The following is a 55,647-nucleotide window of genomic DNA, read 5'->3' as shown; positions in this document are numbered from 1 at the left end:
GACGAGATTATGGAGAACTTTCGCTACATCGTCAACAGGTTTCTTTAACTAACCTAACCTGCCCGACGTACCGCAAACCCCCGCCATTGCTGGCTCTCCCGCCTCCCCGTGCCCCGGTATCCGAAGCACGAAAGAGCGAGATTCTAGCGAGCCCCAGCAGGGCTTGCAAGCGTTATTTTGACAAGCGTATTACCGATGCTTGAAAACCGGTTTGCGCTTCTCGACAAATGCCGCCATTCCCTCCTTTTGATCCTCTGTCGCGAAGAGCGAATGGAACAGGCGGCGCTCGAAATGTACGCCTTCGGCCAGCGTCGTCTCATACGCACGGTTGACCGACTCCTTCACCATCATCACAGCCGGCAGTGGGAATTCCGCTATCACTGCGGCAGCGGCCAACGCCTCTTCAACAAGTGAAGCGGCCGGAATCACGCGCGACACCAAGCCTGCGCGCTCAGCCTCAGCCGCGTCCATGAAACGAGCGGTCAAACAAAGATCCATCGCTTTCGCCTTCGACACTGCGCGCGGCAATCTTTGCGTACCTCCGGCGCCCGGCATGATCCCAAGCTTGATCTCCGGCTGGCCGAATTTGGCACTGTCGGCAGCGAAAATGATGTCGCACATCATCGCCAACTCACAGCCACCGCCAAGCGCAAAGCCCGCTACCGCGGCAATGATCGGCTTGCGGATCGAGCGCACCGTTTCCCAGTTGCGGGTGATGTAGTCGCCCTTATAGACATCCATGTAGCTGTATGTCGCCATCATTCCGATGTCGGCACCTGCGGCGAACGCCTTTTCGCTACCGGTCACGACAATCGCGCCGATCGCCTCGTCGGCGTCGAATGCCTGCAGCGCGGCGCCCAACTCGTCCATCAACGCGTCATTCAATGCGTTCAATGCCTTCGGACGATTCAGCGTAACCAACCCCACCCGGCCCCGCGTCTCAACCAGAATGTTCTCGTAAGCCATGCCACCTCCAAGTGTGAATGGCGCGCGAAAACGCTTCGCGCAGCCGTCTCAATAATGCTAACATTCACCAACCAACCGGTCGGTCAATTATTCGACAGGCTTTTCCCCAACGTACAGCCAAGCCCCTCTGCCATGACACATCCGTTATTCACCAAGCATGAAGACACGCTGCAAAAGACTCTCGCCACGATCGAAACACGCGGCTACTGGAGCCCGTTCGTCGAAATGCCCAGTCCGAAAGTGTACGGGGAAACAGCTAACGCGGACGGTGAGGCCGCATTCAAAGCGCATCTGAACAAGACGTTCGAACTGGACCAGCCGTCGACGGGAGAAACCGTCGGTGCAGAAATCTCGCCGTTTGGCTTGCCGCTCGGCATTCGCTATCCAAAGTCCGATCCCGATGCGCTGATCACCGCTGCCGCTGCCGCGCAGCGCGACTGGCGCGCGGCCGGTCCGCAAACCTGGGTCGGCGTCAGTCTGGAAATACTCGCGCGGTTGAACCGCGCCAGCTTCGAGATCGGCTACAGCGTGATGCATACCACCGGCCAGGCATTCATGATGGCGTTCCAGGCAGGCGGTCCGCACGCACAGGACCGCGCACTGGAAGCCGTCGTGTACGCGTGGGACCAACTGCGCCGCATTCCCGGCGACGCCCATTGGGAAAAGCCGCAAGGCAAAAATCCGCCGCTCGCGATGCACAAGCGCTACACGATCGTGCCGCGCGGCACCGGTCTCGTACTCGGTTGCTGCACCTTCCCGACGTGGAACGGCTATCCGGGCCTCTTCGCCGATCTGGCCACTGGCAACACGGTCATCGTCAAGCCGCATCCGGGCGCGATCCTGCCGCTTGCGGTGACCGTGCGCATCGCACGTGAAGTGCTGCGCGAAGCGGGCTTCGATCCGAATGTCGTCACGCTGCTCGCCACCGAACCGAACGACGGACCGCTTGTCCAGGCGCTGGCGTTGCGTCCTGAAATCAAGCTGATCGACTTCACCGGCAGCACGCAAAACGGCACCTGGCTCGAGCGCAACGCGCATCAAGCGCAGGTCTACACCGAAAAAGCCGGCGTCAACCAGATCGTGATCGACTCGGCCGACGACATCAAAGCCGTCGCCCGCAATATCGCTTTTTCGCTCGCGCTGTACTCGGGCCAGATGTGCACTGCGCCACAAAATATCTATGTGCCGCGCGGCGGCATTCGCACGGCTGAAGGCGCTCTCAGCTTCGACGAAGTGGCTCAGGCGATTGCAGGCGCCGTGCAAAAGCTGGTTGCCGACCCGGCCCGCGCCGTCGAGTTGCTCGGCGCGATCCAGAACGAAGGCGTAACGCAGCGCATCGAGGAGGCCAGCAAGCTTGGTACTGTGCTCGCGCAAAGCCAATCGCTGGAACACCCCGCGTTCGCCGGCGCCCGTGTCCGCACTCCGCTCGTGCTCCAACTGGATGCAGCCAAAGACCACGCTCAACTCACCAAAGAATGGTTCGGCCCGATCTCTTTCGTGATCGCGACGGATTCGACCGCGCAGTCGCTCGAACTCGCCGGCTCGATCGCCGCCGAGCACGGCGCGCTGACCTTGTCGATCTACAGCACGGACGACGCCGTACTCGACGAAGCGCACGAAGCGTCGATTCGCGGCGGCGTTGCACTGTCGATCAATCTGACGGGCGGCGTATTCGTGAATCAGTCGGCGGCCTTCTCCGATTTCCACGGCACGGGCGCGAACCCCGCGGCGAATGCCGCGCTGGCTGACGCGGCGTTTGTCGCGAACCGTTTTCGCGTGGTTCAAAGCCGCGTTCATGTTGAACCGAAAGCGGCACCGGCGGTAGCTGGCTGAATGGCATAAGACAAAAGCACGGTTTTCGTCCTATGCCGTTTGGCCGAATGGACCGGGCCGTGCACCCCAACTAACATGAGACATCGGATCGGCCTCTCGCGCGCCGATTCGCTACCGCAGGAACTCACATGAACGACGCCTTCATTTGCGACGCGATTCGCACTCCGATCGGCCGCTACGGCGGCGCCCTGAAAGACGTTCGTGCCGACGACCTCGGCGCGGTACCGATCAGGGCGCTGATCCAGCGCAATCCGGGTGTCGATTGGCGCGCCCTCGACGACGTGATCTACGGCTGCGCCAATCAGGCGGGCGAAGACAACCGCAACGTCGCACGGATGTCGGCGTTGCTGGCGGGTTTGCCCACGGAGGCGCCGGGCGCGACCATCAACCGCCTGTGCGGTTCGGGCATGGACGCGGTCGGTACTGCGGCGCGCGCGATCAAGGCAGGCGAAGCGCGCCTGATGATTGCAGGCGGCGTCGAAAGCATGACGCGAGCACCGTTCGTGATGGGCAAGGCCAACAGCGCATTCTCGCGGCAGGCGGAAATCTACGACACAACCATTGGCTGGCGCTTCGTCAATGCGCTGATGAAGCGCCAGCACGGCGTCGACTCGATGCCGGAGACAGCGGAGAACGTCGCTATCGAATTCGGTATCAGCCGCGCCGATCAGGACGCATTCGCGCTGTCGAGCCAGCAAAAAGCGGCACGCGCGCAACGCGACGGTACCTTGGCTCACGAAATTGTCGCAGTTGAAATCGCGCAGAAGAAAGGCGATCCGGTACGCGTGACGCTCGACGAACATCCGCGCGAAACGTCGCTCGAGAGCCTCGCAAAGCTCAAGGGCGTGGTGCGCCCTGACGGTAGCGTGACGGCCGGGAACGCTTCGGGTGTCAACGACGGCGCGTGCGCATTGCTGCTGGCAAATCAGGAAGCCGCCGATCAATACGGCCTGCGTCGCCGTGCGCGCGTGGTGGGCATGGCGACCGCAGGCGTCGAGCCGCGCATCATGGGCATTGGTCCTGCGCCCGCTTCGCAAAAACTGCTCAAGCAACTGGGCATGACGCTAAAACAATTCGATGTGATCGAACTGAACGAGGCTTTTGCATCGCAGGGGCTGGCCGTTCTGCGCACGCTCGGCCTGCGCGACGACGACCCGCGCGTCAATCCCAATGGTGGCGCGATTGCACTGGGGCATCCGCTCGGCGCATCGGGTGCGCGTTTGATCACCACCGCGTTGCATCAACTGGAACGGGTCAATGGCCGCTTTGCTCTTTGCACGATGTGTATCGGCGTCGGTCAGGGCATCGCACTGGCGATCGAGCGGCTCTGACACGCGCCGCCGCATCCGCCGATCAAAGAGACTTTGAGGAGACACCCAATGTCATATGAAGCGATTCGCATGGACGTCGATGCATCGAGCCACGTCGCGACGATCACGCTGAACCGGCCCGACAAGCTCAACAGCTTTACGCGCGCGATGCATCAGGAACTGGGTGCTGCGCTTGACGAGGTCGAAGCGTCCGGCGCACGCGCGCTTGTTCTGACCGGTGCGGGGCGCGGCTTCTGCGCCGGCCAGGATCTGGCGGACCTCGATTTCACGCCCGGCGCAATGACCGATCTCGGCGATCTGATCGACCAGCATTTCAATCCGCTGATCCGCCGTCTGCAAGCACTGCCGTTGCCGGTGATCGCCGCGGTCAACGGTACCGCTGCCGGCGCTGGCGCGAATCTCGCGCTCGCTTGCGACCTCGTGCTCGCCGCGCGCTCCGCCAGTTTCATTCAGGCATTCGTGAAGATCGGCCTCGTGCCGGATTCGGGCGGCACGTGGTTTCTGCCGCAACGTGTGGGCATGGCTCGCGCGTTGGGTCTCGCCATCACCGGCGACAAGCTCAGCGCGGAAAAGGCCGAAAGCTGGGGGCTGATCTGGCAAACGGTGGACGACACGGAACTCGCGGCCGCTGCCAATCAACTAGCGACTCAACTCGCGCAGCAACCCACCCGCGCGATCGCCGCGATCAAGCAGGCCATGCGTGCCGGCGCGACGCAAACACTCGATCAGCAACTCGATCTCGAACGGGATCTGCAACGCGAACTCGGCGCGTCACATGATTACGCGGAAGGTGTGCAGGCGTTCGTCGAAAAGCGTGCGCCGCGCTTCGAGGGCCGCTGACATGTCGACCCAACCCAAACTTGCCGCCCATATGACGCCGGACGAACTCGCCCGGGCGACCGCGGCCGCCATGTACGAAAACGACGCATGCAGCAAGGCACTCGGCCTCGAAGTGGCGGAAGTGCGGCCCGGCTATGCGCGTCTACGCATGGCCGTGCGCGACGACTTTCTGAACGGCCATCAGATCTGTCACGGCGGCCTGATTTTCACGCTGGCGGATTCGACGTTCGCGTTCGCTTGCAACACGTACAACGTCAACACCGTCGCGGCGGGCTGCTCGATCGAATTCCTGCGCCCGGTGCATCGCGGCGACGTGTTGACGGCCGAAGCCGTCGAGCAAACGTTGAGCGGCCGCACCGGCATCTACGATATTTGCGTGAAGAATCGCGCGGACGAAACCGTGGCGATGTTTCGCGGCAAATCGGCGCAAATCAAAGGCAATCTGATTCCGACGGGCGACTGAAAGGCGCATAGATAGCAGCCCATCACCCGTTTTATGCGTGCAGAACGCGCACCGCACACCGACTCAAGCATTGAAGCAGCAAGGAGACATTCGATGACCACCGCCCTTCCGCTCGATCCGATCGAGACCGCCAGCCGCGATGAACTCGCAGCGCTTCAACTCGAACGGCTCAAATGGTCGCTCAATCACGCGTATGAGAATTCGCCGGTCTACCGGCGCAAATTCGACGAAGCGGGTGTTCACCCGAGCGAAGTGAAGAGCCTCGCGGACCTGGCGCGCTTCCCCTTCACGACCAAGAAGGACCTGCGCGACAGCTACCCGTTCGGGATGTTCGCCGTGCCGCAGGAGCAGATTTCGCGGATTCACGCATCGTCGGGTACGACGGGCAAGCCGACCGTGGTCGGCTACACCGCGCGCGATATCGACACGTGGGCGAACCTCGTCGCGCGCTCGATTCGCGCCGCCGGCGCGAAGCGCGGTGACAAGGTGCATGTGAGCTACGGCTACGGTTTGTTCACCGGTGGTCTCGGCGCGCACTACGGCGCCGAGCGCGCCGGGCTCACCGTGATCCCGTTCGGCGGCGGTCAAACCGAGAAACAGGTGCAACTGATTCAGGACTTCCGTCCCGACATCATCATGGTTACGCCGAGCTACATGCTCTCGATCGCCGACGAACTCGAGCGCCAGGGTATCGACCCGGTCGGCTGCTCGCTGCGTCTCGGCATCTTCGGAGCGGAGCCTTGGACTAACGACATGCGTCAGGCGATCGAAAAGCGTATGGGTATCGACGCGGTCGATATTTACGGTCTTTCCGAAGTGATGGGTCCGGGCGTGGCGTCGGAATGTGTCGAGACGAAAGACGGCCCGACCATCTGGGAAGACCATTTCTATCCCGAGATCATCGATCCCGAAACGGGCGAGGTTTTGCCGGATGGCGAACTTGGCGAACTGGTATTCACGTCGCTGACCAAAGAAGCGCTACCGATCGTCCGCTACCGGACGCGAGATCTGACGCGCCTGTTGCCCGGCACCGCGCGCACCATGCGTCGGATGGAAAAGATCACAGGCCGTTCGGACGACATGATGATCGTGCGCGGCGTGAATGTATTCCCGACGCAAATCGAAGAGCTGCTACTCAAGCAACATGCGCTCGCGCCTCACTACCAGATCGTGCTCACCAAGGAAGGGCCGCTGGATGTGCTGACGTTGAATGTCGAGCCGTGCCCGGAAAGCGCGCCGGATACCACGGCGCTCAGCACGGCAAAGCAGGCGCTCGCCTACGACATCAAGGCGCTGATCGGCGTGAGCGCCGTGGTCAATGTGCTGGGCGTGAACGGAATCGAGCGTTCGGTGGGTAAAGCGCGGCGCGTGGTGGACAAGCGGAAGTCGGGGCTTTGAGCGAGCCTTGACGCAGGAATCCGCATCCGTGATGGCGGCGGATGCCTGCGCAAGAACTGGTGCAACTTCCGCTACACCAATCCCGCCTGATCCTCAGGAATTAGGCAGCAGCAACCACATCCGGCCGCCCTGCTTCATCTTGCCGGCGAGATCGCCTGCGTCGTCGCCGAGTCCCCAGAAGTAATCGGCACGCACGCCGCCCTTGATCGCAGACCCGGTGTCCTGCGCGAAAACGAGGCGGTTCATCGGCGAGTTCGTCAACGGACGGGTGGTCTGCAAAAACACCGGCGTGCCGAGAGGAATCGAACTCGGATCGACCGCGATGGACCGCTCCGGCGTCAACGGCACGCCTAATGCGCCGATCGGACCGTCCGCGCCGCCACCCGGCGCGCTCTCGCCCGACGGCATCTCGCGGAAAAACACAAAGCGTGGATTGGTGTCGAGCAAGCCGTCCACACGATTCGGATTCGCACGCGCCCACGCCTTGATGCCCTGCATGGTCGCCTGCGACGGCGTCAGTTCGCCTCGATCGAGCAGCCATCGTCCAATCGACTTATACGGTTGATTGTTCGTGCCGCCAAAGCCGACCCGCATCACGCTGCCGTCTTCCATCACGATGCGCCCCGAGCCCTGCACCTGCAGAAAGAACGCTTCGATCGGATCGTCGACCCACACGAGTTCGTTGCCGTTCAGCACGCCCGCGCGTTCCAGTTGCGCGCGCGCCGGCAGCGGCGCGCCGGCACGATATCCGGACGGCCAGCGATACAGCGCCGTCTGATACACGCCGTGCCGCGTGCGCGAGCCGCGCAGCAGCGGCTCGTAATAACCGGTCACGAGACCGTCGAGCGTGCCGTCGCTATTGGCTAGCTGGAACGGCGTGAAATACGCTTCGAAAAAAGCCCGCGCGCCGGTGACGTCGAGATCGTCGATTTGCGCGGCCGCCGCACACGCACGTGCCCAGTTCGCCTGGCGCGCGAGCCGCAAGCAGTTCTGCCGCAGCGCCGCCGTGGCGCCGATCAGCGAGTCGTCCTGCCAACCCGGCACCTGCTGCCAGGCGACGGCAGTGAGCCGCGTCGCGGCGATCTGCCCGGGGATGATCGCCGCGCCCGTAGGCGGCGAAACCGACGGCCGGACCGCACTCCCGCCGCCGCACGAAGCCAGCAGCACCGCCACTGAGAGCGCGCCGAGCCATGCTCCGGCGCGGCGGACAAAACGCATACAATGTTCGTTCTTGATGGAAACCGCCATGTCTGATCTGTTCGACGAATACCCAATGCTCATCTTCGCGCTGGAGTCGCTCCTCGCGCTCTTCCTGCTCGTCTTTATCGTGGTGTGGACGTCGTCGGGCAAGAAGAAGGCCGCGCGCGCCAACAGTAGTGAACAACAAAAGCAGCAGAAGTAGCGCAAACCGCAGTAACGCCGCGCCGTGAAGCTATCTAAAGACCGTGAGCCCCGGCTTCGGTTCAATGCAAAGTACGCGGCATGCGCAAGATGAACTCGGGCACGGGTGCATCGAAACGTTCACCGTCTTCCGCCACGCAGAAGTACTCGCCGCGCATTGTGCCCACCGGCGTGGCGATCACCGCCCAACTCGTATATTCGAAGTGCTCGCCCGGTTTGAGCAACGGCTGGTGACCGACCACGCCGAGCCCTTTCACTTCCTGCACATTCTTGTCGCTATCGGTGATCACCCAGTGACGCGCAATCAGTTGCGCCGGCACCTGACCGCTGTTACGGATGGTCAGCGTGTACGCAAATGCGTACTGGCGGCGCTCCGGGTCCGACTCTTCGGGCAGATATTGCACCTGCGCCGAGACGCTGAATTCGTACTGGCTCATCCTGATTCCGGTCTGGTAAAACGGGGGGGCGTGAAAAGCGCGGGAAAGCCCGAACGCCAATGGTTTGCGGGCCTATCGAAGAAGCAGCGCTTATAGTTTGGCATTCTGCTTCATGCGCGGCACGCCCGCAACCGGACAAATCCCTTTGGACAAGGGCCGCTCAGGCGTTTTGTCACTTTCGCGAGGCACCTGGCCAAACGGCTACGAGCCGGCTCCGCCGCGCACAAACCGGTAAAATGACGCTTTCCCCGCTTGCATCCGCCCCCGCCATGACGCAATTCCGCATTTCTCCCAGTATTCTGTCCGCCGACTTCGCACGCCTCGGCGAAGAAGTGCGCAACGTCGTCGCCGCCGGCGCCGACTGGATCCACTTCGACGTAATGGACAATCACTACGTGCCGAATCTGACGATCGGCCCGCTCGTCTGCGAGGCGATTCGTCCGCACGTGGATGTGCCGATCGACGTGCATCTGATGGTGCGCCCGGTCGATCGCATCGTGCCGGACTTTGCGAAGGCCGGCGCGAACATCATCAGCTTTCACCCGGAAGGCTCGGACCATATTGACCGCACGCTGTCGCTGATCCGCGATCACGGCTGCAAGGCCGGCCTCGTGTTCAATCCGGCCACGTCGCTAAGCCATCTGGACTACGTGATGGACAAGGTCGACCTGGTGCTGATCATGTCGGTGAATCCGGGTTTCGGCGGCCAATCGTTCATTCCCGAGGCACTCGTCAAGCTGCGCGAAGCGCGCAAGCGCATCAACGAGTACAAAGAACGGACTGGCCGCGAGATTCACCTTGAAGTGGACGGCGGCGTAAAAGTCGACAACATCGCAGAAATCGCGGCGGCGGGCGCGGACACGTTCGTGGCCGGTTCCGCGATCTTCGGCGCGCCGGATCACAAGGCGGTGATCGACAAGATGCGAGCCGCGCTTGCCGGCATCGAGCACTGACCACAGAGCACTGAAAGAGGCCTGAGCCGATGACCACCCCCCACCCTGCCCCGACATTCCCAGGTCCGCGCCTGCAAGCTGCGATCATCGACCTCGACGGCACGATGATCGATACCGCCGACGATTTCACCGCCGGCCTGAACGGCATGCTCGCGCAACTCGACGCAGCGGAAACCTCGCGTGAGGAGGTAGTCGGCTACATCGGCAAGGGTTCGGAGAATCTGATTCGCCGCGTGCTCGCGCCGCGCTTCGAAGCGGACCATGCACAGGACCACTTCGACGAAGCGCTCGCGATCTATCAAGTGGAGTACGCGAAGATCAACGGTGTGCACACGCGCCTCTATCCCGAAGTCGAAACCGGTCTCGCCGCTATGCGCGACGCGGGCCTCAAGCTCGCCTGCGTAACCAATAAGCCGCATCGTTTCGCGGTGGAATTGCTGGAGCAATACGGGCTCGCGCAGTATTTCAGCGTGGTGCTGGGCGGCGACAGCCTGCCGCAAAAAAAGCCGGATCCGCTGCCGATGCTCACCGCAGCGGCGCAGCTCGGTGTCGAACCGCGCGCCACGGTGGCCATCGGCGATTCGGAGAACGATGCGTTGGCCGGCCGCGCGGCGGGCATGGCAACGCTCACCGTGCCGTACGGCTACAACCATGGTCGCGCTATACAAGAAATAAAATCCGATGGTATAGTTGCCTCGCTGCTGGACGCCGCCAAGGCGATCGCAGCGCACCATTCCACGACTTGAAAAGTCCTTCATCCTCATGTTTCTGAATAAAAAACGGAGTCTGATTAGCATCGACCGGGGAGCCTGGCCCTGGCGTCGCTGGTCGCGCTAACCTCGCCTGAGGTACGCTGAAGCTGGTCTTCGGCAACCGTTTTTTACTTCGCTGCGCTCAAGCGTTTTTTCCATCATCTTGTTTCGCTGCATCGGTTGATCTGGCCTACGTGTACCCAAAAAGTACGCCTGTGCGCCGAAACCGCTTGCATGCGTCGATGGAAAACTCGCGCCGGTCAGACTCTTATCGTGTCGAATTATCGAACGAACCCCTGACCGGCGGCGCAACGCCCCGCTTTGTCCGTCGCACGCTGGCGCCGGAACCATGAAACAGGATCGGAACATGACCGAACTCGAATTTCAGTCCCTCGCGAACGAGGGCTTCAACCGCATCCCGCTGATCGCCGAAGCGCTCGCCGACCTCGAGACGCCGCTCTCGCTGTACCTGAAGCTCGCTCAGCCCGAACGCAACGGCGCCAACTCGTTCCTGCTGGAATCGGTGGTCGGCGGCGAACGCTTCGGCCGCTATTCGTTCATCGGACTGCCGGCGCGCACGCTGCTGCGCACCCGCAACGGCGTGTCGGAAGTGGTGCGCGACGGTAAGGTCGTCGAAAGTCATGAAGGCGATCCGCTCGAATTCATCCAGCAGTTCCAGGGGCGCTTCAAAGTGGCGCAGCGCCCGGGGCTGCCGCGTTTCGCGGGCGGTCTGGCCGGCTACTTCGGCTACGACGCGGTGCGCTACATCGAGAAAAAGCTCGCGCACACGGCACCGAAAGACGATCTGAATCTGCCGGACATCCAGTTGCTGCTCACCGAAGAAGTCGCAGTGATCGACAACCTGGCGGGCAAGCTCTACCTCGTGGTCTATTCGGATCCGACGCAGCCCGAGGCTTACACGAAAGCCAAACAGCGTCTGCGTGAACTGCGTCAGCGCTTGCGCACGACCGTTCAACCGCCGGTCACGTCGGCGAGCGTGCGCACCGAGACCTACCGCGAATTCGCAAAAGACGATTACCTCGCCGCGGTACGCAAGGCGAAGGAATACATCGCCGCGGGCGAACTGATGCAAGTGCAGGTCGGCCAGCGTCTGACCAAACCGTATCGCGACAATCCGCTGTCGCTGTATCGCGCGCTGCGCTCGCTGAATCCGTCGCCTTATATGTATTACTACAACTTCGGCGATTTCCACGTGGTCGGTGCATCGCCGGAAATTCTGGTGCGTCAGGAAAAGCGCGGCGAGGATCGCATCGTCACGATTCGCCCGCTGGCCGGCACCCGTCCGCGCGGCAACACGCCGGAGCGCGACGCCGAACTCGCCACCGAACTGCTGAACGACCCGAAGGAAGTCGCCGAGCACGTCATGCTGATCGACCTCGCGCGCAACGACGTGGGCCGCATCGCACAAATCGGCTCGGTGGTCGTCACCGACAAGATGGTGATCGAGAAGTACTCGCACGTGCAGCACATCGTGAGTTCGGTCGAGGGCAAGCTGAAGCCGGGCACCACCAATTTCGACGTGCTGCGCGCCACCTTCCCGGCCGGCACGTTGTCCGGCGCGCCGAAGGTCCGCGCAATGGAACTGATCGACGAACTCGAACCCGTAAAGCGCGGCCTCTACGGCGGGGCGGTCGGCTATCTGTCGTTCACCGGCGAAATGGATCTGGCCATCACGATCCGCACCGGCGTGATCGCGAACGGCAATCTGTATGTTCAGGCGGCGGCGGGCGTGGTCGCGGATTCGGTGCCGGAATCCGAATGGCAGGAGACCGAGAACAAGGCGCGCGCGGTGCTGCGCGCTGCGGAACAGGTTCAAGACGGCCTCGATAGCGACTTCTGACCGGAGACACACCATGCTGCTCATGATCGACAACTACGACTCGTTCACCTACAACCTGGTGCAGTACTTCGGCGAACTCGGCGAAGACGTGCGCACCTACCGGAACGACGAAATCACGCTGGACGACATCGCGAAGCTCAACCCGGAGCGCATCTGCCTGTCGCCCGGTCCGAGCAATCCGCAACACGCGGGCATCACGCTCGACGTATTGCGCGAATTCAGCGGCAAGACGCCGATCCTGGGTGTTTGCCTCGGCCATCAGGCGATCGGCGAAGCATTCGGCGGTCGCGTGGTGCGCGCGCAGACCATCATGCACGGCAAGGTCAGCACGATCGAAACCGACTGCAAAGGCGTATTCGCCGACTTGCCGAAGCACTTCGTCGTCACGCGTTACCACTCGCTCGCGATCGAACGCGAATCGCTGCCGGACTGCCTCGAAGTGTCCGCGTGGACCGAAGACGGCGAGATCATGGGCGTGCGTCACAAAGAACTCGCGGTGGAAGGCGTACAGTTCCACCCGGAGTCGATCCTGTCCGAACATGGCCACGCGCTGCTCGAGAATTTCGTGAAGCAATCGAAGGCCGCGTCCGCCAATCCGTCGCATCGCAACGCCTGATGAAGAGGGACGAAATCATGTCGATCACGCCCCAGGAAGCGCTGCAACGGACCATCGAGCATCGCGAGATTTTCCACGACGAAATGCTGCACCTGATGCGCCTCATCATGCGCGGCGAACTGTCGCCCGTGATGGCGGCCGCGATCATTACCGGCTTGCGCGTCAAAAAAGAGACCATCGGCGAAATCACCGCCGCCGCCACGGTGATGCGTGAATTTGCCCGGCACGTCGAAGTACCGGACAACTCGAACTTCGTCGATATCGTCGGCACTGGCGGCGACGGTTCGCATACCTTCAACATTTCCACGGCGACGATGTTCGTCTCGGCAGCGGCCGGCGCGCGGGTCGCGAAACACGGCAATCGCAGCGTGTCGAGCAAGTCTGGCAGCGCGGACGTGCTCGAAGCACTCGGCGTGAATATCGATCTGCAGCCGGAACAGGTAGCGGAGTCGATTACGGAAACCGGCATGGGCTTCATGTTCGCGCCGAACCATCACCCGGCAATGAAGAATATCGCACCGGTGCGCCGCGAACTCGGCGTGCGCACGATCTTCAACATTCTCGGGCCGCTGACCAATCCGGCCGGCGCGCCGAATCAGTTGATGGGCGTGTTCCACGGCGACCTCGTCGGCATTCAGGTACGCGTGATGCAGCGCCTCGGTGCGAAACACGTGCTGGTGGTGTACGGTATGGACGGCATGGACGAGGTTTCGCTCGGCGCGGCGACCCAGGTCGGCGAATTGCGCGACGGCCAGATCCACGAGTACGAAATTCATCCGGAAGACTTCGGCATGCAGATGGTGTCGAACCGTTCGCTGAAAGTGGCTAACGCGTCGGAATCGAAAGCGATGCTGCTCGACGCGCTCGACAACAAGCCGGGCGTCGCGCGCGAAATCGTCACGCTGAACGCGGGCACGGCGCTGTATTCGGCGAACGTGGCGTCGTCGATCCAGCACGGCATCGAACTCGCGCGCGAAGCCATTGCCAGCGGCAAGGCACGCGCCAAGGTCGATGAACTGGTGCGTTTCACCCAGCAATTCAAGCACTAAATTCAAGTATTCATCACGTAGCGAGAACTCTATGAGCGACATTCTGGACCGCATCATCGCGGTCAAACGCGAGGAAGTTCGCGTGGCCGAACAGAGCGCGCCGCTCGAAGAACTGCGGCTCGAAGCTTCGTCACGCGACATTCGCGATTTCGTCGGCGCATTGCGCGCGAAGCACACGGCGGGTCTCGCCGCGGTGATCGCCGAGGTGAAGAAGGCGAGCCCGTCGAAGGGCGTGCTGCGCGAGAACTTCGTGCCGGCCGACATCGCGCGTTCGTATGAAAAGCACGGCGCGGCCTGTCTGTCGGTGCTGACCGACGTGCAGTTCTTCAAAGGCAGCGTCGCGTATCTGGAAGAAGCGCGCGCCGCGTGCAACTTGCCGGTGCTGCGCAAGGACTTCATCGTCGATCCGTATCAGATCGTCGAAGCCCGCGCGATGGGCGCCGACGCGATCCTGCTGATCGCCGCCGCGCTCGACACCTCGCAGATGCAGGATCTCGAAGCGCTCGCGCATTCGCTGGGTCTCGCGGTGCTGGTCGAAGTGCACGACAGCGACGAACTCGCGGAAGCGCTTACGCTGAAAACGCCGCTGATCGGCATCAACAACCGCAATCTGCGCACGTTCGAAACGTCGATCGAGACGACGATCGGCATGCTCGAAGCGGTGCCGGAAGACCGGATCGTCGTGACCGAGTCGGGCATTCTGTCGCGCGCCGACGTCGAACGTCTGCGGGCCATGGACGTGCATACGTTCCTCGTCGGCGAAGCGTTCATGCGCGCGGACGAGCCGGGTGTGGAACTTGCGCGGATGTTCTTCTGAGCGCAACGTCCGGAGCAAACCATGGGCATGGAACGTGAAATCAAGCTGGCGCTGCCGGCGAATCAGGTGAACGCGGCAACGCAATGGTTCGTCGCGCGCACTGGCGACGAAGGCCGCCCGATCAAGCTGGTCAATATCTACTTCGATACCCCGAAGCTGGCATTGGCGAGTTCGAAAAGCGCGCTGCGTCTGCGCCACGCTCCCGAAGGTTGGCTGCAAACCTTCAAGACCGTCGGTAACGCGAAGGATGGTTTGCACAGCCGGCACGAGTGGGAAATGCCGGTGGCGAGCGAAAAGCTTGAAATCGACGCGTTGCTGCGCGAGTGTGACGAGCCACGCGCCGCCGCGGCGTTGCGCGAAGCTGCGCCGGAACTGATCGAACTGTTCCGCACGAATTTCACGCGCACGCTATGGCATGTCGAGTTGGACGGCGCCACGATCGAAGCCGCGATCGATCAAGGCGACGTCATTGCCGATGTAGACGGCCAGCATCGCCGCGCACCGATCTCCGAAGTCGAACTCGAACTGAAGTCCGGCGACGAAGCCGCGCTCGATACGCTGGCTGCGGAACTACGCAGGCAGGTCGCCGGGCTCGCGCCCGACAACATCAGCAAAGCACAACGCGGCTATCAACTGCGAGCGGGTTGATCGCTGCAAGTGCACCGCGAGCGCGGGCTCCGTTTCGCCGCGCCCGTCAATAGCGCGCCCGCAAGACTCACACGGCCGCCTTGAGCTAGCCCGCGTTTGCTGCGACACTTCCCCGCCATGACCTCAGCTTCCCGCACCCGCTCCAATTCGTCGTCGCAGGCTTCGTTGTTCGGCGACACCACGCCCAACGATCCGGCGCCGCAGCCGCTTGCAAACGCCGCCGGCACCGCGCCGCCCACGCTCGAAGCCCAGTTCGCCGCGCTGCCCGCAGCCTGGCGCACGCACCTGAAACCCTTCACAGACAGCGACGCCTACGCGCCGCTATGCCGTTTCGTCGACGGCGAGCGGGCGGCCGGTAAAACCGTTTATCCCGCCGACGTATTCCGCGCGTTGCGTCTGACCAGTCCGGACGAAGTCAAAGTGGTGATCCTCGGCCAGGATCCGTATCACGGCGAAGACCGCGGCACGCCGCAAGCGCATGGACTTGCGTTTTCCGTCGCGCCGAATGTGCGCACGCCGCCGTCGCTGCGCAATATTTTCAAGGAAATCGCCGCGAGTCTCGGTCACGAGACGCCACGCCACGGCTGTCTCGATACGTGGGCCAAACAGGGCGTGCTGCTGTTGAACACGGTGCTGACCGTCGAGCGCGATTCGGCCGCGAGTCACGCGAAGCGCGGCTGGGAAAAATGCACGGACACACTGATCCACGAGCTGGCGATGCGCCACGACGGCCTCGTGTTCATGCTGTGGGGCGCGCACGCGCAAGCCAAGCGCGCGTTGCTCGGCGGCACATCACACTATGTGCTGGAAGCGCCGCATCCGTCGCCGCTGTCCGCGCATCGGGGTTTTCTCGGCTGCGGGCATTTTGCGAAGGCCAATGCGTATCTGACCGAACACGGCCGCGAACCGATCGACTGGCGTCTGCCGGAAGAAGCGCAGATGCTGGCCTGACCCGCTGCGTCGGGCCGCTGCGCCGGGCCGCTGCGCCGGGCCGAAAACGGAAAAACGCCACGGAATTCACATTCCGTGGCGTTTTTCATTTCACCGCATCGAATCGCATCGAAGAAAAACGAAGCGGCAAAGCCGACACTTACGCGGCAGCGATTGCCTCACGCGCGGCAGCCAACGCGGCGCCCGCTGCGTCCGGGCCCATGTTCATGCCTTCTGCGTAGATGAAGTTCACATCGGTCATGCCGATGAAGCCGAGGAAGCTCTTCAGATACGGCGTCTGGCTATCGTTCGGCGTACCGGCGTACTTGCCGCCGCGAGCCGACACGACAAAAACCTTCTTGCCCTTCACGAGACCTTCCGGACCGTTCGCGGTGTACTGGAACGTGATGCCGGCGCGGGCGATGAAGTCGAAGTACGTCTTCAGTTGCGACGAAATGCCGAAGTTGTACATCGGCGCGCCGATCACGACGATGTCGGCGGCTTGCAGTTCGGCGATCAGCGCTTCGCTGCGTGCAGCGATCGCGGCCTGCTCCGGCGTGCGTTGGTCAGCCGGCGTGAAGAACGCGCCGAGGATCGCGTCGTCCAGATGCGGCAGCGGTTCGGCTTGCAGGTTACGGACGACGACTTGCGCGCCCGGATTCGATTGTTGCAGCTTTGCGGTCAGCTCGTTCAGCAGCAGCGTCGAGTTCGCGCCTTGCGAGCGGGCTGCAGAGTTAATTTGCAGGATCGTGGTCATGGTTGACTCCAGTAGGGGCGCGCAGTGTTGCGCGAGTGGAGCCATTGTGTTTTTTTAACGACCCGGGAAAAAGCCATCCGGCAGCGACGGATTGTTGCAGTGATAGAACAATCCGCCGCCTCCCTACCGCCGATTAGCGGCGCTGCGGATTACGATCAGCTTGCCAGCCAGCGCTCGCGCGCCTTACGCGCGGCCGGCCGCTTGTCGCTGACCGTGAGCTTGTAACGCGACGCCTCAGGCCCGTCCAGCTTGACTTGCGCGGTGCGCAGCTCGTCGCGGCGGAATGCGTGGACCTCGACTTTGGCGCCCGGCACATAGCGCGCCAACAGCGCGTCAAGATTCGCGCCGGTCACGCGCAGGCCGTCGATCGCGATCAGCACGTCGCCGGCGGACAAACCGGCTTTCTGCGCCGCGCTGCCGTCGTGAACCGCCGCCAGCGTGCAATCCGCGCCGCCGCGCACGCGCGCGCCGAGCGACGGCTTGCCGTGCTTGTCCAGATCCGGCGCCAATGTGACGCCGAACGGCGTCAGCAGTGTCTCGAGCGGCAGATCGCGGGTGCCGTGCACGGCTTCTGCGAACAGTTCGGCCAGCTTCGCGCCGGTCGCCTCCGCGAACAGCGCTTCGATTTCGCTTTCTTCCACGCCGACCGGCTTGCCGCGATAGAAATCGCGCCCGAAGCGCTGCCACAATACGCGCATCACGTCGTCGAGCGATTTGCGGTTGCCGGTTTGCGTGCGAATCGTCAGATCGAACGCGAGCGCGACCAGCGAACCCTTCGTGTAATAGCTGACGATCGCGTTCGACGCGTTTTCGTCCTGCCGATAGTATTTGACCCACGCGTCGAACGAACTCTCGGCGACCGTCTGTTTCAGACGACCGCTGCCGCGCTGCACGCCGCCGATCACTTTGCCGACCATGCCGAGATAGTCGTCCTGCGAAATCAGGCCGCTGCGCACGAGAATCAGGTCGTCGTAATAGGACGTGAAGCCCTCGAACAGCCACAGCAGCGACGTGTAGTTTTCGACTTTCAGGTCGTACGGCGCGAACGCGGCCGGCTTGATACGCTTCACGTTCCACGTGTGGAAGTATTCGTGGCTGCACAGCCCGAGGTACGTGCGATAGCCGTCGGTCATCGCGTCGCGGCCTTCTACCGGCAAATCGCCGCGATTGCAGATCAGCGCGGTGGACGCGCGATGTTCCAAACCGCCATAGCCGTCGGCAACGGCTTGCGTCATGAACACGTAGCGCTCCACCGGCGCTTTCTTCGACTTCGGCTCGAACAACGCGATCTGCGCTTCGCAGATCCGCTTCAGATCCGCCGACAAACGCGCCATGTCGAGTCCGATCACGCGGCCCGCGATCACGATGTCGTGCGGCACGCCGTGCGCGTTGAACGTAGCGAGCGCGAACTCACCCAGCGTGACAGGATGGTCGATCAGTTCGTCATAGTTTTGCGCGCGATATTCGCCGAAGCCGTAGCGCTTCGTGCCGCGCGCTTCCGGCAACGCGGTCGCGACGCGCCAGTTGCGGTACGCCGCGCCGTCCGGCTTCTGAATGTCCACCACGCACTGGGCTTCTTCGTGACCGAACGGCGACAGGAACACGCTCGTGCCGTTGAAGAAACCGGTGGTGTCGTCCAGATGCGCGGCGCGCACCGACATATCCCACGCGTACACCTCGTAGCGCAACGTCAGCGCGCCTTTGACCGGCGCGACTTGCCACGTGTGCTTGTCGGTCTTTTCGACGCGCACCTTGCGGCCCGCGTCGTTGAACGCGCGCAGCGTGACGATGTTGCGCGCGAACTCACGGATCATGTAGCTGCCCGGAATCCACACCGGCAGCATGAACCGCTGGCCGGCCGGATCGGGATCGGCCACCGTCACGGTGACTTCGAACAGATGGGCGGCGGGCTGCTTGGGAACGATGGTGTAGCGGATCGGCTTCATCGGCGGCGCTTGAGAAAAGAGGGGAAGGTTTCTGGCGAGAACATTCGAGGCGCGATGCTCGATGCTCGATGTGAAAGGAGGCGCACTGCGCGCCTCCTTTCTTCAGCAGATGCCGCGTACTCAACGCACCGCGGACATTTCCTTGTCGAGCCGGTCGGCCGGCACCGCGCCGGGCAGACGGCGGCCGTCGGCGAGGAACACGGTAGGCGTGCCGTCGACGCTCATCGCTCGGCCGAGCGCCAGGTTCTTGTCGATCGCGGCGGTGTCGCAGGTGCCGGCGGCCGTGGGCGCCTGATGATCCTGCATCCACGATTCCCACGCCTTAGCGCGGTCCGTCGAACACCAGATCGACTTCGACTTGACGGTCGAATCCGGCGACAGCACCGGATACAGGAACGTGTACACGGTCACGTTATCGATCGACTTGAGCGTGGTTTCGAGCTGCTTGCAGTACGGGCAGTTCGGATCGGAGAACACGGCGATCTTGCGCGCGCCGTTGCCCTTCACGACCTTCACCGCGTTCGCGAACGGCAGGCTCGCGAAGTCGATGCGGTTGGTGTCCGACAGACGCGCTTCGGTCAGATTCTTGCGCGTCTTCGCGTCGACAATATCGCCGAGCACGAGGTAGTCGCCGGTTGCGTCGCTATAGACGATCTGCGAGCCCAGGTTCACTTCGTACAGGCCGGCAATCGGCGACTTGCTGACGCTCTTGATCGTCACGTCGGCGAGGCGGGTTTGCAGTGTGGCCTTCAGTTTGTCGGTGGTCTGGTCGGCCTGCGCGGAGCAGCCGATCGTGACGGCGGCGATCGCCAGCGCGGCGGCTGCGATGCGGAAAGATTTGTTCATACTGAATTCCTGGGTTCAATCGCGCGCGGCTCGCGCGCTGTGGGACCTTTTCGGGAGGTTTCGTGACGCTTTCGGCATGTGTTGGGTCTGCCCCGAGCGACGTCTATCCGTTCATGATACCTGTGTCGCCGGCCCGCATAGCGGGCGGCGGCGCCGTGAGGCGGCCGCTTATCCAAGCGCGGCCGACACCAGCCAGCGCTTGATGAACGGCTGCGCGCCGACGAAGGCCATACCGGTATTGCGCAGCACCTTGGCGAACGGACCGGGCGCGGCGAAAAGTTTTTGCAGACCGTCGGTAGCGATCATCAGTGCGCGGATGTCTTCGCGACGGGCGCGCTCGTAGCGGCGCAGCAGCACCAGGTCGCCGAGATCGCGGAACGCTTCCTTCCCTGCGACCGTTTCGGCGAGCGCCGCCACGTCGCGCAAACCGAGATTCATGCCCTGGCCCGCCAGCGGATGAATCAGATGCGCGGCATCGCCGACCAGCGCGACGCGCGGCGCCACCAGTCTGTCGACGGTTTGCAGCGCGAGCGGGAAACCTTGCGCGGGCGTCACGCAGTCGAGCGCGCCGAACTGGCCGCCCGTTACGCGCTCCACCTCGGCCGCCAGTTGCGCCGGATCGAGCGCGAGCAGTTCCGCTGCGTGTTCGGTGCGCGCCGACCACACCAGCGACGCGTGACCATCGGGCATTGGCAACATCGCGATGATCTCGCCGTTCCTGAACCATTGGTGCGCGGTTTCGCCGTGCGGCTTTTCCACCTTGAAATTGGCGACCACGCCGGTCTGCTTGTAGTCGCGCCGGTCCATCTTCGAACCGATCTGCGCGCGGACCCACGAATGCGCGCCGTCCGCACCGACCACCAGATCGGCCGCCAGCACGCTGCCGTTCGCGAGACCGACGCTCGCGCCTTCGGCGCCGAGGTCGAGCGCCTGCGCGCGCGTATCGATCCACGTGAGGTTCGGCTGGAAACGCAACGCGGCATCCAGCGCGCGTTCGATCACCGACGACTCGACGATCCACGCCAGTTGCGGCACCGAAGCCTGGAATGCGGAGAAATGGAGTTCGGCGTGCGCATCGCCGAACACGCGCATGTCGTACACGGGACCGAGCTTCGCCAGATCGAGCGCCTGCCAGACCCGCAAGCGCTCCAGCAGCGCCTGCGAACTCGACGACAGCGCATACACGCGCGAGTCGAAAGTGGTGCCCGGCGGCAGCGGCGCGCACGGCTGCGCGAGCAGCGCCACGCGCAGTCCGCCTTGCGTCAGCGCAAGCGCCGCGGTCTTGCCGACGAGCCCGCCGCCGATCACGGCGACATCAAAGGTCTGATGGTGTGCGTTCATCCGCGCATTATAGCCGTGGGGGTTGCGGGGGACGGATCGGGCCGGCCGGGGCGGACGCGTTAGGACGGGTTACAATCGCGCTTTCCGTGACAAAACTCGCCCGTAACGTTGAACAGCGGTTGAATCACCGCTCAGCCGGTGTCCGTTCCGGTGTCTTGTCCCGCTCCGCTGCGCTTTCCCGCCACGCCACCGCGAAGGCTTCCCGAATCCTGCACACAGCGTCGAGCGCATCACGCAACTTACTGAATCACTGAAGGATTTCCATGAGCCTCAAATGCGGCATCGTCGGCTTGCCTAACGTCGGCAAGTCCACTCTGTTCAATGCGCTGACCAAGGCGGGCATCGCGGCCGAGAACTACCCGTTCTGCACGATCGAGCCGAACGTCGGTATCGTCGAAGTGCCGGATGCGCGCCTAAAGGCGCTCGCCGACATCGTCAAGCCGGAGCGCATTCTGCCGGCGGTGGTCGAGTTCGTCGACATCGCGGGTCTGGTGGCCGGCGCGAGCAAGGGGGAAGGCCTCGGCAACCAGTTCCTCGCGAACATCCGAGAAACCGATGCGATCACGCACGTGGTGCGCTGTTTCGAAGACGACAACGTGATCCACGTCGCGAACAAGGTCGATCCGCTGTCGGACATCGAAGTGATCAACACCGAACTGGCGCTCGCCGACCTCGCGACCGTCGAAAAGGCGCTGACGCGCTATTCGAAGGCCGCCAAGTCGGGCAACGACAAGGAAGCCGCGAAGAACGCCGCCGTGCTCGAAAAGGTCCGCGCGCAGCTCGACCAGGCCAAGCCGGTCCGCGCGCTCGATCTGTCGGATGAAGAAAAGGCCACGCTCAAGCCGTTCTGCCTGATCACCGCGAAGCCGACCATGTACGTCGCGAACGTGAAGGACGACGGCTTCGAGAACAACCCGCATCTGGACGCGGTCACGAAGTTCGCCGCAGCGGAAGGCGCGCCGGTGGTGGCCGTGTGCGCAGCGATCGAAGCCGAAATCGCCGACCTCGACGAAGCGGATATGGAAGTGTTCCTCGCCGACATGGGCATGGAAGAGCCGGGCCTGAACCGCGTGATCCGCGCGGGTTTCAAGCTGCTGGGCCTGCAAACCTACTTCACGGCCGGCGTGAAGGAAGTGCGCGCGTGGACGATCCACATCGGCGATACGGCGCCGCAGGCAGCGGGCGCGATCCACACGGACTTCGAGCGCGGCTTCATTCGCGCGCAGACGATCGCGTTCAACGACTTCATCACTTATAAGGGTGAGCAAGGCGCGAAGGAAGCCGGCAAGATGCGCGCGGAAGGCAAGGAATACGTGGTGCACGACGGCGACGTGATGAACTTCCTGTTCAACGTCTAAGCGTTCAGCTTCCGCACGAGAAGTTGGCCACGCGGGCTGTTTGCCCGCAACCTGGCCTCAAATGAATAACGAAAAGCCCGCTCGATGCGGGCTTTTCCGTTTACCGCGCATCCGTCGATTTAGCCGCCTCACACCGCAGCGGCAACGTGAGCGCATCCTTGACGGCCACCATCTTCAGCGGCGAATCCGCCAGCACTGCATCGATCCCGAGACATGCAGCCGTCCGGTAATCGTCCGCATCGTTCACCGCGATGGCGACAATATGCACGTCAGGCTTCTGCCTGAAGCAAGCGACCGTAGCGGGCGTCCACAACGTCGCCTGCACATCGGAACGCCCTTCTCCCAGCGTGAACTTCTCCACCACCGTCAGCGCCCGATGCAGCTCGAACGCGGCCGACGCGTGTTCCGCGGGCGCATCCACACAGCCCTGATCGAGCAGCACGCGCACGAGCCGACCGCGCGTCGCATCGCGCGATTCGAACAGCCTTGCCTGCGGATAGGCGGCGAAGCTCTGCTGATATTCCGCCTCGGTCGAATAGATCGACACGCGCGACCATGCGCCCTCCTCGTCCAGCACCCGCGCGACTGCCTGAGCCTGCGGCGCGGCAGGCAGCGCTTTCATATCGAGGACGACCGGCATGCGAGGAGGAAGCGCGCGCAGCGCATCACGCAACGTGGGAATACCGACCGGATGAGCACGATACGGATAGGCGCCGTCGCGCTGAAAACGCCAACCCGCGTTCACCTGCGTCAACTCCGCGGCAGTGCGCGCCGAGACCGGACCGCTCGCGTCGGTCAGCGCCGACAAGTCGGTGGGGCGGAACAGCACGGGTATGCCGTCCTTGCTCAACTGCACGGTGAGCCACATCGCGTCGGCACCGTGCGCGATCGACTGGCGAATCGCTTCGAGCGTATTTTCGGGCGCGTCGCCGGTGCCGCCGCGATGCGCGATGATCTTCGGCAACGATGCCACCGACGCCGACCCATTGCCGGTGGAGATCGGCGGCACAGCGCAACCCGCCGCCATGAGCCCCACGATCGAACCGCACACCCAGCTTTTCAGTGAACTCACAATCTGGAATCCTGATTAATAAACTCATTGCGCGACACGTGGCCAGCCGCCCCAGCCCGCCATTCCAACCACGCCCTCGGCGCGCCGCCCATCTTGCCCGAACCCACATCGTCGCGTCCAGCAAACTACCGCAGAATGGCACCGCAGCAGAGTCCGTTCTGACGCCGATTATTTTCGTTTTGTGACAGCAATGTTAAATTGCGGGGTCTGCACAAATCAAAAAGCATACGCAAAAGGCCAGCCACCGTCGCCGGACTGTCATCGAACACAAATAGAATCGCGCGATTCGCCTTTGCGCCCTTTCCGACCTGGAGATAAATCGATGAGTTGTAAACCGCTTTTCCGTTCGCTATCAATCGCAGCCGTGTTGAGCCTCGGCCTCAGCCAGGCCGCTCAAGCCGCCACTGAAATCCAGTTCTGGCACGGGATGGAAGCCGCGCTGGGCGAACGTCTGAACGACATCGCCAACGCGTTCAACGCGTCGCAGACCGAATACAAGATCGTGCCGGTCTACAAGGGCAGCTACGACCAGACGCTCGCCGCCGGCATCGCCGCGTATCGCAGCGGCAACGCGCCGGCCATCCTGCAGGTCTACGAAGTCGGCACCGCCACGATGATGCAGGCGAAGAAAGCGGTCATCCCGGTCTCGGACGTGTTCAAGCAAGCCGGCGTGCCGCTCGACGTCAAGGCCTTCGTGCCGACCATCGCGAGCTATTACAGCGACTCCAAAACCGGCGGCCTGCTCTCGATGCCGTTCAACAGCTCCACCCCGGTGCTGTACTACAACAAGGACGCGTTCAAGAAGGCCGGCCTCGATCCGAACCAGCCGCCGAAAACGTGGGCTGAATTGCAGGTCGACGCGCAGAAGCTGAAGGCGTCGGGCATGGCATGCGGCTATTCGTCCGGCTGGCAAAGCTGGATTCAGCTCGAGAACTACAGCGCCTGGCACGGCGCGCCGTTCGCGACGAAGAACAATGGCTTCGACGGCGCCGACGCGCAACTCGACTTCAACAAGCCGCTGCAGGTCGCGCACATCCAGTTCCTGCAGAACATGGAAAAGGAAGGCACGTTCACCTACGTCGGCCGCAAGGACGAACCGGTGTCGAAGTTCTATAGCGGCGACTGCGGGATCATCACGAACTCGTCGGGCTCGCTCGCCACCATCAAGAAGTACGCGAAGTTCGACTTCGGCACCGGCATGATGCCGTACGACGCGAACGTGAAGGGCGCGCCGCAGAACGCGATCATCGGCGGTGCAAGCCTGTGGGTGCTGTCGGGCAAGGATCCGGCGGTGTACAAGGGCGTCGCGCAATTCCTCGCGTATCTGTCGTCGGCGCCGGTCGCCGCAAAGTGGCACCAGGACACCGGCTATCTGCCGGTCACCACGGCCGCGTATCAGCTGACGCAACAGCAAGGCTTCTACGAGAAGAACCCGGGCAGCGACACCGCGATCAAGCAGATGCTCAACAAGCCGCCTCTGCCGTTCACGAAGGGTCTGCGTCTGGGCAACATGCCGCAGATCCGCACGATCATCGACGAAGAACTCGAACAGGTGTGGGCACAGAAGAAGACGCCGCAAGAGGCGCTCGACTCGTCCGTGTCGCGTGGCAACGAACTGCTGCGCCGTTTCGAGAAAGCCGGTAGCTAGGCCGTATCAGGACCAGAAGTACGAAAAGCACTACAAGCACCCTAAGCATTAGCCGGCAGGGTTCCGGCGCATTCGCGCCGGAACCCGTCATGCAGCAAAACCTGGGAATCTTCGATGGAAAAGCGCTCCAGCTTCGGCACCAGCGTACTGCCCTACCTGCTCGTTGCGCCGCAACTGCTGATCACGTTTCTGTTCTTTCTGTGGCCGGCCGGCGAGGCGCTCTGGCAGTCCACGCAAAGTCAGGACGCGTTCGGCACGTCGAGCGAGTTTGTCGGGCTCGCCAATTTCAAGCAGTTGTTCGCCGATCCGCTGTACCTGTCGTCGTTCGAAACGACGATCATTTTCTGCACGCTGGTCACCGTGTCCGGACTGGTGATCTCGCTGTTGCTGGCCGTCTGCGCGGATCGCGTCACACGCGGCGCAAAGACCTATCAAACACTGTTGATCTGGCCGTACGCAGTCGCGCCCGCGATTGCCGCCGTGCTGTGGTCGTTCCTGTTCAATCCGAGTATCGGGCTCGTCACGTACACGCTGGCGAAGCACGGCATTGTGTGGAATCACGCGCTGAACGCGGGCCAGGCGATGTTTCTCGTGGTGCTCGCGTCGGTATGGAAGCAGGTCAGCTATAACTTTCTGTTCTTCTACGCCGGCTTGCAGGCGATTCCGCGCTCGCTGATCGAAGCGGCCGCGATCGACGGCGCCGGCCCGGTGCGGCGCTTCTTCGGCATCGCGTTGCCGCTGCTGTCGCCGACCAGCTTCTTCCTGCTGGTGATCAACATCACGTACGCATTCTTCGACACCTTCCCGGTGATCGACGCCGCAACCGGCGGCGGTCCCGCGCAATCCACCCGCACGCTGATCTACAAGATTTTCGCCGAGGGCTTTCAGGGCCTCGACATCGGCAGTTCCGGCGCGCAATCGGTCGTGCTGATGGTGATCGTCGTCGCATTGACGGTCGTGCAATTCCGCTTCATCGAACGCAGGGTTCAATACTCATGATCGAGAACCGTCGCGGTTTCGACCTCTTCTGCCACGCGGTGCTGATTCTCGGCGTCCTGCTGGTGGTGTTTCCCGTGTACGTCGCGTTCTGCGCGGCGACGATGAGCGAGCACGAGGTGTTCAGCGTGCCGCTGTCGCTCGTGCCGAGCACGCATCTGTTCGAGAACGTCGCAACCGTCTGGTCGCACGGCAGCGGCAATGCGGCAGCGCCGTTCGGCCGCATGCTGTTCAACAGCCTCGTGATGGCGCTGGTGATCTCGATCGGCAAGATCGCGATTTCCATGATCTCCGCGTACGCGATCGTGTTCTTCCGCTTTCCGTTCCGCAATCTGTCGTTCTGGCTGATCTTCATCACGCTGATGCTGCCGGTCGAAGTGCGGATTTTCCCGACGGTGCAGGTCGTGTCGTCGATGCATCTGAGCAATACGTATAGCGGCCTGACCTTGCCGCTGATCGCGTCGGCCACCGCCACGTTCCTGTTCCGGCAGTTCTTCATGACGCTGCCCGACGAACTGATGGAAGCGGCGCGGATCGACGGCGCGGGCGCGCTGCGTTTCTTCTGGGACGTGGTGCTGCCGTTGTCGAAGACGAACATGGCGGCGCTGTTCGTGATCACCTTCATTTACGGCTGGAACCAATACCTGTGGCCGATCCTGATCACGAGCCAGCAATCGCTGACCACCGCGGTGGTCGGCATCAAGAGCATGATCGCGACCGGCGACACCGCCACCGAATGGCATCTCGTGATGACCGCCACGCTGCTCGCCATGCTGCCGCCGCTCGTCGTCGTGCTGACGATGCAGCGCTGGTTCGTGCGCGGGCTGGTGGATTCGGAAAAGTGATTCGCACAGCAAGCCGGGCTTCGGCATCGAACATCGATTGGAACAGCAACATCGCGCGCTTCGCGCCGCACGCTACGAAAGGCTAAAACAGTATGGCTGCACTGACTCTGCAAGGCGTTAAAAAAACTTACGACGGCAAACAGTTCGTGCTGCACGGCATCGACGTCGATGTCGCGGACGGCGAATTCGTCGTGATGGTCGGCCCGTCCGGTTGCGGCAAATCCACCCTGCTGCGAATGGTGGCGGGACTGGAAAGCGTGTCCGAAGGCAACATCTCGATCGCCGGCAAGGTGGTCAACCGGCTGGAGCCGAAGGACCGCAACATCGCGATGGTGTTCCAGAACTACGCGCTGTATCCGCATATGAGCGTGGCCGAGAACATGGGCTATGCGCTGAAAATCGCGGGTGTGGAACGCGCGCAGATCGACCGGCGCGTGCAAGGTGCGGCGCAGATTCTCGAACTCGAACCGCTGCTCGCGCGCAAGCCGCGTGAGCTGTCCGGCGGTCAACGCCAGCGCGTCGCGATGGGCCGTGCGATCGTGCGCGAACCGGCGGTGTTTCTGTTCGACGAGCCGTTGTCGAATCTCGATGCGCGACTGCGCGTGCAGATGCGTCTCGAGATTCAACGCCTGCACGCACGGCTCGCCACCACGAGCCTCTACGTGACGCACGACCAGATCGAAGCGATGACGCTCGCACAACGCGTGATCGTGATGAACAAGGGTCACGCCGAGCAGATCGGCGCGCCCACCGACGTGTACGAGCGGCCGGCGACGGTGTTCGTCGCGAGCTTCATCGGTTCGCCGGGGATGAGTCTGCTGGACGGCCGCGTGTCGGACGACGGCTCGACGTTCGATGTCGCCGGCAACGGTCCGAAGCTGCCGCTGACAGGCGTCGCGGCGATCGGCCGCGAAGTGGCCAAGGGACGCGAATGGACGCTGGGCATCCGCCCCGAGCACATGACGCCGGGTCAGGCCGACGCGCCGCACGCCACGCTCACCGTCGATTCGTGCGAGCTGCTCGGCGCCGACAACCTCGTGCATGGCCGCTGGGGCAAGCACGACGTCACCGTCCGTTTGCCGCACACGCACCGGCCGGCGGCCAGCGAGGCATTGCAGGTCGCGCTGCCCGCGCAGCATCTGCATTTCTTCGATCCGTCGACGGGACGGCGCGCGAACTGAGCATCGGCGCGACGCACGCGCGGCTGCGGACACCATAACGACATTAAAAGACCATGAAGCGTTTTGCCTTGAGCCGTTTGCGGCCCTACGTGGCCGTGGCGGCCGCCCTGCTGTTCAGCGCCTCGTCCGCGTTCGCATACGTGGCGCCGGGCAACGCGTCCGACGAAGCCGATCTCAGCAATCACAACAGCTACACCAACCGCGACGGCAACGCCGTTCACGCGCCGGCCCGTTCGCTGTCCGGCAAGGTGCCGGCAGGCGCGACCGCACGGTGCCGCGATGGCACCTACAGCTTCAGCCGGCATCGCAGCGGCACGTGTTCGCGACACGGCGGGGTCGCCGACTGGCTTTGAGGGTTTGCAGCTCGAGGCTTTGATGTTCGAGACTTTGAAGCATCCGCCATGAGCCCCAGGCCTTGAGCCGCACTCGACCCACCACGCTCCGGCCAAAGCCGCGCGACCTGACGCCAGGACGGCCACCCTCTGCCGCCTCACCCCCACCCCGAAGTACAATGCCACCTGAACCACCCGCCGGCGCGCGGGGCGTCGCGAAGTTCGGCGCCGCACCCGACGCAGCGCCGGTCGGCGCCGGGCGCACTGCCCGGTCATAACACCGATTACCCATCCACCCACGACCGCCCGCCCCCACGCGGCCGGCGTCGTCAACGTCTATTGCAAGCAAATGGCCCAATACGTCTTCACCATGAACCGGGTCGGCAAGATCGTGCCGCCCAAGCGTCAAATCCTGAAAGACATCTCGCTGTCGTTTTTTCCCGGTGCGAAGATCGGCCTGCTCGGCCTGAACGGTTCGGGCAAGTCGACGCTGATCCGCATCATGGCCGGTGTGGACAAGGACATCGAAGGCGAAGCCACGCCGATGCCGAATCTGAACATTGGCTATCTGCCGCAGGAACCGCAACTCGACCCGAACAAGACAGTGCGCGAAGCGGTGGAAGAAGGTCTCGGCGACGTCTTCAACGCGCAGAAGAAGCTCGATGAAATCTACGCGGCCTACGCGGAGCCGGACGCGGACTTCGACGCGCTCGCCGCCGAGCAGGCGAAGTACGAAGCGATCCTCGCCACCAGCGACGGCGGCAACGCCGAGCAGCAGATCGAAATCGCCGCCGACGCACTGCGCCTGCCGGCCTGGGACGCGAAGATCGAACACCTGTCGGGCGGCGAAAAACGCCGCGTGGCGCTGTGCAAGCTGCTGCTCGAAAAGCCGGACATGCTGCTGCTCGACGAGCCGACCAACCACCTGGACGCGGAATCGGTCGACTGGCTCGAACAGTTCCTCACGCGTTTTCCGGGCACGGTCGTCGCGGTCACCCACGATCGTTACTTCCTCGACAACGCCGCCGAATGGATTCTCGAACTCGACCGCGGCCACGGTATTCCGTGGAAGGGCAACTACAGCAGTTGGCTCGACCAGAAGGAAGAGCGCCTGAAGCAGGAAGAGTCGTCGGAATCGGCGCGTCAGAAGGCGATCAAGAAGGAACTGGAGTGGGTGCGCCAGAACCCGAAGGGCCGTCAGGCGAAGTCGAAGGCGCGGATCGCCCGCTTCGAGGAACTGAACAGCCAGGACTACCAGAAGCGCAACGAAACCTCGGAAATCTTCATCCCGGTCGGCGATCGCCTCGGCAATGAAGTGATCGAGTTCAAGAACGTCAGCAAGTCGTACGGCGACCGTCTGCTGCTCGATAACGTGAGCTTCAAGATTCCGGCCGGCGCGATCGTCGGCATCATCGGGCCGAACGGCGCCGGTAAGTCCACGCTGTTCCGCATGCTGACCGGTCGCGAACAGCCGGATTCCGGCGAGATCGTGCAAGGCCCGACCGTCAAGCTCGCGTACGTGGACCAGAGCCGCGACGCACTGGATGCGTCCAAGACCGTGTTCGAGGAAATCTCCGGCGGGGCGGACGTGCTGACGGTCGGCAAGTACGAAACGCCGTCGCGTGCGTACATCGGCCGCTTCAACTTCAAGGGCGGCGACCAGCAGAAGATCGTCGGCAATCTGTCGGGCGGTGAGCGCGGCCGGCTGCATCTGGCGAAGACGTTGATCGCGGGCGGCAACGTGCTGCTGCTCGACGAACCGTCGAACGACCTGGATGTGGAAACGCTGCGCGCGCTCGAAGACGCGCTGCTCGAATTCGCCGGCTCCGTGCTGGTGATCTCGCACGATCGCTGGTTCCTCGACCGGATCGCGACGCACATCCTCGCGTTCGAAGGCGATTCGCAAGTCACGTTCTTCGACGGCAACTACCAGGAGTACGAAGCGGACAAGCGCGCGCGTCTGGGTGAAGAAGCGGCGCGTCCGAAGCGTCTGCGTTACAAGCCGATCGCGCGGTAAAACGCGGAAAAAACGAGGCGCGGCGGCCTGCCTGTCATGCGATGGGCGGGCTGCTTCCGCCACGGCATCAACGCACATCACCACACATCACAGCACCATAGCCATGTCGCGCAACGCGCGGCAACGAGGAGACCAAGCATGGCGATGTCGAAAGGCAAACGCTGGGCCGTTGCCGTGGGTGGCATCGTGCTGGTGTCGATCGTCGTCGCGCTCGGCGCGCTGCAATTCGCGCAGCGTGAAGTGAAGGCACGCGTGATCGCGGCGCTCGGCCCGTCAGGCAGCGCCGAAAGCATCGACGTCGGTCTCACGTCGGTTCGTCTCACCAACGTGCTGCTCAAGGCGCCGTCCGGCTGGCCGGCCGGCGATCCGTTGCGAGCGGACGAAATCATCGTCACGCCGGACATCCGCGATCTGATCGCGCGGCGTATGCATATCCGCAGCGTGGTGGTGCGCGGCTTCGATATGGCGGTGTTGCGCGGCAAGGACGGCTCGATTCGTCTGCTGCCGAATCTGCGCGACTCGGTGAACCGCGACGACGCCAACGCGGCCAGCGGCACTCCCGCCGCCACCCCGCGCGAAAAGCTGGTCGATCACATCAGCTTCGAGCAGGGCAACTTCCATTTCTACGACATGTCGGTGGGACCGCCGGTCTTCCAGGTAACCGTCAGCAACGCGAACGCGACGGTCGATCACCTGCATCTGCCCGCGCTCGACGAACCGACCAGTCTCAACGTGACCGGCTCGATCAAAGGTCCATCGCACACGGGCACGGTCGCGTTCGGCGGCTGGATCAAGATCGCCACGCGGGACTCGCAGACCACCAGCACACTGCGTGGCATCGACGTCGCGATGCTCGATCCGTATCTGATCAAGAAGGCGGGCGCGAAGGCGCAAGTGACGGGCGGCACGGTCGACCTGACCGTCGAATCGACGGTGCGCAACTATCAGTTGCACGCGCCCGGCACGGTGACGCTCCACAACCTGCAACTTGCCGACAGCGACAATCCGCTCGACACCTTCATGTCGATTCCGACCAGGGTCGCGGTCGCCGCGCTCAAGTCCCATAGCGGCGACATCACGCTGCGTTTCGTGCTGGACGGCAATTTGCGCGATCCGAAGTTTTCGGTGCGGGAGGGGTTGATGACGCGCATAGGCGCCGGCTTTGCGAAAACGCTCGGCGTGAGTGTGGAAGGGGTGGCGAAAGGCGCCGGGGAAACGGTGAAGGGCTTGAGTAACGCGTTGAAGAACCTGCTCGGGCAGTAAGACCGGCGGACATCGCGGCGCGCTTGACGAAAGCGAAGCCGCGCGCGCCGCGCCGCCCGATCCCGGTAACCTACCTAAACCGGCAAGCCCAATTCGCGCAGTCTCGCTTCGGTTTGCGCCGCGCTCGTGTGATGCACGCCATGCCAGCCGAGCGCGGTGGCCGCTTCGGCGTTCTTCAGGTTGTCGTCGATGAACACGAGTTCTGCCGGCTGCAAGCCGGGCAATTGCAACTCGATACGCTCACGCATGGCCGCGAAGATCGCCGGATCCGGCTTCACCAGCTTGACGCGCCCCGACACGACGATGTCGCGAAACCGCCGCAGCACCGGGAAATTTTCCCATGCATACGGGAACGTCTCCGCCGACCAGTTCGTCAGCCCGAACAGCGGCACATCCGCCGCTTCGAGCTTTTCCACGATCGCGACGCCCTCTTCATGCACGCCGCCCAACATCTCGTGCCAGCGCTCGTAGAACGCGCGGATCAACGCTGCGTGATCGGGAAACTTCGCGATCAGTTCATCCGTTGCTTCGACGATCGTCTGACCGCCGTCCTGACGAATCACCCAGTCCATCGAGCAGACGTGAGTCAGAAACCAGCGGCGCTCGGTTTCGTCAGGGATCAGTTCCCGGTACACATACTCCGGACTCCAGTCGATCAGCACGCCGCCGAAATCGAACACCACTGCCTTGATAGTCATGCACGCTCCACGAGTGAAATCAGTGAAATCCGGTGAAATTCGTTGAAACCGATCAGATCGGTTGGGTGCGCAACGCCAGCCACGCCTTCGCGTCGCCGGAAACATGCGGCGACAACCGCGCGCGCACCGTCTCGTGATACGCGTTGAGCCACGCGCGCTCGTCTTCACGCAACAGCGACAGGTCGAGACAGCGCGTGTCGATCGGGCACAGCGTCAGCGTTTCGAACTTGAGGAAATCGCCGAATTCGGTTTTTTCCGCGGGCACGTTCAGTACGAGGTTTTCGATCCGCACGCCCCACTTGCCCGGCCGGTAGATGCCCGGCTCGACCGACGTGATCATCCCTTCTTCCATCGCGGTCCACGGTTCGGCCGGCGCGTAGTGCGAGATCACCTGCGGGCCTTCGTGCACGTTCAGGAAGTAGCCCACGCCGTGACCGGTGCCGTGGCCGTAATCGGCGCCGGCTTCCCAGATCGGCGCGCGGGCGATCGCATCGAGCATCGGCGAACGGATGCCGCGCGGGAATGTCGCGCGCGACAACGCCATCGTCCCCTTCAGCACGATCGTGAAATCGCGGCGCTGCGCGTCGCTGATCGTGCCGATCGGCACGACGCGGGTGATGTCTGTCGTGCCGCTCAGATACTGCGCGCCGGAATCGATCAGCAACAGGCCGTGGCCCTCGATCACCGAATGCGATTCTTCGGTGGCGCGGTAGTGCGGCATCGCGCCGTTCGCGTTGAAGCCGGCGATCGTCGCGAAACTCAGCGACACAAAACCGGGACGGCGTGCGCGCGCCGCCGTCAGGCGTTCGTCGACGGTGAGTTCGGTGATCGTTTCGCGGCCCAAAGCGCTTTCGAACCACGCAAAAAACTCGGCGAGCGCGGCCCCGTCCTGCTCCATCGTGGCGCGCACGTGCGCGGCTTCAGCGGCGGTCTTGCGCGATTTGAAGAAGGTGGACGGATTCACTGCTTCGACCACCTTGACCGTCGACGGCACCGATTGCAACGAGCCGTACGTGATACGCCGCGGGTCGATCAGCAGCGTGCTGCCGGCGGGCAGCGCGGCGAGCGCATCCGCCGCCTTTGCATACGGCTCGACGCTGATGCCGTCGCGTGCGAGCGAGTCGGCGAGCGCTTGCGGCACTTTGCCGTCGGCGACGAACAACGAGGCGCGGTCCACGCCGATCAGCGCATGCGCAACGAACACCGGGTTGTAGCTGACGTCCGCGCCGCGCAGGTTCAGCAGCCATGCGAGGTCGTCGAGTGTGGAAACGAAGTGCCACTGCGCGCCCTTCTCCGCCATCGCGCTGCGGATCTGCGCGAGTTTTTCGGCACGCGCGACGCTCGCATGCGGCGCGGCATGCTCGAACACGGCATCCGCCGGCAACGCCGGACGCTGCGGCCAGATCGCGTCGAACAGATCGACGTCGGTGCGCAGTTTCACGCCGTGCGCGTCGAGCGCCTGAGTCAGCGCGCGCGCCGCGGCCACGCCGAGCACCGCGCCGTCCACGCCGACCGAGCCGCCCGCCGCGACGTTCTGCGCGAGCCAGTCGAAATGCGGCGCGGTTTGCTGGCCGCCGGTCATCTTCATCAACTGCACGCCGGTGCCGGCCAGTTGCGCGTTCGCCTGTTCCCAATAGCGGCTGTCGGTCCAGACGCCGGCGAAATCGGCGGTGACGACCAGCGTGCCGGCCGAGCCGGTGAAACCCGACAGCCACTGCCGGCCTTGCCAGCGTCCGGGCAGATATTCGGACAGATGCGGATCCGCGGACGGCACCAGGTACGCAGCGACGCCTGCGCGCGCCATGGCGTCGCGCAATGTCGCGAGCCGTTCGGGGATAGGGGAAGTGTCGGGGAGTCGGGCATTCATTGGAGTCACCTGCAAGGATTCATCGACGGGACAACAAGCCGACCGTCACGGCAACGGCGATCAACGCGACAGCGGTACATACCGGCCATTCGAGCGTATCGCCATCATGAAAAAGACCCACTACGTTACCGGCCATGTGCGCGACACCCGCGCCCACCACGCCGGCCAGCAGCGCGAGCCACCAGCGCGCGCGACTCGCGCGGCGCAACGGGTGCAACCCCCACCCCGCGAGGCCGATCACGGCCCCCAGCGCGACGATTCCGGGCCACCCCATCAGCGGCAGGCCTTACGCAGTTTCAGATTCGTCTCATGGGCGCAAGACACCCCGGCAGCTAGCATTTTTGTCCCATTCACTATAAACGTTCAGCACGGCGCTGCCCGCATAGCGGTCGAGTTTAGGGGGCGGGGTTGGGTTAGGCAAGCTGTACGCCTTACGTAAAAGCCTCGTTCCGGCGTTGTCCTGCTGAACACCGCCTCATGCGAATCGCCCTTATCGAGCCGGATTTGCGGCACGCGGAACTGGTCGGCCGGCTGATCTTCGCCGGCGGTCATGCGTGTGAGCACTTCACCGCCAGCGCGCCGTTCCTGCAGCACGCCGCAGACGAACTCTTCGATCTGCTCATCACCGAAAACTGGGCCGGCGACCTTCCCGCCGAAGACGTGATTCCCCGCGCGCGCTCCATCCTGCCGAACCTGCCGGTGATCGTGCTGATGCCCGCACCGCGCGAAAGCCAGATCGTCGCGGCACTGCATGCCGGCGCCGACGACTGCCTGACCAAACCCGTGCGCGGACCGGAAATGCTGGCGCGCGTCGACGCGTTGTTGCGCCGCGCGGGCTTGCGGCGGCCGCAAAACCGCCGGCGCGACGTGATCGGCGGCTATGCGTTCGACGCCGCGCATTTCGCCGTGACGTTCCGCAATCGCACCGTCATCCTGACGCCGAAGGAATATCGTCTCGCGCTACTGCTGTTTACCAACCTGTCGCGACCGGTGTCGCGGGCGCATATTCTGGAAACGGTGTGGGCGCGCCGCCGCGACGTACGGTCGCGCACCGTGGACACCCATGCGTCGCGCGTGCGGACCAAATTGCAACTGCGCCCCGAACATGGGTACTCGCTGGCGCCGCTTTATGGCTACGGGTATCAACTCGACGCCGTCCCGGCGGACGCGGCGATAGCGGCAATCGCGACCGGCTGACGCGCCCCGCAATGTAAGAATCCCGAAAACGCTATAATATTCAGCTAAACCATCGCTCCCCAAAATGCAGCTTCTAACGATCGGAATCAATCACCACACTGCGCCTGTCGCGTTGCGCGAACGCGTGGCGTTTCCGCTCGAACAGATCAAGCCCGCACTGGACACCTTCAAGAGCGTATGGCTGGGCCGCACGGCCCGCACCGCACCCGAAGCGGCGATTCTCTCCACCTGCAACCGCACCGAACTCTACTGCGCGACCGACGACCAGGCCGCGCGCGACGCCGCGATTCAGTGGCTGTCGAAATATCACAACCTCCCCATCGGCGAACTCGCGCCGCACGTCTACGCGCTGCCGCAGTCGGAAGCCGTGCGCCACGCGTTCCGCGTCGCGTCGGGCCTCGATTCGATGGTGCTCGGCGAAACGCAAATCGTCGGGCAGATGAAGGACGCGGTGCGTACCGCTTCGGAAGCCGGCGCGCTCGGCACCTATCTGAACCAGCTGTTCCAGCGCACGTTCGCGGTCGCGAAAGAAGTGCGCAGCACCACTGAGATCGGCGCGCAGTCGGTTTCGATGGCCGCCGCCGCCGTGCGCCTCGCGCAGCGCATTTTCGACAAGGTGTCGAACCAGCGCGTACTGTTCATCGGCGCGGGCGAGATGATCGAGCTGTGCGCGACGCACTTCGCCGCGCAGCAACCCAAAGAACTGGTGGTGGCGAACCGTACCGCCGAGCGCGGCACGCGGCTCGCCGAGCGCTTCAACGGCCGGGCCATCCCGCTCTCCGAACTGCCCACGCGGATGCACGAGTTCGACATCATCGTGTCGTGCACGGCGTCCACGTTGCCGATCATTGGGCTCGGCGCGGTCGAGCGGGCGGTGAAGGCGCGCCGTCACCGGCCGATCTTCATGGTCGATCTGGCCGTGCCGCGCGACATCGAACCCGAAGTCGGCAAGCTCGAAGACGTGTTCCTGTACACCGTCGACGACCTCGGCGCGATCGTCCGCGAAGGCAATGCGTCGCGGCAGGCCGCGGTCGCGCAGGCCGAAGCGATCATCGAAACGCGCGTGCAGAATTTCATGCAATGGCTCGACGCGCGCAGCATCGTGCCGGTGATCCGCCACATGCACACGCAAGCCGACGTGCTGCGCCGCGCCGAAGTCGAACGCGCGCAGAAAATGCTCGCGCGCGGCGACGATCCGGCGGCGGTGCTCGAAGCGCTGTCGCAGGCGCTCACCAACAAGCTGATTCACGGCCCGACGCACGCGCTCAATCGCGCGAGCAGCGACAACCGTGACACGCTCATCGAACTGATGAGCGGCTTCTACAAACACTCCGGTTCTACGGAGCGTTAGCGGCGCAGTCTGCGCCGCGCAGTCCGCGCCACACGAATGTGGCCCGCGACGTGCTTCTCCGATCAGGGCATCCGCCCACTTCCCTAGTCGTCGTCCTTGCCGGAGTTCGCTCCGAAACCCGTCCGATGAAAACGAGCATGCAACGCAAGCTCGACCAGCTCACTACCCGGCTGGCCGAACTGAACGACCTGTTGAGCCGCGAGGACGTCACCTCGAATCTCGACCAATACCGCAAGCTCACGCGCGAGCACGCCGAGCTGGGGCCGGTCGTCGAGCATTACGCGCTGTGGCGCCAGGCGATGAACGACGCCGCGACCGCGCAGGAACTGCTGACCGACGCGTCGATGCGCGATTTCGCGGAAGAAGAGATTCGCGCCGCGCGCGAACGGATGGACAAGCTCGGCGGCGAATTGCAGAAAATGCTGTTGCCGAAAGACCCGAACGACGAACGCAACATCTTCCTCGAAATCCGCGCGGGCACCGGCGGCGACGAATCGGCGCTGTTCGCCGGCGACCTGCTGCGCATGTATCTGCGCTTTGCCGAGCGCAATCGCTGGCAGGTCGAGATGATGTCCGCGAGCGAATCGGATCTGGGCGGCTATAAAGAAGTGATCGTGCGGATCGCCGGCGACGCCGCGTATTCGAAACTGAAGTTCGAGTCGGGCGGCCACCGCGTGCAACGGGTGCCGGCAACGGAAACGCAGGGCCGTATCCATACGTCGGCGTGTACGGTCGCGGTCATGCCGGAAGCGGACGAAATCGGCGACGTCGAGATCAATCCGGCCGACCTGCGGATCGACACGTTCCGCGCGTCCGGCGCGGGCGGGCAGCACATCAACAAGACCGATTCGGCCGTGCGCGTCACGCACTTGCCGACGGGGATCGTCGTCGAATGTCAGGACGACCGCTCGCAGCACAAGAACAAGGATCGCGCGCTGAAGGTGCTGGCCGCGCGCATCAAGGACAAGCAGGCGCACGAGCAGCAGGCGAAGGAAGCCGCCACGCGCAAGAGCCTGATCGGCTCGGGCGACCGTTCGGAACGGATTCGCACCTACAACTTTCCGCAAGGGCGTCTGACGGACCATCGGATCAATCTGACGCTCTACCGGCTCGACGCGATCATGGACGGCGATCTCGACGAACTGATCGCGGCGCTGGTCAGCGAACATCAGGCGGAATTGCTGGCTTCGCTCGGCGACGCGGACTAACACGAGATGGACGCGCTCACGCCCGCCGCGCTGTTGCGCGCCTCGCCACTGCCGTCGCTCGAAGCGAGGATTCTGCTCACGCACGTACTCGGCTGGCGGCACACGCAATTGATCACGCGCGGCGACGAAGCACTCGATGACTTATCGCTGCGGCGATATCGTGCGCTCGAAGCGCGCCGGCTCGCCGGTGAGCCGGTCGCGCAACTGGTCGGCGCGCGCGAATTTTTCGGGCTCGAATTCGAAGTGACGCCGGACGTGCTGATTCCGCGTCCCGAAACCGAATTGCTGGTCGAGACGGTTTTGACCGCGTTGGACAACCTGTCGCGCCCACGCGTGCTCGATCTCGGCACCGGCACCGGAGCGATCGCGGTGGCCATCGCGTCGATGCGGCCCGATGCGCAGATGTTGGCGCTGGACCGTTCGGCCGACGCGCTGGCGGTCGCCACGCGCAATGCGGCGCGCCTTCTCGATTCGAAACGCCCCGGCGGCGACGTGAGGCTGCTGCAAAGCAACTGGTACGGCTCGCTGGACCCGGCATTGCGCTTCGAGGCGATCGTCAGCAATCCGCCGTATATCGCGAGCGGCGATCCGCATCTGTCGCAAGGCGATCTGCGCTTCGAACCGCGCGGCGCACTCACCGACGAAGCCGACGGCCTCAGCGCAATCCGCACGATCGTCGCCGGTGCGCCCGCCTATCTGGCTGCGAACGGCGTACTGTGGATCGAACACGGCTACGACCAGGCGGCCGCCGTGCGTGCGCTGCTTTCGGAGCAAGGTTTCGAGCAGGTCCGCTCGGAGCGGGATCTCGCCGGCATCGAACGGATCAGCGGCGGGCAATCGCCGGGCTGAACGTCCACGCGCGCGTCGGCCGGGCTTGACGAAATCCGCTATCATTTCAGCCTATTCCCCTACACATCACGGAACCGCAAGGTCAGTCATGGATACGCAACAACGCATCAAGCAAATCGTCGACGAAAACAACGTCGTCCTCTTCATGAAAGGCACCGCCCAGTTTCCGATGTGCGGCTTTTCGGGCCGCGCCATCCAGATCCTGAAGGCGTGCGGCGTCGGCGAAATCAAGACCGTCAACGTGCTCGAAGACGACGAAGTCCGCCAGGGCATCAAGCAATTCTCGAACTGGCCGACCATTCCGCAGTTGTATGTGGGCGGCGAATTCATCGGCGGATCGGACATCATGATGGAAATGTACGAATCGGGCGAATTGCAGCAATTGTTTGCCGCAGCCTGATCGGCCGACACCCGTTTCACGCATTCATTCTGACGAGGCGCCGCGAGCCATGGAAACACGCGCTGCGGCACCCCGCCGGCTGATCGTCGCGATCACCGGCGCGACGGGTGCGATCTACGGCATCCGCCTGCTCGAAACGCTGCGTCGGCTCGGCGGCGTCGAAAGCCATCTGCTGATTTCGAGCGCGGGCTGGCTCAATATCCAGCACGAACTCCAGTTGAGCAAAGAACACGTGCATCCGCTCGCGGATGCCGTCCATTCGGTGCGCGACGTCGGCGCGAGCATCGCGTCCGGCTCGTTCGCCACCGACGGCATGGTGATCGCGCCATGCTCGATGAAAACGCTCGCGAGCGTCGCGCACGGCTTCTCCGACAACCTGATTACCCGCGCCGCCGACGTCACGCTGAAAGAGCGTCGCCGGCTCGTGCTGATGGTGCGCGAAACGCCGTTCAATCTCGCGCATCTGCGCAATATGACCGCCGTCACCGAAATGGGTGGCGTGATTTTTCCGCCCTTACCCGCGTTCTACAACCAGCCTGCTTCGATCGACGAAATGGTCGATCACACCGTTGCGCGCGTGCTGGACCTGTTTGCGCTCGGCCCGGCGATGTCGCCGGCATGGCAAGGGTTGCGGGGCGTGGATTAACAACAGTCGCGACACGATCAATTCCGTTTTCGCCCGTTTATCAAACGGCGGTACGCCCCTATATTGATAGCAACCCCACTTCCGAGCCGCGTCCTCGCGGCCGCGTTGCTAACATGAACCGCTTACCGTCGCTTTTCCTGTCTCACGGCGCGCCTACGCTGCCGATCGATCCGTCGCTGCCGTCCGCCGAATTCGGCACGCTGAGCGCCCAGTTGCCGCGTCCCGAATCCATTCTGATGCTGTCGGCCCATTGGGGCACCGCGCAGCCGTTGGCGAGCACCGCCGCGGCGCCCGAGACGATCCACGATTTCTACGGCTTTCCGCGTCAGCTGTATGAAATTCAGTATCCGGCGCCCGGCGCGCCCGACGTCGCCCGGCGCGCCGCAGTCCTGCTCGGCGAACACGGCATTCTCGCCGATGTCCAGTCCCACGGACTCGACCACGGCGCATGGGTGCCGATGCTGCTGATGTTCCCCGAAGCCGACGTGCCCGTCGCGCAGTTGTCGATCCAGCCGCACCTGGATGCCGAACATCATTTCCGTGTCGGCCGCGCGCTGCGTTCGCTGAAGGACGACGGCGTGATGGTGATCGGCTCGGGCCAGATTACGCACAACCTGCGCGCTGCGGATTTTTCGGCGCGTCCAGGAGACGCCGATCCGCGTGTCGCCGAATTCACCGACTGGATCGAGGCAAAGCTCGCCGCGCACGATATCGACGCCTTGCTCGACTACCGTCGCCAGGCTCCGCACGCGGTGCTGATGCATCCGACCGATGAGCATCTGCTGCCGATTTTCGCCGCCTTGGGCGCAGCCGACGACGATTACTCGCTGGCGATCCAGTCGCTCGGCACTTACCAGCGGTCGCTGGCGATGACGAACTATGTGTTCGGCACGGCCTGATCCGAATATCGGCGTGACAATTAAAAAGCCCGCCTGAGCAAAACTCAGGCGGGCTTTTTACATACCAGACAGGCTTGCCGCGTTAATGCGCGCCCATGCCTTCGAGCACTTCGTCGTGCGTCTGACGTTCTTCGAGATACTCCGAGCGGTAGCCGCTACGCACACCCCAGTAGTAGAACACCAGCGAAAACGCGATCACCACCAGCATGTCCCAACCGTAAGGCAGGAAGCCCCGGCCGCCGAACTCTTTGCTGCCGATCAGCGACAGCACCGCCATCACCGGCAGGTAAGCGACCAGCCACCATGCGGCCTTCAAGTCACGGCCCCAGCCGCTGAAGCCGGATTTGGCCTGGAAGTAGAAGTACACCGGCAACGCGACGACCATCAGCAGAATGATTTCGCCGGTCAACGGCCACTTGGCCCAGTACAGGATCAGCGACGCGCACACGAAAGCAAACGGCGCGATGATCTTCATGCCCGGGATATGCAGCGGGCGTTCCAGATCCGTCGCCGCGCGGCGCAGCGCCATCAGGCTGATCGGGCCGGTCAGGTACGAGATCACGGTCGCGACCGAAATCACTGCCGCGAGCGAGCTCCAGCCACGGAAGAAGAACAGGAAAATGAACGACACCAGCAGGTTGAACCACATCGCCTGGCGCGGGACGCCGTAGATCGGATGCACGTTGCCGAACATCTTCGGCATCGTGTTGTTGCGCTCCATCGCGTAGATCATCCGGGTGGTGGTCGCCATGTAGGTCGTGCCGGTGCCGCTCGGGCTCACGAACGCGTCGACATACAGCAGGAACGCCAGCCAGTTCAGGTTCAGCGCGATCGCCAGTTCGGCGAACGGCGACGCGAAGTTGAAGTAGCTCCAGCCCTTCATCACGTCGCCCGGATTCACCGCGCCGATATACGCGACCTGCAACAGCACGTAGATCACGAGCGCCAGCAGGATCGAGCCGACCACTGCGAACGGCACGCTCTTCGCCGGATTGCGCGCTTCACCGGCCAGGTTGACCGGACTCTGGAAACCGTTGAACGCGAACACGATGCCGCTCGTCGCGACCGCGGTCAGCACGGCCGACCAGCCGTACGGCGCGAACGTGCTCGCTTCGCCGAAGTTTTCCTTATGGAAGCCGGTGAGCATCAGGCCGAGAATCGTCGCGCCGGGAATCAAGAACTTAAAAATCGTGATCGCCGAATTGGCGCGTGCAAACAGTTTCACGCCCCAGTAATTCAGCATGAAATACACGATCACCAGTGCTGCCGACAGTAATAACCCATTAGTGGTTAATGATCCGTCGACGAATAGCGCATGCGCCCATGGATAAGGCCATGTACTCATATATTGAATGGAAGCTTCGGCCTCGATGGGAATCACCGAGACAATGGCGATCCAGTTGGCCCACGCACTGACGAAGCCGACCAGCGCGCCGTGCGAATAGCGCGCGTAACGCACCATGCCGCCGGATTCGGGGAACATCGCGCCCAGTTCGGCATAGGTCAACGCGATCGCCAGAATCACGACGGCGCCGATCACCCATGCACAAATGGCCGCCGGACCTGCAATCTTTGCAGCTTTCCACGCGCCGAACAGCCAGCCCGATCCGATAATCGAGCCCAAGCCGGTCAGCAGCAGGGCGACCGGCCCGATGTTCCGTTGTATAGAACTTTTCACGTCTTCTCCTATGTCGGCCGGACCTGGCGCCTTAACGCGTGGTCCGGGCCCATGCAGCATGTCGGCCGGAGTTGGCGATATAGCGCTGACTCCGAGGCCCCATGCACGTTTGCAGCATGCCGACACCACGTGACAGCGCTTGTGGCGCTGCGCTCGGGTGACGCGCATGTTTGCGCGACCGATTCATTCCATTCTGGTGCAACCGGCGCGCGGCGCGTAGTTTAACGGTTGCACCCATTTGCTGCAGCGAAATCAAGGGTTCTCCCTGGGCAAATTTTCGGAAGAATGACAAGCTCCGTAAGCAAAAATTACGCCCATCTATCGAAAAATTGTAAAGATGCAGGCGGAGTGGTTGACCTTCTCTCGAAATGGCCGTATAACGTCCGGGCAGGATTTCAAGCGGCGAGTGAATTGGTCTTTCGTAGTTCGCCCATCAACGGTACTCCGGTTGGTCCCATTACCCCCTTCCTTGATTTTCATGCACCCTCTGGGCTTCGGCCTTATTTACCATCTTTAGGAACAAGTAATATGGAAACCGGTACCGTCAAGTGGTTCAATGACGCAAAGGGCTTTGGCTTCATCACGCCGGACGGCGGCGGCGAAGATCTGTTCGCGCATTTCTCGGAAATCCGCACGGAAGGCTTCAAGACGCTGCAAGAAAACCAAAAGGTTACGTTTGAAGTGAAGACGGGCCCGAAGGGCAAGCAAGCAGCGAACATCAAGCCGGTGTAAGCACGCACGCTTCCTTCTGGACGCAAAAAAACCCCGCCTCGGCGGGGTTTTTTATATCCGTCGTATTCTGATCGACGGCTTATCGGTTGATTATCTACGCATTATGCGATTGATAAATCAGGTTATCCGAACAGACGTCGTGCGTGAATACCGAGCCCTGTCGCGACACTCGCGAGTCGATCGCCGAATACCGGTTTCGCATCCGGAAATGCCGCGGCGAGTGCGCCGGATAGAAACGCCAAACCCGTCGAACCGCCCGTAAAGTAAATCGCGCCGACGTCGCGCGGCGCGACGCCCGCCGTCTGCACCGTATCGCGCGCCGCCTGCACGATGCGCAGCGTTTCGTCGTGGCCGGCCTTGATGAGTTGAGCTTCGTCGAACGCGAGGCGCAGGTCGTCTTCCACTTCGTCCAGATCGATCACCGTCTCACCGCCCGCCGCCACGCCGATTTTCGCCTCTTCCGCGTGCGCCGCCAGCGCGTGACCGAGACGGCGGTCTACAACGCGCATCAGCCGGTCGTGATGCTTGATCTCCGTGAACAGGTGCCGCATCAGCGACAGTTCGCTGACACGCTTGGGCGCGTAGACGGTATTGATCAGGTGCCACGTCGCCAGATCGAAATAAATCCGGTTGGGGATCTCGCGGCCTTCGGGATCGAGCGTCTGGTAGCCGAGTTCGCGCAGGATCGTCACCAGCTCCACGCGACGGTCGAAGTCCGTCCCCGCGACATGCACGCCGTGGTGAGCCAGCACGTCGTCCTTGCGCTCGACGCGCTTCATCCGCTGCGGCCCCACTCGCACCAGCGAAAAGTCCGACGTACCGCCGCCGATGTCGGCGACCAGCACGAGCCCTTCTTCCGTCAAATGCGATTCGTAGTCGAACGCGGCCGCGATCGGCTCATACTGAAAGTGAATTTCCCGCAGACCGACCGAGCGCGCCGCCGCTTCGAGCTGTTGCTGCGCGATCCGGTCGGCGCGCGGATCGTCGTCGACGAAGAACACCGGGCGACCCAGCACCGCGCGGCTGATCGGGCCCCCAGCGGCCGCTTCCGCCGACCGCTTCAGATGGTCGACGAAAATCGCGATGATCTCGGTGTACTTGATCGCCGAGCCGTCGCCGAGGTCCGTCGAATTCTCGGCGAGCGGCGAGCCGAGAATACTTTTCATCGAGCGCATCAGACGGCCGTCGAAACCGTCGATATAGGCGGCCAGCGCCGCCCGCCCAAATTCGCGGGTGTCTTCGTCGGTGTTGAAAAAGACCGAGGTCGGCAGCGTCGTGTACGCGCCTTCGACCGGCGCAAGCTTCAGCGCAGCGCCGTCAGGAACGGCCACAGCCGAGTTGGAAGTACCGAAATCAATCGCGCAATAGTTCATGGCAGGAATCGCCGCTCACGGCTGGCGCGGACAGAAAGGGGAGCGGCTTTGTAACACGAAAGCCCAATCAGCATCAACTAACGCTTTCGGAGCGACCACGACCCAGGCCTGACTTCGGCCCAGGTCAGCCCCGACGGAACGAAAATTGCTCGATTGGACAGGATAAGCCGCCAATTTACGGGAAACAGGAGACTTGCAGCAATGAGCGCGCCGCCAACCGCCACCGTCCCCGAAAAAAACGCCGCCATTCTCGAAACGGATCTGCCATCCAGGCTCGACCGCTTGCCGTGGGGGCGCTTTCATTCGTTGATCGTGCTCGCGCTCGGCATCACGTGGCTGCTCGACGGGCTCGAAGTGACGCTGGCCGGCGCCGTCGCGAGCGCGTTGAAGTCCAGCCCATCGCTTCACTTGACCAATGCCGACGTCGGGCTCGCGGGCAGCGCGTACATTGCCGGCGCGGTGCTCGGCGCGCTCGGCTTCGGCTGGCTCACCGACCGGCTCGGCCGCCGCAAACTGTTTTTCATCACGCTGGCGCTCTACCTGGTCGCCACCGCCGCGACCGCGTTGTCGTGGAATCTTGCGAGCTTCCTGCTGTTTCGTTTTTTGACGGGCGCGGGCATCGGCGGCGAATATACGGCGATCAATTCGACGATCCAGGAATTCACGCCGGCCCGCGTGCGCGGCTGGACCGATCTCGGCATCAACGGCACCTTCTGGGTCGGCGCGGGACTGGGCGCGGCGGGCTCGCTGATTCTGCTCGACCCGCATCTGCTGCCGCCCGACTGGGGCTGGCGCGCGTGCTTCTTCATCGGCGCGGTGCTTGCGCTGGCCATTCTGCCGATGCGCATCTGGGTCCCCGAAAGCCCGCGCTGGCTGCTCACGCACGGCGACGAGCCCGACGCGCGCGCGATCGTCGAAGGCATCGAGACGCGTTTTCGCGACGAAGGCCATCCGCTCACCGACGAACATCTGTCGACCCTGCGCCTGCGCGCCCGCGGACACACGCCGCTGCGCGAAGTGTTCCACACGCTGTTCAACGTGCACCGGCGACGCGCGGCCGTGGGCCTCTCGCTGATGACCGCGCAGGCGTTCTTCTACAACGCGATCTTTTTCACCTACGCGCTGGTGCTCACCGATTTCTATCAAGTGCCGGGCGATCACATCGGCTGGTACCTGCTGCCTTTCGCGCTCGGCAATTTCCTCGGTCCGCTGCTGCTCGGCCGTCTGTTCGACGTGATCGGGCGGCGCAAGATGATCGCCGCGACCTACGGGATGTCCGCGATCCTGCTGACGCTGAGCGGCTACCTGTTCGAGCAGCAGCTACTCACCGTCGTCACGCAGACGATCGCGTGGATGGTGATTTTCTTCTTCGCGTCGGCGGCGGCGAGTTCGGCTTATCTGACCGTCAGCGAGTCGTTTCCTCTCGAAATCCGCGCGCTCGCGATCGCGGTGTTCTACGCGTTCGGCACGGCGCTCGGCGGCATCGTCGGACCGGCGTTCTTCGGGCGGCTGATCGACACGCATCAACGCAGCGAAGTGTTCACCGGCTACCTGGTCGGCTCGGCGCTAATGCTGGCCGCCGCGATCATCGCGGCGATCTGGGGCGTGGACGCGGAACGCAAGTCGCTCGAGAACGTGGCCGCGCCGCTGTCCAGTGTCGCGGACGGCGCGCAATAAAAAACGCGCGGTGAGCGCCGCGCGTTGTGTTTCTTTTCTGTCGGCTCGCAGGCCGTTTGGTCCGTTAGCGTCAGAACGCCTTTTTCCAGCCGCCGCCGTAAGCGATGTCCGCCAGCGGCAAACGCTGACGCACCGATTTTTCCCGCTCACGCAGCACCGGATCGAGCTTGTCGACGTCGCCGTAATGGCCGAGTGCGATGAACGCGATCGGCTCGACGTCGTCCGGCAACTTGAAGGTGCTGCGGAACGCGGCCGGATCGAAACCGCTCATCTGATGCGCGGCGAGGCCAAGTGCATGTGCCTGCAGCACGAGCGACAACGCTGCCGCGCCCGCATCGTACTGCGCGCAGCGGTTCACTTCGCCCTTGCTGGTGCGCGTGAGCGTGGTGACGGCGATCAGCACCGGCGCCGGCGCGGTCCAACCCTGGTTGAACGGCACCAGCGTCGCAAAAGCCTGTTTGAACGACACTTCATCGACGCTACGGTCGAACACGACGAAACGCCACGGCTGCGCGTTATACGAGGACGGCGCCCAGCGCGCCGCTTCGAGCACCGAATGCAGGTGTTCGCGGCTTACCGGCTCGCTCGAATACGCGCGCGGGCTCCAGCGGCCTGCAATCAGTTCGTGAATGGCAACTTCGGTAGGGGCGGGTTTGTTGGCCATGCGCTTCTCTTGGTCGAAATTCATGATCGACGGGCAGTCGCCCGGGGCCACATAGGATAACCGGGCTGAGGCGCGCGTGCGTCCTCGAGTGCGCAGTTAGTTTTCTTGGCGGCGGCGAGGCGGCGTCTCGCGAAGGCGCCGGCGCGCGGATTCGTGCTGGCGAATGCAAGCCGCTCGCGCATTTCAACGCAGCCGCCTCGGCAATTTCAGATCGCCTGCGGCTCCGGCACCTTCGCCGGACGATTGATCCGCAGCACGATCACGGCGGCGACGAGGCACAAACCGCCCGAAATCATCGACGCCACCGTGTACGTGCCGAGGCTCGCGCGCAGCATGCCCGCGCCGAGCGCCGCGAACGCCGCACCGAGCTGGTGACCGGCGACCACCCAGCCGAACACGACCGGTGCGGATTCCTTGCCGTAGACGTCGGTCGCGAGACGCACGGTCGGCGGCACGGTCGCGATCCAGTCGAGGCCGTAGAACACCGCGAACAGCGGGAGGCCGAAAAAGTCGATGCCGAACGCGTGCGGCAGGTACATCAGCGACAAACCGCGCAGGCCGTAGTACCAGAACAGCAGCACGCGGCTATTGAAACGGTCCGACAACCAGCCCGACAGCGTCGTGCCGAACAGATCGAAGATGCCCATCGCGGCGAGCAGCGACGCGCCCTGCACTTCGGTCATCCCGTAGTCGCCGCACATCGCGATCAGGTGCGTGCCGACGTAGCCGTTCGTGCTCGCGCCGCAAATGAAGAAGCTAAAAAACAGCAGCCAGAAATCGCGCGTCCTGCTCGCCATCGCGAGCGTGCCAAAAGCAATCGCGAGCGGATTCTGCTTCGTGACAGCGGCAGCGGCCGGGGCGTCGGCGGGTTCGCCGTAAGGGCGCAGATTCATGTCGGACGGACGTTCCGGCAGCAGGAACGCGACCAGCGGAATCACGATCGCCGCCGCGATCGCGACGACCCACACCACCTGGCGCCAGCCGTCGTGCTGCGCGATGGCCGCGAGCATCGGCAGGAACACGAGCTGGCCGGTCGCCGAACTCGCGGTGAGAATGCCCATCACGAGTCCGCGACGCTGCGTGAACCAGCGCGTAACCACCGTGGCCGACAACGACAGCGCCGCCACCCCGGTCGAACCGCCGACCATCACGCCCCAGATCAGCACCATCTGCCACGGGTGCGTCATCAGCGACGACAGCGCGACGCCCGCCGCCATCGTGCCCAGCGCCGCGAGCAGCGTGGGACGCACGCCGAAGCGCTGCATCGCCGCGGCCGCGAACGGCCCCATCAGCCCGTAGAGCGCGATGTTCACGGAGATCGCGAGCGAGATCGTCGCGCGGCTCCAGCCGAACTGATGCTCGAGAGGCAGCATCATCACGCTCGGCGTGGCGCGCGTGCCGGCCGCTGCGAGCAACACCAGAAACACCACCGCGACCGTCAACCAGCCGTAGTGGAAACGCCCGCCAATCAGTCTCGCTGCCCAGTTCATTGGTTCTCCAGTCGACGCGTGCCCCGTAGACCGCGCCGTTCGCACTGTTACGATTTCGGTAAGGGATTTGTGACAGATCAGTCACAATAGGTGTTGCGATGTTAGTTACCGATCAGTAACATGTCAAGGCATCAAATCAAATCAGGTGGAATCCATGTCCGATAGCGAAACTCTCAAGCCCGCCGTGGCGCGGCGCGCGCGCGGTACGCCCACGGCGGGCGCGCAGGCGCAGCAACATCTGCTGCACGCGGCGGCGGAGCTGTTCTATCGCGAAGGTGTGCGGGCCGTCGGCGTGGATGCGGTGGTGGAGCGCGCGGGCGTGAACAAGATGAGCCTGTACCGGCAGTTCTCATCGAAAGACGAATTGGTGATGGCCTATCTCGTGCGCAAGGACGAGCAGTTTTTCGGCTACGTCGAACGAAGCTTCGCAAAACATCCGGGCGAGCCGGCGAGGCAGCTCCAGCAGTATTTCGACGACCTGGCCGTGCGTGCGTCCGTCGACGACTACCGCGGCTGTCCGTTCGTGAACGTTTCAGTGGAGTTTCCCGACGCGGCGCATCCGACGCGTCAGTTCGTGTTCCGCAACAAGGAGCGGCTGTTGGCCCGGCTGCTCGAATTGAGCACCGCGGCCGGCGCTGATGATCCAGAAGCGCTGGCCAACGGGCTGGGCTTGCTGATCGAAGGCGTGTACGCAGCCAGCCAGACCTACGGCCCCGGTTGCGGGCCGATTCTCGCCGCACCGAAGCTGGCTGCGCAGTTGATCGCCGCGGCGTGCAGCAAAGCGGCTGCCGTGTGAGGTTTCGCCAAGCCGCACGCGGCTTGGCCTTCGCCCACGCCGGTAGAATGGCGCTTTCTTTCATTGCCGCCTGATTGCCGCTTGCCATGTCGTCTTCGCCCGCCGAATCCCATGAGTCCGTCATCGCCGCCACCCGTCATTGGCTGACGCAAGCGGTGATCGGGCTCAACCTGTGTCCGTTTGCGAAAGCGGTGCACGTGAAGAATCAGATCCGCTACGCGGTCAGCGACGCAACGAACATGGAAGCGGTGTTAGCCGATCTCGAAACCGAGATCCAGGCGCTGGTCGCGACCGATTCCGATCAGGTGGACACGACGCTGCTCATTATTCCGCGGGCACTCGGCGATTTTCTCGACTATAACGATTGCCTGTTTTTCGCCGACCGGCTTATCAAGCAGCTTCGCGTGGAAGGCGTCATTCAGATCGCCAGTTTTCATCCGCAATATCAATTCGAAGACAGCGAACCGGACGATATCGAGAACTATACGAATCGCGCGCCTTATCCGATTTTTCATTTACTGCGCGAAGACAGTATTGAGCGCGCGGTTGAAGCTTTTCCGGACGCGGAAGATATTTATGGGCGCAATCAGGCGACATTGCGCCGGATCGGCCTGAAAGGCTGGAATGAACTGATGAAGAAGTAAGGGGCTCGGCGGCGGCGGCGGCCGGCCAGAAGCCGAATGCCAAACCGCCCCCGCACGCCCAATCACGCCGCCACGAAAAACCGCTCTTTCAATTCCTCGATGCCGAGCGTCTCCATCACCTCATTGAGCCGCTCAGCCGGCCGGCGACGCGGCAAGTCCTTGTACTGAGCGATGATCAGTTCATTCTTCATCGAATGCTCCCATCCGACCAGTTCGGTCACGCTCACCTGATAGCCATGCGCTTCCAGTTGCAGACACCGCAGCACATTGGTGATCTGACTGCCGAATTCGCGGGTATGCAGCGGATGCCGCCAGATTTCGGTCAACGCATTACCCAGCGACTTACTCTTGTTCTGGCGTAAAACCCCCGCGACTTCAGCCTGACAACACGGCACCACCACGATGTATTTCGCGCGCTTTTCCAAAGCGAAGCGAATCGCGTCGTCGGTTGCGGTATTGCACGCGTGCAGCGCCGTCACGATATCGATCTCCGCCGGCAACCGCTCGGACGTAATCGACTCCGCCACCGACAAATTCAGAAACGACATCCCCGTAAAACCCAGTCGCGTGGCGAGTTCTTCGGACTTCGTCACGAGGTCTTCGCGCGTTTCAATGCCGTAAATGTGCGACGCCCCACCAGCGGCGTCCTGAAACGCCTTGAAGAAAAGGTCATACAGGATAAAACCTAGATATGACTTGCCCGCGCCGTGATCGATCAGCGTCACGTCGCCCTGCTTGTCCTTGAGCTCTTTGAGCAGCGGCTCGATGAACTGGAACAGGTGATAGACCTGCTTGAGCTTGCGGCGGCTGTCCTGATTCATCTTGCCGTCGCGCGTGAGGATGTGGAGCTCTTTTAATAACTCGACGGATTGGTTCGGACGGATTTCGTGGGTTTTGCTGGACATCGTGTAAACCGCCATCAATCGCAGCGCGAACGTGCGACAGGTGACGGAAAAAGAGGAAAGTTGCTGCCAGTTTACCCAAACCGCAGCCCGCTCACCTGGGGAGCTGCGCGCAAGGCGCCTGAAACACCGCAAACCTGGAACACTTCCTGCTCAAAAAGCGTTGCGGGGACGTGTCGAGGACAGCGGTAGCAGCAGCTTGCGTGCCGGACCGCCCGATGGCGTAGGCCGGCGACACATAACAACAGGCTGGCGGCCGTGACGTCGATCACGCGAACCGGATGTATGTGGGGAGGACGGGCCCGGAACACAGGCCCAACGTTACGTAACCAGCAGCGCGCCGAGACCTCAAGCGGACGCGCGCCAGGAAAATAGAAAGAGGCGGCAATGGATACGATACCCAACGGAAACGTCGAACAGAAGTTTCAGGAAATGCTGGCAAAGCTCACGGCCACCCCCGCGTGGACGGAAAAGCAGCAACTCGAACTGGAGATGGCGCGCGACATCTCCACCGAAATGCTGCGCCTCGCCGAAGTGATGCGCGACGGCAGCGTCGATATGGAAACCTGCCTGACGATGCTCAAGTACGCGAAAGTGCTCGACTTCGTGATGACGACGCTTGCGTCGCGCCGCGACATCAAACCGCAAACCTTGCGGGTGATTTTCAAGCTGGCAGGCCTGAAGGTCGACGAGGCTTATCCCGGTTGACGGGACTCCCTCTGCGAACCGTGCCGGGACCGGTGAGGGTGGGTCAAACTGCCTGCGCCGGCCAGCGAATTGCTCTTTTGCATGAGTGAAGTTTTTGCGTTCGCGGCGCCCTGGTTGGCACAGTGTCATATGCCATCGCGGCGGACATAGCGCACCTAGCGCACCGTCGTATCTCTCCTGATGCAGCCCAGCCGCATTGCCACGCTGCCACGCGTTTGCCCTGCGCTCCCGCCAGTGTGAAAATAGCGGCCTTCGCGCCGCCCGCCCGTCTGTCCCGGCTTCGGCGGACGCGCCGCCTCTCCCTCACTCGCAGGACCGCATGTCAATCTCCCTGGAATCCGCTCGCGTCGCTGTCATTGGTGGCGGCCCCGCCGGTCTGATGGCCGCCGAGGCGCTGGCCGGCCAGCGCGTGCAGGTCGACGTCTACGACGCGATGCCGTCGGTCGGACGCAAATTCCTGATGGCGGGCAAAGGCGGCATGAACATCACGCATTCGGAGCCGCTCGAGCCGTTTCTCGACCGCTACGGCGCGCGCCGTCCGCAGATCGCGCCGCTGCTCGACGCATTTGGGCCGGACGCGTTGCGGGCGTGGTTGCACGCACTCGGCGTCGAAACCTTCGTCGGCAGTTCAGGCCGCGTTTTTCCGACCGACATGAAGGCCGCGCCGATGCTGCGTGCGTGGTTGCATCGGTTGAGGGAAGCCGGCGTGGGCTTTCACATGCGGCACAAGTGGACGGGTTGGACCGACGACGCCAATAACGGCTCAGGCCAAGGCCATGCGTTGTGTTTCGACACGCCCGACGGTGCGAAAACGGTGACCTGCGACGCAGTCGTGTTCGCTTTAGGCGGCGCAAGCTGGCCGCGGCTCGGTTCGGATGCCGCCTGGTTGCCGCTGATGACTGGCCGCGACGTTTCCGTGGCGCCGCTGCGCCCTGCGAACTGCGGCTTCGACGCAGACTGGAGCCCCTATCTGCGCGAGCGTTTCGCAGGCCAGCCGGTCAAGCCGGTCGCCATCACGCTCACCGATATAGACGAAAAAGTCCACAATAGACAAGGTGAAATACTTCTGACCGAAACCGGTCTTGAAGGCAGCCTGATTTATGCATTGTCGGCGGCGATCCGGGAGCGAATTCTGGCCGACGGCGATCTGACCATCGCGCTGGATCTGACGCCAGGCTTGAGTTTGGAGCGGGTGATCGCGGAAGTGACACGGCCGCGCGGCTCACGCTCGATGGCGAGTCATCTGCACGGCCGAATCGGAGTTGGTGGCGTAAAACTCGCGTTGTTGCACGAGATTCTGTCGAAGGAAGCGTTCGCCGATGCAAACGCGCTCGCCCACGCGATCAAAGCGCTGCCCGTGCGCCTCACCCGCGCCCGTCCGATCGCCGAAGCGATCAGCACGGCCGGCGGCATTGCGTTCGAAGCGCTCGATCAGCACCTGATGATCGAGCATTTACCCGGCGTGTTCTGCGCGGGCGAGATGCTCGATTGGGAAGCGCCGACAGGCGGCTATCTGCTCACCGCCTGCTTCGCGAGCGGCCTCGCGGCAGGACGTGGCGCTTTCAGGTATCTGCAGACGCGCGCTGCGGCAGCGGGCTGACACGCTCGTTCTGCGCTCCTGCTCAGACGTGATTGCGTCGTCGAACGAGCAGAGCGCCAAGGACTTTTAAGCCGGCTTGAGACGCCACAGCGACGTCAATTCCGCGATCCGGGCGGTGTGCAACGCGTCGGTTTCGTCCGTCGACTTCGGATGGCGCGGACGAATGTCCTCGCGCGCCACCACCGTCAACCCTGCTTGTTTGATTGCCTCCAGCAGCCACTCGCGCGTGCGCAAACCGAGATGTTCGGCGAAGTCCGACATGATCAGCCACCCTTCGCCGCCCGGCGACAGATGTTCGGCCAGGCCGTTCAAAAAGCCCAGCAACATACGGCTTTCCGGATCGTAGATCGCGTATTCGATTGCCGATGCGGGCCGCGCCGGCACCCACGGCGGATTGCACACGACCAGCGGCGCGCGGCCTTCCGGGAACAGATCCGCTTGCACGAGTTCGATCTGCGGTTCGTAGCCGAGACGCGCGATGTTCTCGCGCGCGCATGCGAGCGCTCGCGGGTCCTGGTCGGTCGCGACGATTTTCTTCACGCCGCGTTTGGCCAGCAGCGCGGCCAACACGCCGGTGCCCGTGCCGATGTCGAACGCTTTGTTTAACGAAGGCAGCGGCGTGCGCGCGACCAGATCCACATACTCGCCGCGCACAGGCGAGAACACGCCGTAATGCGGATGGATGCGATCGCCGAGCGCCGGAATCTCGACGCCTTTCTTGCGCCACTCATGCGCGCCGATCAGACCGAGCAGTTCGCGCAGCGACACGACCGACGGTTCGTCGGCGGACGGCCCATAGGTTTCGATGCACGCCTGCTGCACTTCGGGCGCGCGGCGCAGTGGAATGCCGTATGCGGCATCGAGCGGAATCAGGATCATGCCGAGCGTGCGGGCGCGTTGCGACTGCGCCTGACGATGCAGGTTGAACGCGTCGATCGGCGTCTCGCCCTGCTTGCGCGGTTTGCGCTCGAGGCGGCGTGTGACCGCCTGCAACAGTTGTCGAGCGTTCTGGAAGTCGCCGTTCCACAGCAACGCGGTGCCTTCACAAGCCAGACGATAGGCGGAATCGGCGGTCGTGCGGTCATCCGCGACGACGACGCGCTTCGGCGGGGGCACCGCGGCTTCGGAGCGCCAACGTGCGGTACGGGGGCCGTCGGCTTCGGGCCAGGTGATGGTTGCGGAGCTGGTCATGATGAGGTGGGGTCTGTGTTGCGGAAGGGACGCGGTGAATCGCCGCGTCGTGGGGGCATTGCCCGCCGGAGGCTGATTGCGGTGCCGACTGACGCCCGAATAGTACCTCTGTCGTTGTGGTTCGCGGTGCGGTATTCGAGGGTGAGTGCGGTTGAAGGTCCGCTGTGCCGTGCTTTTACGCTGGTTTTTATGCTCGACTTGGACTTAAAAGTCCACAATCGACAAGGTGAAAGAGATCCGGTGAAAATGGACCGTTTCGGCGCCTCACCTCACACCGAAGAAGGGCCGTTGGCGGCCTGCCGCACCGCCTCGACATGAGGCGCGAGGAATACCCCTCGTTCGACCGTGCCGTTGAGTACGCCCACTGCCCGATCGGCGGTCACAAAACTCAGATCCTCCACGCCCAGATATCCAAACAGCTTCCGCAACCACGGCTCGACAAAATTCAATGTCGCGCTCCCGGACCCTGTCGGATAACTCGCCCCTGCCGCGATCACAAACGTTGCGCGCTTGCCGCCCAACATGCCGCGCGGGCCCAAAGCCGTCGCCTCCACCGTCTCGCCTTGTCGCACGATGTGATCCACCCACAGCTTGAAACTCGACGACGGCCCCCAATTGTGCATCGGCACGCCGATCACATATTCGTCCGCACGCCGCAATTCGGTCGTCAATGCAGTCGACAACGCAAGGACGTCGCGCTGCTGCGGGGTCCTCCTCTCCGTCGGCGTGAAATTGGCGGCGGTCCATGTCGCATCGATCACCGGAATCGCCGTGCAGGCAAGATCACGGTAAAGCACTTCGCCATCCGCGCGCTCATCCAGCCAGCTGCGCGCGAACTCATGGGTGAGCCGCCGTGAAATCGAGGCCTCGCCCATGGGACTCGAGTCGATATGCAGTAGTGTTCTCATCGCGTTTCTCCCGAAAAGGTGGGATGATATTACTCAACCACATGGTTGATTGTCAACCTTATGGTTGAATGTTGTCCGTCAATGAGCACGCTCGATATGACCCAATCCGATCCTTCCGCAGAGCGGCTGGACGCCGTGTTCGGCGCGCTAGCCGACCCCACCCGCCGTTCGATTCTCGAACGGCTGCGCGGCGGCAGTCTGACCGTCTCCGCGCTGGCCGAGCCTTACGGCGTTAGCCTCAACGCGGTGTCGAAACATATCAAAACGCTGGA

54 protein-coding genes (1 of these 54 cut by a window edge) are annotated in these 55,647 nt (G+C 63.2%); 36 read left to right on the top strand and 18 right to left on the bottom strand.

What is annotated here, in order from left to right:
- Positions 1-189 precede the first annotated feature (189 nt).
- The gene (locus tag PQQ51_RS18155; protein ID WP_408498162.1) at positions 190-966 is read right to left on the bottom strand and encodes an enoyl-CoA hydratase; all 777 of its coding nucleotides are present in this window, start codon (positions 964-966) and stop codon (positions 190-192) included.
- A gap of 132 nt (positions 967-1,098) precedes the next feature.
- Here PQQ51_RS18155 and paaN point away from each other — a divergent pair, with 132 nt between their 5' ends.
- The 5 genes from paaN to paaK all read left to right on the top strand — a co-directional run bounded on the left by paaN (position 1,099) and on the right by paaK (position 6,831).
- Positions 1,099-2,799, top strand: coding sequence for a phenylacetic acid degradation protein PaaN (gene paaN / locus PQQ51_RS18150; protein ID WP_408498161.1), 1,701 nt, complete (start codon positions 1,099-1,101; stop codon positions 2,797-2,799).
- 128 nt (positions 2,800-2,927) lie between these two features.
- The gene (gene pcaF / locus PQQ51_RS18145; protein WP_408498160.1) at positions 2,928-4,130 is read left to right on the top strand and encodes a 3-oxoadipyl-CoA thiolase; all 1,203 of its coding nucleotides are present in this window, start codon (positions 2,928-2,930) and stop codon (positions 4,128-4,130) included.
- A 48-nt stretch (positions 4,131-4,178) separates the two neighbouring features.
- On the top strand, positions 4,179-4,970 hold the full coding sequence (paaG, locus tag PQQ51_RS18140; RefSeq protein ID WP_408498159.1) for a 2-(1,2-epoxy-1,2-dihydrophenyl)acetyl-CoA isomerase PaaG: 792 nt from the start codon (positions 4,179-4,181) through the stop codon (positions 4,968-4,970).
- Between the two features lies 1 nt (position 4,971).
- Positions 4,972-5,433, top strand: coding sequence for a hydroxyphenylacetyl-CoA thioesterase PaaI (paaI, locus tag PQQ51_RS18135; protein ID WP_408498158.1), 462 nt, complete (start codon positions 4,972-4,974; stop codon positions 5,431-5,433).
- A gap of 93 nt (positions 5,434-5,526) precedes the next feature.
- The gene (gene paaK / locus PQQ51_RS18130) at positions 5,527-6,831 is read left to right on the top strand and encodes a phenylacetate--CoA ligase PaaK (RefSeq protein WP_408498157.1); all 1,305 of its coding nucleotides are present in this window, start codon (positions 5,527-5,529) and stop codon (positions 6,829-6,831) included.
- A 93-nt stretch (positions 6,832-6,924) separates the two neighbouring features.
- Here the strand turns inward: paaK and mltA are convergent, their stop codons facing one another.
- Complete coding sequence (gene mltA, locus PQQ51_RS18125) at positions 6,925-8,049, bottom strand: murein transglycosylase A (protein ID WP_408498156.1); 1,125 nt, start codon at positions 8,047-8,049, stop codon at positions 6,925-6,927.
- A gap of 28 nt (positions 8,050-8,077) precedes the next feature.
- On the opposite strand from mltA, the gene PQQ51_RS18120 reads away from it, so the two are divergent.
- Positions 8,078-8,233, top strand: coding sequence for a hypothetical protein (locus PQQ51_RS18120; RefSeq protein ID WP_408498154.1), 156 nt, complete (start codon positions 8,078-8,080; stop codon positions 8,231-8,233).
- A 61-nt stretch (positions 8,234-8,294) separates the two neighbouring features.
- Here the strand turns inward: PQQ51_RS18120 and apaG are convergent, their stop codons facing one another.
- Positions 8,295-8,669 (bottom strand): Co2+/Mg2+ efflux facilitator ApaG/CorD, encoded by a 375-nt coding sequence (gene apaG, locus PQQ51_RS18115; RefSeq protein WP_408498153.1) that lies wholly within the window; start codon positions 8,667-8,669, stop codon positions 8,295-8,297.
- 269 nt (positions 8,670-8,938) lie between these two features.
- Between apaG and rpe the strand changes: the two genes are divergently transcribed.
- The 8 genes from rpe to PQQ51_RS18075 all read left to right on the top strand — a co-directional run bounded on the left by rpe (position 8,939) and on the right by PQQ51_RS18075 (position 16,316).
- Positions 8,939-9,622: a ribulose-phosphate 3-epimerase gene (gene rpe / locus PQQ51_RS18110; protein WP_408498167.1), complete on the top strand. Its 684-nt coding sequence runs from the start codon at positions 8,939-8,941 to the stop codon at positions 9,620-9,622.
- 29 nt (positions 9,623-9,651) lie between these two features.
- Positions 9,652-10,368 carry a phosphoglycolate phosphatase gene (locus PQQ51_RS18105; protein WP_408498151.1) on the top strand — a complete coding sequence of 239 codons (717 nt, stop codon included), beginning with the start codon at positions 9,652-9,654 and terminating at the stop codon, positions 10,366-10,368.
- A 373-nt stretch (positions 10,369-10,741) separates the two neighbouring features.
- A complete protein-coding gene (gene trpE, locus PQQ51_RS18100) occupies positions 10,742-12,235 on the top strand; it encodes an anthranilate synthase component I (protein WP_408498150.1) in 1,494 nt (497 codons plus the stop codon).
- A gap of 13 nt (positions 12,236-12,248) precedes the next feature.
- The gene (locus PQQ51_RS18095) at positions 12,249-12,851 is read left to right on the top strand and encodes an aminodeoxychorismate/anthranilate synthase component II (protein ID WP_408498149.1); all 603 of its coding nucleotides are present in this window, start codon (positions 12,249-12,251) and stop codon (positions 12,849-12,851) included.
- 17 nt (positions 12,852-12,868) lie between these two features.
- Positions 12,869-13,900, top strand: a complete 1,032-nt coding sequence (trpD, locus tag PQQ51_RS18090) for an anthranilate phosphoribosyltransferase (RefSeq protein WP_408498148.1) — start codon at positions 12,869-12,871, stop codon at positions 13,898-13,900.
- Positions 13,901-13,931: 31 nt separating this feature from the next.
- Entirely contained in the window at positions 13,932-14,717 is a 786-nt protein-coding gene (trpC, locus tag PQQ51_RS18085; protein ID WP_408498147.1) for an indole-3-glycerol phosphate synthase TrpC, read from the top strand.
- A 21-nt stretch (positions 14,718-14,738) separates the two neighbouring features.
- Positions 14,739-15,365 carry a CYTH domain-containing protein gene (locus PQQ51_RS18080; RefSeq protein ID WP_408498146.1) on the top strand — a complete coding sequence of 209 codons (627 nt, stop codon included), beginning with the start codon at positions 14,739-14,741 and terminating at the stop codon, positions 15,363-15,365.
- Between the two features lie 117 nt (positions 15,366-15,482).
- A complete protein-coding gene (locus tag PQQ51_RS18075) occupies positions 15,483-16,316 on the top strand; it encodes a uracil-DNA glycosylase (RefSeq protein ID WP_408498145.1) in 834 nt (277 codons plus the stop codon).
- Positions 16,317-16,455: 139 nt separating this feature from the next.
- Here PQQ51_RS18075 and PQQ51_RS18070 read toward each other — a convergent pair whose 3' ends face one another.
- The 4 genes from PQQ51_RS18070 to PQQ51_RS18055 all read right to left on the bottom strand — a co-directional run bounded on the left by PQQ51_RS18070 (position 16,456) and on the right by PQQ51_RS18055 (position 21,185).
- Positions 16,456-17,052 carry an FMN-dependent NADH-azoreductase gene (locus tag PQQ51_RS18070; RefSeq protein WP_408498144.1) on the bottom strand — a complete coding sequence of 199 codons (597 nt, stop codon included), beginning with the start codon at positions 17,050-17,052 and terminating at the stop codon, positions 16,456-16,458.
- Between the two features lie 155 nt (positions 17,053-17,207).
- Positions 17,208-18,998: a M61 family metallopeptidase gene (locus tag PQQ51_RS18065; protein ID WP_408498143.1), complete on the bottom strand. Its 1,791-nt coding sequence runs from the start codon at positions 18,996-18,998 to the stop codon at positions 17,208-17,210.
- A gap of 120 nt (positions 18,999-19,118) precedes the next feature.
- Complete coding sequence (locus PQQ51_RS18060; protein WP_408498142.1) at positions 19,119-19,844, bottom strand: DsbC family protein; 726 nt, start codon at positions 19,842-19,844, stop codon at positions 19,119-19,121.
- Positions 19,845-20,012: 168 nt separating this feature from the next.
- Complete coding sequence (locus tag PQQ51_RS18055; protein WP_408498141.1) at positions 20,013-21,185, bottom strand: UbiH/UbiF family hydroxylase; 1,173 nt, start codon at positions 21,183-21,185, stop codon at positions 20,013-20,015.
- A gap of 263 nt (positions 21,186-21,448) precedes the next feature.
- Between PQQ51_RS18055 and ychF the strand changes: the two genes are divergently transcribed.
- Complete coding sequence (ychF, locus tag PQQ51_RS18050) at positions 21,449-22,543, top strand: redox-regulated ATPase YchF (RefSeq protein ID WP_408498139.1); 1,095 nt, start codon at positions 21,449-21,451, stop codon at positions 22,541-22,543.
- A 100-nt stretch (positions 22,544-22,643) separates the two neighbouring features.
- Here the strand turns inward: ychF and PQQ51_RS18045 are convergent, their stop codons facing one another.
- Positions 22,644-23,570 carry a glycerophosphodiester phosphodiesterase family protein gene (locus PQQ51_RS18045; protein WP_408498166.1) on the bottom strand — a complete coding sequence of 309 codons (927 nt, stop codon included), beginning with the start codon at positions 23,568-23,570 and terminating at the stop codon, positions 22,644-22,646.
- A 367-nt stretch (positions 23,571-23,937) separates the two neighbouring features.
- On the opposite strand from PQQ51_RS18045, the gene ugpB reads away from it, so the two are divergent.
- From ugpB to PQQ51_RS18010, 7 genes are all read left to right on the top strand, one after another.
- Positions 23,938-25,263, top strand: a complete 1,326-nt coding sequence (gene ugpB, locus PQQ51_RS18040) for a sn-glycerol-3-phosphate ABC transporter substrate-binding protein UgpB (protein ID WP_408498138.1) — start codon at positions 23,938-23,940, stop codon at positions 25,261-25,263.
- 114 nt (positions 25,264-25,377) lie between these two features.
- On the top strand, positions 25,378-26,262 hold the full coding sequence (ugpA, locus tag PQQ51_RS18035) for a sn-glycerol-3-phosphate ABC transporter permease UgpA (RefSeq protein ID WP_408498137.1): 885 nt from the start codon (positions 25,378-25,380) through the stop codon (positions 26,260-26,262).
- The gene (gene ugpE, locus PQQ51_RS18030) at positions 26,259-27,104 is read left to right on the top strand and encodes a sn-glycerol-3-phosphate ABC transporter permease UgpE (protein WP_408498136.1); all 846 of its coding nucleotides are present in this window, start codon (positions 26,259-26,261) and stop codon (positions 27,102-27,104) included. Before ugpA ends, ugpE begins: the two co-directional genes overlap by 4 nt.
- Before the next feature lie 92 nt (positions 27,105-27,196).
- Complete coding sequence (locus PQQ51_RS18025) at positions 27,197-28,285, top strand: sn-glycerol-3-phosphate import ATP-binding protein UgpC (RefSeq protein WP_408498135.1); 1,089 nt, start codon at positions 27,197-27,199, stop codon at positions 28,283-28,285.
- Between the two features lie 53 nt (positions 28,286-28,338).
- Positions 28,339-28,638: a DUF3761 domain-containing protein gene (locus PQQ51_RS18020; RefSeq protein WP_408498134.1), complete on the top strand. Its 300-nt coding sequence runs from the start codon at positions 28,339-28,341 to the stop codon at positions 28,636-28,638.
- Between the two features lie 328 nt (positions 28,639-28,966).
- Positions 28,967-30,634 carry an energy-dependent translational throttle protein EttA gene (gene ettA, locus PQQ51_RS18015; RefSeq protein WP_408498133.1) on the top strand — a complete coding sequence of 556 codons (1,668 nt, stop codon included), beginning with the start codon at positions 28,967-28,969 and terminating at the stop codon, positions 30,632-30,634.
- Between the two features lie 138 nt (positions 30,635-30,772).
- Positions 30,773-31,897, top strand: a complete 1,125-nt coding sequence (locus PQQ51_RS18010) for a DUF748 domain-containing protein (protein ID WP_408498132.1) — start codon at positions 30,773-30,775, stop codon at positions 31,895-31,897.
- Positions 31,898-31,971: 74 nt separating this feature from the next.
- Here the strand turns inward: PQQ51_RS18010 and PQQ51_RS18005 are convergent, their stop codons facing one another.
- Genes PQQ51_RS18005 through PQQ51_RS17995 form a run of 3 tightly spaced genes read right to left on the bottom strand, consistent with a single transcriptional unit; the run spans position 31,972 to position 34,736 of the window.
- The gene (locus PQQ51_RS18005) at positions 31,972-32,595 is read right to left on the bottom strand and encodes an HAD family hydrolase (RefSeq protein WP_408498131.1); all 624 of its coding nucleotides are present in this window, start codon (positions 32,593-32,595) and stop codon (positions 31,972-31,974) included.
- 52 nt (positions 32,596-32,647) lie between these two features.
- Positions 32,648-34,462 (bottom strand): aminopeptidase P family protein, encoded by a 1,815-nt coding sequence (locus tag PQQ51_RS18000; RefSeq protein ID WP_408498130.1) that lies wholly within the window; start codon positions 34,460-34,462, stop codon positions 32,648-32,650.
- A gap of 19 nt (positions 34,463-34,481) precedes the next feature.
- Positions 34,482-34,736 (bottom strand): hypothetical protein, encoded by a 255-nt coding sequence (locus PQQ51_RS17995; protein WP_408498129.1) that lies wholly within the window; start codon positions 34,734-34,736, stop codon positions 34,482-34,484.
- Between the two features lie 203 nt (positions 34,737-34,939).
- Between PQQ51_RS17995 and PQQ51_RS17990 the strand changes: the two genes are divergently transcribed.
- The 7 genes from PQQ51_RS17990 to PQQ51_RS17960 all read left to right on the top strand — a co-directional run bounded on the left by PQQ51_RS17990 (position 34,940) and on the right by PQQ51_RS17960 (position 41,012).
- Positions 34,940-35,659 carry a response regulator transcription factor gene (locus PQQ51_RS17990; RefSeq protein WP_408498128.1) on the top strand — a complete coding sequence of 240 codons (720 nt, stop codon included), beginning with the start codon at positions 34,940-34,942 and terminating at the stop codon, positions 35,657-35,659.
- 64 nt (positions 35,660-35,723) lie between these two features.
- Positions 35,724-37,010, top strand: coding sequence for a glutamyl-tRNA reductase (hemA, locus tag PQQ51_RS17985; RefSeq protein WP_408498127.1), 1,287 nt, complete (start codon positions 35,724-35,726; stop codon positions 37,008-37,010).
- Positions 37,011-37,135: 125 nt separating this feature from the next.
- On the top strand, positions 37,136-38,218 hold the full coding sequence (prfA, locus tag PQQ51_RS17980; RefSeq protein WP_408498126.1) for a peptide chain release factor 1: 1,083 nt from the start codon (positions 37,136-37,138) through the stop codon (positions 38,216-38,218).
- Between the two features lie 6 nt (positions 38,219-38,224).
- A complete protein-coding gene (gene prmC, locus PQQ51_RS17975) occupies positions 38,225-39,067 on the top strand; it encodes a peptide chain release factor N(5)-glutamine methyltransferase (protein WP_408498125.1) in 843 nt (280 codons plus the stop codon).
- An 88-nt stretch (positions 39,068-39,155) separates the two neighbouring features.
- Positions 39,156-39,467: a Grx4 family monothiol glutaredoxin gene (gene grxD / locus PQQ51_RS17970; protein WP_345811910.1), complete on the top strand. Its 312-nt coding sequence runs from the start codon at positions 39,156-39,158 to the stop codon at positions 39,465-39,467.
- A gap of 49 nt (positions 39,468-39,516) precedes the next feature.
- Positions 39,517-40,113 carry a UbiX family flavin prenyltransferase gene (locus PQQ51_RS17965; protein WP_408498124.1) on the top strand — a complete coding sequence of 199 codons (597 nt, stop codon included), beginning with the start codon at positions 39,517-39,519 and terminating at the stop codon, positions 40,111-40,113.
- Positions 40,114-40,226: 113 nt separating this feature from the next.
- A complete protein-coding gene (locus tag PQQ51_RS17960; RefSeq protein ID WP_408498123.1) occupies positions 40,227-41,012 on the top strand; it encodes a DODA-type extradiol aromatic ring-opening family dioxygenase in 786 nt (261 codons plus the stop codon).
- An 82-nt stretch (positions 41,013-41,094) separates the two neighbouring features.
- Here PQQ51_RS17960 and PQQ51_RS17955 read toward each other — a convergent pair whose 3' ends face one another.
- Positions 41,095-42,690: an APC family permease gene (locus PQQ51_RS17955; RefSeq protein ID WP_408498122.1), complete on the bottom strand. Its 1,596-nt coding sequence runs from the start codon at positions 42,688-42,690 to the stop codon at positions 41,095-41,097.
- A gap of 528 nt (positions 42,691-43,218) precedes the next feature.
- Here PQQ51_RS17955 and PQQ51_RS17950 point away from each other — a divergent pair.
- Positions 43,219-43,422 carry a cold-shock protein gene (locus PQQ51_RS17950; RefSeq protein WP_007180251.1) on the top strand — a complete coding sequence of 68 codons (204 nt, stop codon included), beginning with the start codon at positions 43,219-43,221 and terminating at the stop codon, positions 43,420-43,422.
- 122 nt (positions 43,423-43,544) lie between these two features.
- Here the strand turns inward: PQQ51_RS17950 and PQQ51_RS17945 are convergent, their stop codons facing one another.
- On the bottom strand, positions 43,545-44,795 hold the full coding sequence (locus PQQ51_RS17945; protein ID WP_408498121.1) for an Hsp70 family protein: 1,251 nt from the start codon (positions 44,793-44,795) through the stop codon (positions 43,545-43,547).
- 201 nt (positions 44,796-44,996) lie between these two features.
- Here PQQ51_RS17945 and PQQ51_RS17940 point away from each other — a divergent pair, with 201 nt between their 5' ends.
- The gene (locus PQQ51_RS17940) at positions 44,997-46,472 is read left to right on the top strand and encodes an MFS transporter (RefSeq protein ID WP_408498120.1); all 1,476 of its coding nucleotides are present in this window, start codon (positions 44,997-44,999) and stop codon (positions 46,470-46,472) included.
- A gap of 70 nt (positions 46,473-46,542) precedes the next feature.
- On the opposite strand, the gene PQQ51_RS17935 is transcribed toward PQQ51_RS17940, so the two are convergent.
- Entirely contained in the window at positions 46,543-47,136 is a 594-nt protein-coding gene (locus PQQ51_RS17935) for a nitroreductase family protein (RefSeq protein WP_408498119.1), read from the bottom strand.
- Between the two features lie 206 nt (positions 47,137-47,342).
- On the bottom strand, positions 47,343-48,626 hold the full coding sequence (locus PQQ51_RS17930) for an MFS transporter (RefSeq protein ID WP_408498118.1): 1,284 nt from the start codon (positions 48,624-48,626) through the stop codon (positions 47,343-47,345).
- Positions 48,627-48,780: 154 nt separating this feature from the next.
- Here PQQ51_RS17930 and PQQ51_RS17925 point away from each other — a divergent pair, with 154 nt between their 5' ends.
- Both PQQ51_RS17925 and PQQ51_RS17920 read left to right on the top strand, forming a co-directional pair.
- Positions 48,781-49,422 (top strand): TetR/AcrR family transcriptional regulator, encoded by a 642-nt coding sequence (locus PQQ51_RS17925; protein WP_408498117.1) that lies wholly within the window; start codon positions 48,781-48,783, stop codon positions 49,420-49,422.
- Between the two features lie 86 nt (positions 49,423-49,508).
- Positions 49,509-50,066: a DUF1415 domain-containing protein gene (locus PQQ51_RS17920; protein WP_408498116.1), complete on the top strand. Its 558-nt coding sequence runs from the start codon at positions 49,509-49,511 to the stop codon at positions 50,064-50,066.
- A gap of 62 nt (positions 50,067-50,128) precedes the next feature.
- Here the strand turns inward: PQQ51_RS17920 and PQQ51_RS17915 are convergent, their stop codons facing one another.
- On the bottom strand, positions 50,129-50,971 hold the full coding sequence (locus PQQ51_RS17915; protein WP_408498115.1) for a class I SAM-dependent methyltransferase: 843 nt from the start codon (positions 50,969-50,971) through the stop codon (positions 50,129-50,131).
- A 384-nt stretch (positions 50,972-51,355) separates the two neighbouring features.
- Between PQQ51_RS17915 and PQQ51_RS17910 the strand changes: the two genes are divergently transcribed.
- Both PQQ51_RS17910 and PQQ51_RS17905 read left to right on the top strand, forming a co-directional pair.
- Positions 51,356-51,676, top strand: coding sequence for a type II toxin-antitoxin system HicA family toxin (locus PQQ51_RS17910; protein WP_408498114.1), 321 nt, complete (start codon positions 51,356-51,358; stop codon positions 51,674-51,676).
- A gap of 319 nt (positions 51,677-51,995) precedes the next feature.
- Complete coding sequence (locus tag PQQ51_RS17905; protein ID WP_408498113.1) at positions 51,996-53,276, top strand: TIGR03862 family flavoprotein; 1,281 nt, start codon at positions 51,996-51,998, stop codon at positions 53,274-53,276.
- 66 nt (positions 53,277-53,342) lie between these two features.
- Here the strand turns inward: PQQ51_RS17905 and PQQ51_RS17900 are convergent, their stop codons facing one another.
- Complete coding sequence (locus PQQ51_RS17900) at positions 53,343-54,467, bottom strand: methyltransferase (protein WP_408498112.1); 1,125 nt, start codon at positions 54,465-54,467, stop codon at positions 53,343-53,345.
- A 269-nt stretch (positions 54,468-54,736) separates the two neighbouring features.
- Positions 54,737-55,375, bottom strand: coding sequence for an FMN-dependent NADH-azoreductase (locus PQQ51_RS17895; protein WP_408498111.1), 639 nt, complete (start codon positions 55,373-55,375; stop codon positions 54,737-54,739).
- Positions 55,376-55,471: 96 nt separating this feature from the next.
- Here PQQ51_RS17895 and PQQ51_RS17890 point away from each other — a divergent pair, with 96 nt between their 5' ends.
- Positions 55,472-55,647, top strand: the 5' portion of a protein-coding gene (locus PQQ51_RS17890) for an ArsR/SmtB family transcription factor (RefSeq protein WP_408498109.1). It continues 175 nt past the right edge of the window; the window shows 176 of its 351 coding nt (coding positions 1-176); its start codon is at positions 55,472-55,474; the stop codon falls past the right edge of the window.

Source organism: Paraburkholderia xenovorans (assembly GCF_046030735.1).
Taxonomy (GTDB): domain Bacteria; phylum Pseudomonadota; class Gammaproteobacteria; order Burkholderiales; family Burkholderiaceae; genus Paraburkholderia; species Paraburkholderia xenovorans_A.
This window is presented reverse-complemented; position numbering and strand designations above follow the sequence as displayed.

Coding starts and splice junctions, on each gene's coding strand:
- PQQ51_RS18155 (WP_408498162.1), bottom strand. CDS start 966: ATGGCTTACGAGAACATTCTGGTTGAGACGCGGGGCCGGGTGGGGTTG.
- paaN (WP_408498161.1), top strand. CDS start 1,099: ATGACACATCCGTTATTCACCAAGCATGAAGACACGCTGCAAAAGACT.
- pcaF (WP_408498160.1), top strand. CDS start 2,928: ATGAACGACGCCTTCATTTGCGACGCGATTCGCACTCCGATCGGCCGC.
- paaG (WP_408498159.1), top strand. CDS start 4,179: ATGTCATATGAAGCGATTCGCATGGACGTCGATGCATCGAGCCACGTC.
- paaI (WP_408498158.1), top strand. CDS start 4,972: ATGTCGACCCAACCCAAACTTGCCGCCCATATGACGCCGGACGAACTC.
- paaK (WP_408498157.1), top strand. CDS start 5,527: ATGACCACCGCCCTTCCGCTCGATCCGATCGAGACCGCCAGCCGCGAT.
- mltA (WP_408498156.1), bottom strand. CDS start 8,049: ATGCGTTTTGTCCGCCGCGCCGGAGCATGGCTCGGCGCGCTCTCAGTG.
- PQQ51_RS18120 (WP_408498154.1), top strand. CDS start 8,078: ATGTCTGATCTGTTCGACGAATACCCAATGCTCATCTTCGCGCTGGAG.
- apaG (WP_408498153.1), bottom strand. CDS start 8,669: ATGAGCCAGTACGAATTCAGCGTCTCGGCGCAGGTGCAATATCTGCCC.
- rpe (WP_408498167.1), top strand. CDS start 8,939: ATGACGCAATTCCGCATTTCTCCCAGTATTCTGTCCGCCGACTTCGCA.
- PQQ51_RS18105 (WP_408498151.1), top strand. CDS start 9,652: ATGACCACCCCCCACCCTGCCCCGACATTCCCAGGTCCGCGCCTGCAA.
- trpE (WP_408498150.1), top strand. CDS start 10,742: ATGACCGAACTCGAATTTCAGTCCCTCGCGAACGAGGGCTTCAACCGC.
- PQQ51_RS18095 (WP_408498149.1), top strand. CDS start 12,249: ATGCTGCTCATGATCGACAACTACGACTCGTTCACCTACAACCTGGTG.
- trpD (WP_408498148.1), top strand. CDS start 12,869: ATGTCGATCACGCCCCAGGAAGCGCTGCAACGGACCATCGAGCATCGC.
- trpC (WP_408498147.1), top strand. CDS start 13,932: ATGAGCGACATTCTGGACCGCATCATCGCGGTCAAACGCGAGGAAGTT.
- PQQ51_RS18080 (WP_408498146.1), top strand. CDS start 14,739: ATGGGCATGGAACGTGAAATCAAGCTGGCGCTGCCGGCGAATCAGGTG.
- PQQ51_RS18075 (WP_408498145.1), top strand. CDS start 15,483: ATGACCTCAGCTTCCCGCACCCGCTCCAATTCGTCGTCGCAGGCTTCG.
- PQQ51_RS18070 (WP_408498144.1), bottom strand. CDS start 17,052: ATGACCACGATCCTGCAAATTAACTCTGCAGCCCGCTCGCAAGGCGCG.
- PQQ51_RS18065 (WP_408498143.1), bottom strand. CDS start 18,998: ATGAAGCCGATCCGCTACACCATCGTTCCCAAGCAGCCCGCCGCCCAT.
- PQQ51_RS18060 (WP_408498142.1), bottom strand. CDS start 19,844: ATGAACAAATCTTTCCGCATCGCAGCCGCCGCGCTGGCGATCGCCGCC.
- PQQ51_RS18055 (WP_408498141.1), bottom strand. CDS start 21,185: ATGAACGCACACCATCAGACCTTTGATGTCGCCGTGATCGGCGGCGGG.
- ychF (WP_408498139.1), top strand. CDS start 21,449: ATGAGCCTCAAATGCGGCATCGTCGGCTTGCCTAACGTCGGCAAGTCC.
- PQQ51_RS18045 (WP_408498166.1), bottom strand. CDS start 23,570: ATGGCGGCGGGTTGCGCTGTGCCGCCGATCTCCACCGGCAATGGGTCG.
- ugpB (WP_408498138.1), top strand. CDS start 23,938: ATGAGTTGTAAACCGCTTTTCCGTTCGCTATCAATCGCAGCCGTGTTG.
- ugpA (WP_408498137.1), top strand. CDS start 25,378: ATGGAAAAGCGCTCCAGCTTCGGCACCAGCGTACTGCCCTACCTGCTC.
- ugpE (WP_408498136.1), top strand. CDS start 26,259: ATGATCGAGAACCGTCGCGGTTTCGACCTCTTCTGCCACGCGGTGCTG.
- PQQ51_RS18025 (WP_408498135.1), top strand. CDS start 27,197: ATGGCTGCACTGACTCTGCAAGGCGTTAAAAAAACTTACGACGGCAAA.
- PQQ51_RS18020 (WP_408498134.1), top strand. CDS start 28,339: ATGAAGCGTTTTGCCTTGAGCCGTTTGCGGCCCTACGTGGCCGTGGCG.
- ettA (WP_408498133.1), top strand. CDS start 28,967: ATGGCCCAATACGTCTTCACCATGAACCGGGTCGGCAAGATCGTGCCG.
- PQQ51_RS18010 (WP_408498132.1), top strand. CDS start 30,773: ATGGCGATGTCGAAAGGCAAACGCTGGGCCGTTGCCGTGGGTGGCATC.
- PQQ51_RS18005 (WP_408498131.1), bottom strand. CDS start 32,595: ATGACTATCAAGGCAGTGGTGTTCGATTTCGGCGGCGTGCTGATCGAC.
- PQQ51_RS18000 (WP_408498130.1), bottom strand. CDS start 34,462: ATGAATGCCCGACTCCCCGACACTTCCCCTATCCCCGAACGGCTCGCG.
- PQQ51_RS17995 (WP_408498129.1), bottom strand. CDS start 34,736: ATGGGGTGGCCCGGAATCGTCGCGCTGGGGGCCGTGATCGGCCTCGCG.
- PQQ51_RS17990 (WP_408498128.1), top strand. CDS start 34,940: ATGCGAATCGCCCTTATCGAGCCGGATTTGCGGCACGCGGAACTGGTC.
- hemA (WP_408498127.1), top strand. CDS start 35,724: ATGCAGCTTCTAACGATCGGAATCAATCACCACACTGCGCCTGTCGCG.
- prfA (WP_408498126.1), top strand. CDS start 37,136: ATGAAAACGAGCATGCAACGCAAGCTCGACCAGCTCACTACCCGGCTG.
- prmC (WP_408498125.1), top strand. CDS start 38,225: ATGGACGCGCTCACGCCCGCCGCGCTGTTGCGCGCCTCGCCACTGCCG.
- grxD (WP_345811910.1), top strand. CDS start 39,156: ATGGATACGCAACAACGCATCAAGCAAATCGTCGACGAAAACAACGTC.
- PQQ51_RS17965 (WP_408498124.1), top strand. CDS start 39,517: ATGGAAACACGCGCTGCGGCACCCCGCCGGCTGATCGTCGCGATCACC.
- PQQ51_RS17960 (WP_408498123.1), top strand. CDS start 40,227: ATGAACCGCTTACCGTCGCTTTTCCTGTCTCACGGCGCGCCTACGCTG.
- PQQ51_RS17950 (WP_007180251.1), top strand. CDS start 43,219: ATGGAAACCGGTACCGTCAAGTGGTTCAATGACGCAAAGGGCTTTGGC.
- PQQ51_RS17945 (WP_408498121.1), bottom strand. CDS start 44,795: ATGAACTATTGCGCGATTGATTTCGGTACTTCCAACTCGGCTGTGGCC.
- PQQ51_RS17940 (WP_408498120.1), top strand. CDS start 44,997: ATGAGCGCGCCGCCAACCGCCACCGTCCCCGAAAAAAACGCCGCCATT.
- PQQ51_RS17935 (WP_408498119.1), bottom strand. CDS start 47,136: ATGGCCAACAAACCCGCCCCTACCGAAGTTGCCATTCACGAACTGATT.
- PQQ51_RS17930 (WP_408498118.1), bottom strand. CDS start 48,626: ATGAACTGGGCAGCGAGACTGATTGGCGGGCGTTTCCACTACGGCTGG.
- PQQ51_RS17925 (WP_408498117.1), top strand. CDS start 48,781: ATGTCCGATAGCGAAACTCTCAAGCCCGCCGTGGCGCGGCGCGCGCGC.
- PQQ51_RS17920 (WP_408498116.1), top strand. CDS start 49,509: ATGTCGTCTTCGCCCGCCGAATCCCATGAGTCCGTCATCGCCGCCACC.
- PQQ51_RS17915 (WP_408498115.1), bottom strand. CDS start 50,971: ATGTCCAGCAAAACCCACGAAATCCGTCCGAACCAATCCGTCGAGTTA.
- PQQ51_RS17910 (WP_408498114.1), top strand. CDS start 51,356: ATGGATACGATACCCAACGGAAACGTCGAACAGAAGTTTCAGGAAATG.
- PQQ51_RS17905 (WP_408498113.1), top strand. CDS start 51,996: ATGTCAATCTCCCTGGAATCCGCTCGCGTCGCTGTCATTGGTGGCGGC.
- PQQ51_RS17900 (WP_408498112.1), bottom strand. CDS start 54,467: ATGACCAGCTCCGCAACCATCACCTGGCCCGAAGCCGACGGCCCCCGT.
- PQQ51_RS17895 (WP_408498111.1), bottom strand. CDS start 55,375: ATGAGAACACTACTGCATATCGACTCGAGTCCCATGGGCGAGGCCTCG.